General features: G+C 52.1%; 51 protein-coding genes and 3 pseudogenes (1 of these 54 running past the window's edge). 26 read left to right on the top strand and 28 right to left on the bottom strand.

Annotation, left to right across the window (positions count from 1 at the left end):
* Both BDK88_RS20235 and BDK88_RS20230 read left to right on the top strand, forming a co-directional pair.
* Positions 1–219, top strand: the final stretch of a protein-coding gene (locus BDK88_RS20235) for an ArdC-like ssDNA-binding domain-containing protein (RefSeq protein ID WP_130501936.1). The gene continues 717 nt to the left of window position 1, outside the view; 219 of the gene's 936 nt are visible here — the last part of the coding sequence; the start codon falls outside the window, past its left edge; it ends in the stop codon at positions 217–219.
* Positions 212–436, top strand: a complete 225-nt coding sequence (locus tag BDK88_RS20230) for a HalOD1 output domain-containing protein (protein WP_130501935.1) — start codon at positions 212–214, stop codon at positions 434–436. Before BDK88_RS20235 ends, BDK88_RS20230 begins: the two co-directional genes overlap by 8 nt.
* Positions 437–777: 341 nt before the next feature.
* Here the strand turns inward: BDK88_RS20230 and BDK88_RS21435 are convergent, their stop codons facing one another.
* The gene (locus BDK88_RS21435; RefSeq protein ID WP_165397020.1) at positions 778–951 is read right to left on the bottom strand and encodes a hypothetical protein; all 174 of its coding nucleotides are present in this window, start codon (positions 949–951) and stop codon (positions 778–780) included.
* A 98-nt stretch (positions 952–1,049) separates the two neighbouring features.
* Entirely contained in the window at positions 1,050–1,403 is a 354-nt protein-coding gene (locus BDK88_RS20225; protein WP_130501934.1) for a hypothetical protein, read from the bottom strand.
* A gap of 197 nt (positions 1,404–1,600) precedes the next feature.
* On the opposite strand from BDK88_RS20225, the gene BDK88_RS20220 reads away from it, so the two are divergent.
* Together BDK88_RS20220 and BDK88_RS20215 are read left to right on the top strand one after the other, a co-directional pair.
* Entirely contained in the window at positions 1,601–3,859 is a 2,259-nt protein-coding gene (locus tag BDK88_RS20220) for an AAA domain-containing protein (RefSeq protein WP_130501933.1), read from the top strand.
* 41 nt (positions 3,860–3,900) lie between these two features.
* Positions 3,901–5,592 (top strand): ATP-binding protein, encoded by a 1,692-nt coding sequence (locus tag BDK88_RS20215; protein WP_130501932.1) that lies wholly within the window; start codon positions 3,901–3,903, stop codon positions 5,590–5,592.
* Between the two features lie 14 nt (positions 5,593–5,606).
* Here the strand turns inward: BDK88_RS20215 and BDK88_RS20210 are convergent, their stop codons facing one another.
* The 6 genes from BDK88_RS20210 to BDK88_RS20190 all read right to left on the bottom strand — a co-directional run bounded on the left by BDK88_RS20210 (position 5,607) and on the right by BDK88_RS20190 (position 10,001).
* Complete coding sequence (locus BDK88_RS20210) at positions 5,607–6,431, bottom strand: IS5 family transposase (protein ID WP_130501931.1); 825 nt, start codon at positions 6,429–6,431, stop codon at positions 5,607–5,609.
* Positions 6,432–6,663: 232 nt separating this feature from the next.
* Positions 6,664–6,936, bottom strand: a complete 273-nt coding sequence (locus tag BDK88_RS20205) for a hypothetical protein (protein WP_130501930.1) — start codon at positions 6,934–6,936, stop codon at positions 6,664–6,666.
* 451 nt (positions 6,937–7,387) lie between these two features.
* On the bottom strand, positions 7,388–7,564 hold the full coding sequence (locus BDK88_RS21430; protein ID WP_165397019.1) for a hypothetical protein: 177 nt from the start codon (positions 7,562–7,564) through the stop codon (positions 7,388–7,390).
* A gap of 462 nt (positions 7,565–8,026) precedes the next feature.
* Entirely contained in the window at positions 8,027–8,893 is an 867-nt protein-coding gene (locus tag BDK88_RS20200) for a hypothetical protein (protein ID WP_130501929.1), read from the bottom strand.
* Between the two features lie 173 nt (positions 8,894–9,066).
* Positions 9,067–9,699, bottom strand: coding sequence for a hypothetical protein (locus BDK88_RS20195; protein ID WP_130501928.1), 633 nt, complete (start codon positions 9,697–9,699; stop codon positions 9,067–9,069).
* The gene (locus BDK88_RS20190; protein WP_130501927.1) at positions 9,696–10,001 is read right to left on the bottom strand and encodes a hypothetical protein; all 306 of its coding nucleotides are present in this window, start codon (positions 9,999–10,001) and stop codon (positions 9,696–9,698) included. Before BDK88_RS20190 ends, BDK88_RS20195 begins: the two co-directional genes overlap by 4 nt.
* Before the next feature lie 217 nt (positions 10,002–10,218).
* Here BDK88_RS20190 and BDK88_RS20185 point away from each other — a divergent pair, with 217 nt between their 5' ends.
* On the top strand, positions 10,219–10,431 hold the full coding sequence (locus BDK88_RS20185) for a hypothetical protein (RefSeq protein ID WP_130501926.1): 213 nt from the start codon (positions 10,219–10,221) through the stop codon (positions 10,429–10,431).
* 374 nt (positions 10,432–10,805) lie between these two features.
* Here the strand turns inward: BDK88_RS20185 and BDK88_RS20180 are convergent, their stop codons facing one another.
* Genes BDK88_RS20180 through BDK88_RS20170 form a run of 3 tightly spaced genes read right to left on the bottom strand, consistent with a single transcriptional unit; the run spans position 10,806 to position 13,156 of the window.
* Positions 10,806–11,438: a hypothetical protein gene (locus BDK88_RS20180; protein WP_130501925.1), complete on the bottom strand. Its 633-nt coding sequence runs from the start codon at positions 11,436–11,438 to the stop codon at positions 10,806–10,808.
* Between the two features lie 2 nt (positions 11,439–11,440).
* Positions 11,441–12,079, bottom strand: a complete 639-nt coding sequence (locus tag BDK88_RS20175) for a hypothetical protein (protein WP_130501924.1) — start codon at positions 12,077–12,079, stop codon at positions 11,441–11,443.
* A gap of 54 nt (positions 12,080–12,133) precedes the next feature.
* Positions 12,134–13,156: a hypothetical protein gene (locus BDK88_RS20170; protein WP_130501923.1), complete on the bottom strand. Its 1,023-nt coding sequence runs from the start codon at positions 13,154–13,156 to the stop codon at positions 12,134–12,136.
* Positions 13,157–13,611: 455 nt separating this feature from the next.
* Here BDK88_RS20170 and BDK88_RS20165 point away from each other — a divergent pair, with 455 nt between their 5' ends.
* Positions 13,612–13,968, top strand: a complete 357-nt coding sequence (locus tag BDK88_RS20165; protein ID WP_130501922.1) for a hypothetical protein — start codon at positions 13,612–13,614, stop codon at positions 13,966–13,968.
* Here BDK88_RS20165 and BDK88_RS20160 read toward each other — a convergent pair whose 3' ends face one another.
* The 4 genes from BDK88_RS20160 to BDK88_RS20145 all read right to left on the bottom strand — a co-directional run bounded on the left by BDK88_RS20160 (position 13,969) and on the right by BDK88_RS20145 (position 20,756).
* Positions 13,969–14,514, bottom strand: coding sequence for a TATA-box-binding protein (locus BDK88_RS20160; RefSeq protein WP_130501921.1), 546 nt, complete (start codon positions 14,512–14,514; stop codon positions 13,969–13,971).
* A 30-nt stretch (positions 14,515–14,544) separates the two neighbouring features.
* Positions 14,545–18,684: an Eco57I restriction-modification methylase domain-containing protein gene (locus tag BDK88_RS20155; RefSeq protein WP_130501920.1), complete on the bottom strand. Its 4,140-nt coding sequence runs from the start codon at positions 18,682–18,684 to the stop codon at positions 14,545–14,547.
* A gap of 382 nt (positions 18,685–19,066) precedes the next feature.
* Positions 19,067–19,531, bottom strand: coding sequence for a hypothetical protein (locus tag BDK88_RS20150; protein ID WP_130501919.1), 465 nt, complete (start codon positions 19,529–19,531; stop codon positions 19,067–19,069).
* An 85-nt stretch (positions 19,532–19,616) separates the two neighbouring features.
* Entirely contained in the window at positions 19,617–20,756 is a 1,140-nt protein-coding gene (locus tag BDK88_RS20145) for a DUF4238 domain-containing protein (RefSeq protein ID WP_130501918.1), read from the bottom strand.
* A gap of 196 nt (positions 20,757–20,952) precedes the next feature.
* Here BDK88_RS20145 and BDK88_RS20140 point away from each other — a divergent pair, with 196 nt between their 5' ends.
* On the top strand, positions 20,953–22,215 hold the full coding sequence (locus tag BDK88_RS20140; RefSeq protein ID WP_130501917.1) for a hypothetical protein: 1,263 nt from the start codon (positions 20,953–20,955) through the stop codon (positions 22,213–22,215).
* Between the two features lie 334 nt (positions 22,216–22,549).
* On the opposite strand, the gene BDK88_RS20135 is transcribed toward BDK88_RS20140, so the two are convergent.
* The gene (locus tag BDK88_RS20135; protein ID WP_130501916.1) at positions 22,550–24,709 is read right to left on the bottom strand and encodes a KAP family P-loop NTPase fold protein; all 2,160 of its coding nucleotides are present in this window, start codon (positions 24,707–24,709) and stop codon (positions 22,550–22,552) included.
* 342 nt (positions 24,710–25,051) lie between these two features.
* On the opposite strand from BDK88_RS20135, the gene BDK88_RS20130 reads away from it, so the two are divergent.
* The 4 genes and pseudogenes from BDK88_RS20130 (at position 25,052) to BDK88_RS20120 (ending at position 26,702) form a co-directional block, all read left to right on the top strand.
* Positions 25,052–25,486 (top strand): TRAM domain-containing protein, encoded by a 435-nt coding sequence (locus tag BDK88_RS20130; protein WP_130501915.1) that lies wholly within the window; start codon positions 25,052–25,054, stop codon positions 25,484–25,486.
* Between the two features lie 110 nt (positions 25,487–25,596).
* Positions 25,597–26,178 (top strand): annotated as a pseudogene (locus BDK88_RS20125) (hypothetical protein).
* 147 nt (positions 26,179–26,325) lie between these two features.
* Positions 26,326–26,490: a hypothetical protein gene (locus BDK88_RS21425; RefSeq protein WP_165397018.1), complete on the top strand. Its 165-nt coding sequence runs from the start codon at positions 26,326–26,328 to the stop codon at positions 26,488–26,490.
* Complete coding sequence (locus BDK88_RS20120; RefSeq protein ID WP_130501914.1) at positions 26,490–26,702, top strand: hypothetical protein; 213 nt, start codon at positions 26,490–26,492, stop codon at positions 26,700–26,702. Before BDK88_RS21425 ends, BDK88_RS20120 begins: the two co-directional genes overlap by 1 nt.
* Positions 26,703–27,048: 346 nt before the next feature.
* Here BDK88_RS20120 and BDK88_RS22240 read toward each other — a convergent pair.
* The 3 genes and pseudogenes from BDK88_RS22240 to BDK88_RS20105 all read right to left on the bottom strand — a co-directional run bounded on the left by BDK88_RS22240 (position 27,049) and on the right by BDK88_RS20105 (position 31,314).
* A pseudogene (locus BDK88_RS22240) lies at positions 27,049–28,381 on the bottom strand (DUF790 family protein).
* Positions 28,368–29,786, bottom strand: a complete 1,419-nt coding sequence (locus BDK88_RS20110; RefSeq protein ID WP_130501913.1) for a DEAD/DEAH box helicase family protein — start codon at positions 29,784–29,786, stop codon at positions 28,368–28,370. Before BDK88_RS20110 ends, BDK88_RS22240 begins: the two are co-directional and overlap by 14 nt.
* 325 nt (positions 29,787–30,111) lie before the next feature.
* Complete coding sequence (locus tag BDK88_RS20105) at positions 30,112–31,314, bottom strand: Cdc6/Cdc18 family protein (RefSeq protein ID WP_130501912.1); 1,203 nt, start codon at positions 31,312–31,314, stop codon at positions 30,112–30,114.
* A 782-nt stretch (positions 31,315–32,096) separates the two neighbouring features.
* Here BDK88_RS20105 and BDK88_RS20100 point away from each other — a divergent pair.
* The 4 genes from BDK88_RS20100 (at position 32,097) to BDK88_RS21995 (ending at position 34,416) form a co-directional block, all read left to right on the top strand.
* Positions 32,097–32,975, top strand: a complete 879-nt coding sequence (locus BDK88_RS20100) for a ParA family protein (protein WP_130501911.1) — start codon at positions 32,097–32,099, stop codon at positions 32,973–32,975.
* Positions 32,975–33,418: a hypothetical protein gene (locus tag BDK88_RS20095; RefSeq protein WP_130501910.1), complete on the top strand. Its 444-nt coding sequence runs from the start codon at positions 32,975–32,977 to the stop codon at positions 33,416–33,418. Before BDK88_RS20100 ends, BDK88_RS20095 begins: the two co-directional genes overlap by 1 nt.
* A 397-nt stretch (positions 33,419–33,815) precedes the next feature.
* A complete protein-coding gene (locus BDK88_RS20090) occupies positions 33,816–34,070 on the top strand; it encodes a hypothetical protein (protein ID WP_242611750.1) in 255 nt (84 codons plus the stop codon).
* Positions 34,036–34,416 (top strand): hypothetical protein, encoded by a 381-nt coding sequence (locus tag BDK88_RS21995; protein ID WP_242611749.1) that lies wholly within the window; start codon positions 34,036–34,038, stop codon positions 34,414–34,416. The genes BDK88_RS20090 and BDK88_RS21995 overlap by 35 nt, the downstream gene beginning before the upstream one ends.
* Positions 34,417–34,871: 455 nt before the next feature.
* On the opposite strand, the gene BDK88_RS20080 is transcribed toward BDK88_RS21995, so the two are convergent.
* Complete coding sequence (locus BDK88_RS20080) at positions 34,872–35,471, bottom strand: hypothetical protein (RefSeq protein WP_130501909.1); 600 nt, start codon at positions 35,469–35,471, stop codon at positions 34,872–34,874.
* Positions 35,472–35,692: 221 nt separating this feature from the next.
* Entirely contained in the window at positions 35,693–36,103 is a 411-nt protein-coding gene (locus BDK88_RS20075; RefSeq protein ID WP_130501908.1) for a hypothetical protein, read from the bottom strand.
* Positions 36,104–37,305: 1,202 nt separating this feature from the next.
* Between BDK88_RS20075 and BDK88_RS20070 the strand changes: the two genes are divergently transcribed.
* The 3 genes from BDK88_RS20070 to BDK88_RS20060 all read left to right on the top strand — a co-directional run bounded on the left by BDK88_RS20070 (position 37,306) and on the right by BDK88_RS20060 (position 41,501).
* Positions 37,306–38,496 (top strand): PQQ-binding-like beta-propeller repeat protein, encoded by a 1,191-nt coding sequence (locus BDK88_RS20070; RefSeq protein WP_130501907.1) that lies wholly within the window; start codon positions 37,306–37,308, stop codon positions 38,494–38,496.
* A 907-nt stretch (positions 38,497–39,403) separates the two neighbouring features.
* Complete coding sequence (locus tag BDK88_RS20065) at positions 39,404–40,408, top strand: Cdc6/Cdc18 family protein (RefSeq protein ID WP_130501906.1); 1,005 nt, start codon at positions 39,404–39,406, stop codon at positions 40,406–40,408.
* Positions 40,409–40,679: 271 nt separating this feature from the next.
* Entirely contained in the window at positions 40,680–41,501 is an 822-nt protein-coding gene (locus BDK88_RS20060; RefSeq protein WP_130501905.1) for an IS5 family transposase, read from the top strand.
* 92 nt (positions 41,502–41,593) lie between these two features.
* On the opposite strand, the gene BDK88_RS20055 is transcribed toward BDK88_RS20060, so the two are convergent.
* Positions 41,594–42,115, bottom strand: coding sequence for a helix-turn-helix domain-containing protein (locus BDK88_RS20055; RefSeq protein WP_130501904.1), 522 nt, complete (start codon positions 42,113–42,115; stop codon positions 41,594–41,596).
* Between the two features lie 349 nt (positions 42,116–42,464).
* Here BDK88_RS20055 and BDK88_RS20050 point away from each other — a divergent pair, with 349 nt between their 5' ends.
* Positions 42,465–44,246: a transposase gene (locus tag BDK88_RS20050; RefSeq protein ID WP_130501903.1), complete on the top strand. Its 1,782-nt coding sequence runs from the start codon at positions 42,465–42,467 to the stop codon at positions 44,244–44,246.
* Positions 44,247–44,637: 391 nt separating this feature from the next.
* Here the strand turns inward: BDK88_RS20050 and BDK88_RS20045 are convergent, their stop codons facing one another.
* On the bottom strand, positions 44,638–46,392 hold the full coding sequence (locus tag BDK88_RS20045; protein ID WP_130501217.1) for a transposase: 1,755 nt from the start codon (positions 46,390–46,392) through the stop codon (positions 44,638–44,640).
* A gap of 105 nt (positions 46,393–46,497) precedes the next feature.
* Here BDK88_RS20045 and BDK88_RS20040 point away from each other — a divergent pair, with 105 nt between their 5' ends.
* Complete coding sequence (locus tag BDK88_RS20040; RefSeq protein WP_015298774.1) at positions 46,498–46,845, top strand: hypothetical protein; 348 nt, start codon at positions 46,498–46,500, stop codon at positions 46,843–46,845.
* A gap of 261 nt (positions 46,846–47,106) precedes the next feature.
* On the top strand, positions 47,107–48,249 hold the full coding sequence (locus tag BDK88_RS20035) for a tyrosine-type recombinase/integrase (protein WP_130501902.1): 1,143 nt from the start codon (positions 47,107–47,109) through the stop codon (positions 48,247–48,249).
* 176 nt (positions 48,250–48,425) lie between these two features.
* On the opposite strand, the gene BDK88_RS20030 is transcribed toward BDK88_RS20035, so the two are convergent.
* Positions 48,426–48,839 (bottom strand): DUF7344 domain-containing protein, encoded by a 414-nt coding sequence (locus BDK88_RS20030; protein WP_130501901.1) that lies wholly within the window; start codon positions 48,837–48,839, stop codon positions 48,426–48,428.
* 152 nt (positions 48,840–48,991) lie between these two features.
* Here BDK88_RS20030 and BDK88_RS20025 point away from each other — a divergent pair, with 152 nt between their 5' ends.
* Positions 48,992–49,207: a hypothetical protein gene (locus BDK88_RS20025; protein ID WP_092935420.1), complete on the top strand. Its 216-nt coding sequence runs from the start codon at positions 48,992–48,994 to the stop codon at positions 49,205–49,207.
* A gap of 29 nt (positions 49,208–49,236) precedes the next feature.
* On the opposite strand, the gene BDK88_RS20020 is transcribed toward BDK88_RS20025, so the two are convergent.
* A complete protein-coding gene (locus BDK88_RS20020; RefSeq protein WP_130501900.1) occupies positions 49,237–49,632 on the bottom strand; it encodes a hypothetical protein in 396 nt (131 codons plus the stop codon).
* 168 nt (positions 49,633–49,800) lie between these two features.
* On the opposite strand from BDK88_RS20020, the gene BDK88_RS20015 reads away from it, so the two are divergent.
* Together BDK88_RS20015 and BDK88_RS20010 are read left to right on the top strand one after the other, a co-directional pair.
* On the top strand, positions 49,801–51,084 hold the full coding sequence (locus BDK88_RS20015; RefSeq protein WP_092935424.1) for a S8 family peptidase: 1,284 nt from the start codon (positions 49,801–49,803) through the stop codon (positions 51,082–51,084).
* Between the two features lie 64 nt (positions 51,085–51,148).
* Entirely contained in the window at positions 51,149–52,546 is a 1,398-nt protein-coding gene (locus BDK88_RS20010; RefSeq protein WP_223174814.1) for a hypothetical protein, read from the top strand.
* A gap of 5 nt (positions 52,547–52,551) precedes the next feature.
* On the opposite strand, the gene BDK88_RS20005 is transcribed toward BDK88_RS20010, so the two are convergent.
* Together BDK88_RS20005 and BDK88_RS20000 are read right to left on the bottom strand one after the other, a co-directional pair.
* Positions 52,552–52,995, bottom strand: a complete 444-nt coding sequence (locus BDK88_RS20005) for a hypothetical protein (protein ID WP_130501899.1) — start codon at positions 52,993–52,995, stop codon at positions 52,552–52,554.
* Between the two features lie 815 nt (positions 52,996–53,810).
* Complete coding sequence (locus BDK88_RS20000) at positions 53,811–54,983, bottom strand: ISH3 family transposase (protein ID WP_130501898.1); 1,173 nt, start codon at positions 54,981–54,983, stop codon at positions 53,811–53,813.
* Positions 54,984–55,096: 113 nt separating this feature from the next.
* On the opposite strand from BDK88_RS20000, the gene BDK88_RS19995 reads away from it, so the two are divergent.
* Entirely contained in the window at positions 55,097–56,074 is a 978-nt protein-coding gene (locus BDK88_RS19995) for a transcription initiation factor IIB (RefSeq protein ID WP_130501897.1), read from the top strand.
* A 60-nt stretch (positions 56,075–56,134) separates the two neighbouring features.
* On the opposite strand, the gene BDK88_RS19990 is transcribed toward BDK88_RS19995, so the two are convergent.
* The gene (locus BDK88_RS19990; protein ID WP_130501896.1) at positions 56,135–56,689 is read right to left on the bottom strand and encodes a hypothetical protein; all 555 of its coding nucleotides are present in this window, start codon (positions 56,687–56,689) and stop codon (positions 56,135–56,137) included.
* Between the two features lie 511 nt (positions 56,690–57,200).
* On the opposite strand from BDK88_RS19990, the pseudogene BDK88_RS19985 reads away from it, so the two are divergent.
* Positions 57,201–57,671 (top strand): annotated as a pseudogene (locus tag BDK88_RS19985) (methyl-accepting chemotaxis protein); the annotation flags it as partial.

Here is a 57,671-nt window from a genome sequence, read left to right as displayed (position 1 = left end):
GTCGACGACGAGGCTGAGCGATCGAAACGTGAACTCGAGGCCGAAGCGGTCGGCTACATTGTTGGACGCTACTTCGAGTTGGATACCAGTGGATCAGCGTTTTACCTCGCCGCGTGGCACGGTGACGAGCCGGAGACGATCTTCGACCGGCTTGAGCGGATCAGTTCGTCCGCTCAGGAGATCATCGACATCGTCAGCGAGATGATTGGCGATGAGTGATCGACCGCTTCTACTTGAGATCATCACTGCACTCGAGGAACAGGGCCTCGATCGGGACGAGTACCAACTCCAGCGGGTGATCAACATCGAAGCCCTCGAGCGGGTCGTGGATTCGGCAAGCCCGCAAGCTGATACTGATCTCGAGATTCGATTCTCGGTTGGTGAGTTCCGCGTGGTAGTGACACCATCTGATGAGGTCACGGTCAAGACTTCGTAGAACAGGACGCCAAAACAAGGCCGTCATAGATTATCTGATCTGTTGAGCTGGTAATCGCAATAAATGATAAGTACAGGAGAAGCAGGTAACGGCCACGACTACTTAGCTGCTATTGCCCTTTGTGCCGAGCGTGTCATAGAATCGGTCACAGGCCCATTCGACTCCGCAGTGTACGGTCGGTATAGGGCAAGCAAGTAACAGATAGGGATCAGCAGACTAGTTCATAGCTTCCCTCGTCGTGCGGTTTTCCCAGTAGGCTGCTTTTCTCGTGGGAACCTCCGAATATCCACCTGATCCCTAAGAGTACGATTAAATATCTTAGACACACTTTTTTATTCCATTTAGAATGGAGACGGGATACTCCCAAAAAGAAGGTCAAGAAGCATGTAAATCGCCCAGAAAACCCCCCACAGTACGACACCGATTGCTATCCACTTGGGAACGTTCCCTGAGAGACTGGGAGTTTCTGATGGGAAGTACGGCGTCAGTGGGTTGTTCGGCTTCTTATCACTCATGCTTAGATCTTGTTTCGAAAACAGTTTAAATCCTCACATTAGTTAATTGACGGTAAACTCCAATAGTGTTATCTTCGCACATCTACTTACCGGCTAATTCACTCAAAGAGAGTTGAAACAAATTGCCTGCGAGTCTTTCTATGACAGACTCTTTGTGCCTGTAATCCACGAATAATTGCTCCGATTCCAATGATGGCGGTAAGTCCTCTAATGAGAAGACTTGATTCGCCGAGGATAAGTACTGCAACAAGAGCGAGGAGCATCACTCCGAATCCAATCATCACATAGCCGTACATCAATGGACGTATCATTATGAGTGAAATCCCAAAACATACGATTAGTCCGACTACAGGGATTAGAAGACCTATATCGTAGAAGGAATACCCGACAGTAACCGCTGTCAGAAGAAAGAACATAATTCCACCATACAAATATTTCCACTTGTCTTTCATAATAGCACTGGAGTAGAAGGCTCACATATTCTTTCTGGTGTTCCGTTCGCAGAGCCATTTGTCGGCCGATTCATCGAGAAGTAGAGGTAATTAGCCTCATGAGAAGTGGTCTGTGACACACTCTGTCAAAACTACTAGCCATGTGATGACTTCACTGAACGGGAAGATTTAGGATTCAGTGATTCGTTCTGATCGACATGTCTCTCCTCTTCGAGAGTGCGATCGGCAAGTTCGACCTCTCGAGTGCTGCCCTCCATTCACCGGCAGACGAGACGTTCGAACCGGTGCGAGATGACCCCATTCCAATCGATGGGATCGTTGAATATGCGAGCTACCACGACCAACTCGCACATCCCGAGAAAGACGACTGGATTGTGGTTCCACTCCATGCGCGCAATAGCGCAGCACTCTCGGGCGAATATCTCGCCTTCACAGAACACGCACTCCATGGCGATGTTTTCATCTACGATGATGGCGGCGACTATGCTTCGGTCGATCAAGACACGTTTGCCGTCTCATCGCTAGCCAACCGGGTACGCTTCTGGCACTCCGATTACGCGCCTGACGATCCGCCGTCGTACTTCGACTCTCCCATTGCAGAGCGGGAACCACCGCGAAATCCGCTTTCTGACGACAACGACACGGACACCTTCTTTGACGAACTCGAGTCATTTGTCCAAGCGGAGATGGATGCCCAACGTGATGAAAACCGAGCGAAAGCAGCCGCGTCGACGCCCGAGGCACTCCGTGCCGAGGGGTTCGGTGCGATTCCATCGCTTGCATCCCTTGGCCACCCAGAAGATGGTGTCTACCGATTCAGAATCGATGACGGGCAAGTAGATCGGCAGCATGACACGTATCGAGTCGTCCAGAGCGAATTCCGGATCTTCGAAGGAAACGAAGTGCTCCTCCACTCACCAAGTAAAGAACACTCACCAGACGCGTTCCCGATTCCAGCGACAGTCGATGCGATCGAGGGACTAACCGTCAGTCTCGCTATCGACTGGTATACGATCGAGAACCGGTCGGCTGTCGGTGTGTTCCTCCGCCAGAAGCGACGGGATTTTGCACTCACTCAACTGTTAAATCCCGTTCCGTACGAGCGCGAACTTGCTGCGATTACGCGCGTTCGCGAGCGTGATGATCAACGCGCGCTCTTGACAGGCGACACAGCAGTCACCTTCGGGGACACGGCTGGTGTCAAGAGTAGTCAGCAAGACGTCGAACTGAATCAAGAACAGGAGCTTGCAGTGTCCTGTGCCCTCCTTGCTGATCACCTCTTCTGCATTCATGGACCACCAGGTACAGGCAAGACGCGAACGCTCGTCGAAGTCGTCAGGCGGTCAGTTGAGGCTGGGGACGACGTCCTCGTCTGTGCCGATTCAAACCAAGCAGTCGACAATCTCGTTGCTGGCTCGAGCACAACGACTGAGACTGACGACCGATCACTGCACGCCCATGCACAACACGGTGCCGGCGAATTCGTACTCCGGCGCGTGAACGCCAGTAGATCATCAAATGAAGTCGTCAGCACCCAGTATGCTACCTGCGACGGACTAGCCGATGTCGTCGCAGCGACGAACAGCAGTGCAGCGACCCTCGAGCGAGAGTTCGATGTGCTCGTCCTCGACGAGGCGACACAGGCGACATGCACCGCCTCGTGTATTCCGCTTGCACGAGCGGACAAAGTGATCCTCGCAGGCGATCACAAGCAATTGCCGCCATTCAGTGCAACCGAAGAACCGCCGGAGTCTGCAGCCGGTCTCTCCCTGTTCGAACACCTCTACGCTGACGGCGGTATTTACCAGGGAGTCGGTATCCAGCTCCGAACGCAGTACCGGATGCATCGCGATATCGCCTGGTTTCCGAACAGCCGCTTCTACGACCGGGCCCTGCGGCAAGGGCGTAACGTTACCGCACTTGAGGACCGTCCGGCGTTCGTCAGCTATGATATCGGTGGGAGCGAGGAGACGATTGATCACTCCAAGCGCAACGACGCAGAGGTGCGACTCGTTGCCCATATCGTCGGCGAACTGCTCGCCGATGCAGATCTCAGCCCATCCGAAGTCGGCGTCATTACGCCATACACGGCCCAGGCTAACGCTATTCGAAAGAAGCTAGCGAGACATCTTGATTCTGGAAGAGACATCACGGTCGACACGATCGATTCCTTCCAAGGGAGCGAAAAGGTCGCAATCGTAATTTCGTTAGTTCGAAGTAATGCAGCGGGCGAGACAGGCTTCCTCGGGCGACCCATTGACGGTCCTCGGCGGTTGAACGTCGCGATGACTCGCGCCCAGCGGTTCTGTGCGATCGTCGGCGACTGGTACACGTTACGCTCATCCGCAGACGGCACTGACGAAGACACTGGCCTGTACGACGATCTCTACTCATTCCTCGAGAGCACCGGGAGACTACGTCAAGTCGAACCAGAGTTCATTCCTGTTCCCAAGTGACCGCACGGTTCGGTTTCTGTGGTGCCACATGGGTGGACACCATGACAGATCATCCGACGCTCTCGGAGTTCGCGACGAACGAGACAACCGACTCGAGGCCGGCCAGTCAGCCATCGGCTGACGAGACCGTGACGATGACGGCTGACGAGCGGGTTGCAACGTACCTTATCGAAGATCAGATGGCGGATCTCACAGACGCAATCCGCGAAGCCGTCCAAAACGGCATCGACAGTCCTGGATCAACTCGGGTTCTGGTCAGTATCTCGCCTGAGCGGTCGCTCATCCTCGATGATGGCGCTGGTGTCAATCTCGAGTCGACCGAAGGGCGGCGCAACCTCTCAGTACTCGGCGCGGGAAGCAAGCAACGATCGGACGACGAGACAATCGGCGAGTGGGGAATCGGCAAGGGTGCGATCATCGCGAAAGGTGCCGTTCGCATCTGGAGTCACGACACCGCACTGTGTTTCGACTACCGAGATCGACGCGACTCTGGGCCGTGGGCAGACGTCAGCGGGCGCGATGGCCAGGTCGTGGACGCTGAGCATCATCTCGAGGGGATGCTTGTCGAGATCGATCACTACGAAGACGAAGTGCCCGATCCGGACAGCTACCGCTGGCGGCGCTACGTTCGTGATCTTCGCAAGCGCTTCGCGTACGTGCAATCCCGGACAGGCGTCTCGGTCGTGATCAACGGCGAGCCGGTTGACAAGGGCGATCCACTCGAGGCAGTGGCGGACTCGCCACATCCGTCACTCACACGCGAAACTGACGATGCGATTCTCGCACTCGAGTACACACCCCACGAGGGACTCGATATCTACAGTAACGGTCTGTACGTGACGACGAAACGGGAGTACGGAGTCGGCGGAGTCGTCGTCTCGAAGGGGAACTTGACGCTGAACTTTGCCCGCAACGACATCCAGTCAGGCTGTGACCGCTGGCAGCGGATCGACGACGCACTCGAGCAGGCACGTGACGATCTGTATGCAGAGGTCTCGGACGACCGGCTGACTGCCGAGAGTCGAGAGGTGATGATCGAGGCGATGGCGTCCGAGTCATCGGACGAGCAGTGGGCCGAGCGCAAGCTGTTCCAGTTGGCAACCGAGTCCCGTATCAGCCTCGAGGAGATCCAAGCGACCCGAAAGATTGGATGGGTCGATGGAGCCCAGAAAGGGGCGGACAAGCTCGTCGAGCGTGGCTACGTCGTCCTCGATACGAGCGATGCAGCAACCCAACGGCTTCGCGATCTCGCCAATGACGAAGATACATCGATAGCGGTGCCGGAGACGTTTGACGTTGGCGAGCAAGCAGAGTCGGAGGGCGTCTGGACTGGCTATCATCGCGTCGAGGATGAATCGCAGTTGAACGCTGATCAGCAGCGCTATCTCCGCTTCGCTCGAGTGCTCGCAAGCGAACTTGGGATTGACCGAGATGTGTACTACGGTGAGGCAAGTGCCGATGCCTGGACCGACGGCAGGACGTACATCGTGATCACTGACTCCGCTGTGACGAGCCGCCAGCGTGCAGTCTGGATGCACGACCTGTATCTCGTGGTGTTGCACGAAGCCGCTCACGAAACCTCAAGTCGGGATCGGCCTTCTCATGGGCATCACTTCGAGAGTGCGTTTCGGTCGCTCGTGGAGGCTCCAGGTAATCGAAGTTCGTTCGCTGAACTCGTCCAGCAGGTCGTCGACGAGGGATTCGAGTCCGTGTTTGAATGCTCTGTTGAATAGATGCTGGATCACGGTTACAGCGGCTCACACAGCGATTCTATATTGATGAGGGCGAACATCAAGACAATTTCACGGAACTGGCGATACCAGCCCAGCGCTCGCACGGCGTCGCCGAGCGAGCGCTTCGTTGTTGAGTACGAGGTTTCGGCCATCCAGCGCTGAGAGTATCCTTTTGCCCGGATGAGCGCGTTGTTCATGACTGCATTCGGTGATGAGCCGCGGTAGTGAACAAGGTACTCAACGTCAAGTGCGGAGATTTCGTACTCAGTGTGCCAGTCTTGGAACGCGTTGTCGGCAACCACGGACTGCAGGTCGTCCGCGTTTCGGCGGACGACCTGCGGTCCGGTCTTCGTATCGTGCTTCCACCGTGCTGTGATATGGACATCGAGAACAGCGAGCGACTCTATATCAGTTAATGTCGTCACTTTCAGCGTCTGCACGGTATTTCCTGACCGCTGGCGGAAGTACGACGAAGAACGGCGGCGGTCAAAGAACGTGCTGTCGAGAGCAGCGTGGCCAGACTGCGGGTGTTGCTGCGCTGAAACGCGCAGCAACGCCCGCCACACCCACATTTTCAGCCGATCGAACGACTTGTAGATCGTGCTGTAGTCGGGGAGGTTCTCTCGATCGAGACCGAGTACGTCACAAATCTCAGTCATGTACTTCAACCGATTCGGCGTTTCACGGTAGCTGTGACCTTCTTCGAGCCGAAAACAGTGTAGGACGACATGGACCCAGCGGGCGAACCCGCCGCTGGCGGGCTCGCCCGCGTGCTTCCCCAACGCTTGTTTGGCTAGGTCACGACACTGCTCAATGAAGTCGAGGAGATCGATTTCCATAGGACAGAATCGAATTCCTCGGCTTCATCCTTCTAAGCCAGTGATATCGGCTGATTAGATCGCTGTTCAACAGAGCATGTTTGAAGAGTATGAGGTGGGGCTCTAGCAGAACGCGGCCATCACTTCCGGACAATTCCGGTAATGGAGTGAATGGAGTGGTGAGATGTCGAACTGACTCGAGTTGAGTGCAGTGGCACGAGATCGATATGCAGGACAATCCTTCGAAGAGCCGTTAACAATGCTTATCTGGGGACGTCACCCGAAGTTCGTCTTCAACTTCGTAGAAGTAGCCCCGCTCGAGGAGACGCGTAAGTGCGTATTCGACGTCCCGTTGCTCGAGTGCTAACTCTGCATCGGCGGCCAGAATGGCAGTGGCATCGTCATAATTGATCAGCGGAACACTGTCTTCGCCAGCACCTGGCCGACATGCCTGCGTACACAGCCGGTCGTAGCACTCGAGAATCCACTCCGGAAGTGGTGGCCGTGGATCTGTGACGCGAGCCATTGCAGTTCTGTCTAGTGGTTTCGACAGTCATCCGCTTAACAGTACCCGTTGAATACGGGTTTTGCTCGCAATCGAGTGAGGTTTTATGGTGCGGCAGCTGCCGTGTCGCCAGCCTCTGGATCGAACGGGAGGTTGATGACGAGTTCGTCGACAGCTTCCCTCAAGTTTGACATCACGCACAAAGGTGGTCGATCACAAAGCCATACAGGACAGTTCCAAGCACCTCAACGGAACAGTGGACGATCACAGAGTCAATAGAGACGGTTCTAACAAGCTGAGAATCGAAGCGAGGTTGATAGTAACTCTCCCAAACATCTCATCTGTCGCGTTACCCCGCGCGACAGGCCAGTCAAATCATCCACGACCCTATTTGTCTCAGTCCGCCCGGCGGCCACCATTCTACGCCCATCCGGGTGACTTTTGAGGTCTGATCAAGGACGGTGAGCGGTAGCTACTCGATCTCGAGTGCGCCGATAGCTTCGCGTGGTTCGACATCGTACTCGAGGAGATGATCGGCAGCCAACTGCCACGCTCTTCGCGAGAGTTCGGGATCGGCCTGCTCGTAGTGGACTGAAAACTCGGTCAGTGCGACGGCGATCAGGATGTCTTCTTGGCGATCAGTGGGCATCGCCGGCGTTGGGTGCGGCTTCTTATATAAACGTTAGACTGAAGGATGTGAGTTTGGCAGTCGCCAGACTCAGAGTTAGCCAACCCAGTTCGTCGGCGGCCCAGCGACTGCACTCTGGGAAAGTGGTTTGTGAACCTTGAAAATACAGATCACACCTATGATTGTCGCAATCGTTGACATCCAAAATTGTTTCTGGTAACGCCAGGCCAGTTCTCCCTCCTGCACTTCTCACGGACGTAGAACGTATCTCGAGACGAGAGGATTCCGGTGACAGCTGGCGTCTTCAGACACACCCACAGGGAAGTCTTTGAAGTAAGACCGACAACGACCGATCAAATGACGTACTACAGACTAACAGTACACTGCATACAACCGCTCTTGTGCTGGATATTAGGTGGGCGGATAGAGTGAGACCCTTCTCAGGGGTTGTGGGTCGTCGGGAGACACCCTCAACCGTCGACGTCAGGTGTCTCCGGAACCGGCCATTTCACCGGGAATGTCGACATCGTCCATCAACAAGACGCGTCGTTCCGTGTACTCGAGGCCGTTCTTGCGCTGCGTCCGCTTTTTGACCGCTAGCCTGCTCTTCGAGAGATCGAGTAACGCATCGATCGTTCGGGAGACCAGCTTCTTTGCATAGTCGTCACTGATGCCCTTCTCCTGCCGTCGGATCCAGTGTTTCATATCGCCGGCGGTGACGTACTCTCGAACGCTTGTACTCCCTTTCCTCCAAGGGTTGTCTCCAACTGCCGGATCGGTACGTGCCTTCCAGAGTTTTGCAGCGAGCCGTGACGGAAGCGCCGATGTCGTCGCCCGAAGCATATCTTCATCCATCTTCGCGAGCTGCTGGAGTGGAAGCAGATCCCCATACGAGAGGGAGACATCACCACCACGCTCGAGTGGGTCGTCACTCTCGGGTAGTCGGAAGTAGCTCTCACCGTCGTCTTTGCGGATGCGCTCGAGGCGGCCATCCACAACGTCGATCTCGCCTTCGTCGACGTGATCCTCCAAGAGGTGTGCGCCCTTCTCGAGTTCTCGTGCCTGGAGTTCACCGACGCGGTCTTTGTTGGCGTTGAGTTTCTTCTCGTGGGCGTCCAGTCGTGCCTCGATGGGTGTCTGTGATTCTTCCAGATCCTCGAGCCGTTCTTCGAGATCCTTGGTTTCGCTGTGGGCCGCCTCGAGTTCGGCCTCGAGGCGACCTATGCGGTCGTCCTTTTGAGAGAGTTCATCCTCAAGAGTTGTGACGCGTTCGTGAAGGCGCTCGAGTTCGTCGACGAGTGTTTGGAGTGGCTGTGCATCAGGGTCGGGACAGTCTGTGTTCGCGCTCATTTGGTTCTGGATTCGGTGTCATTGTCGGGCGATTCGACTCGCGCTGCTGGTCGATATCGGGAACGCTGGTAGAGCAGTAGACGACCGACTCGAGAGGCGTCTCGAGTAGCGGGGTGCGGCGGTCTACTGCGCTGGATAAATCAACGCAATCCCGAGGTGGTGTACTGGATCAGCTAGCCACCCTCGGGTTGGAGTCCGCAGTCATGGCTTGCCAGCTCGGCAAGCGAGTCGAATGGACACTCGCAGATATCGCAGTAATGTCTCTGGTCCGTGAGGAACGTCTCACGGTTCATGTGGCCGCCATCGGGCACGGCAGACTGTCTCTGGTGCTCGAGTTCACTGGAATCGCGCTCGCTGGGACGTCCCTGTACGTGAAGGTCAACCTCGGTAATCGGTTCGCGACCCGTTTCTCTCCACGTACTATTGCGGCGTTCGTGTTCGATCCGCCAGGCTTCGCCACCGGTATCGGGGACAACCATCACCCGGCGGCGGCGGCCGTTGATCGTCGTATACTCGAACACGAATTCGACGGTCGGTTCGGTGGACTGGTCACAGCCGCCATCGGTTGCAAGACGTGGGTCGTCATCGGCATCGACGAGTAGAATTCCGTCCTCGGTCTCGAGAGTCTGGGCTCGGCTATCGTCGTCGCCGATAATGATCTCCGAGCCGTCAGTCGCTTCGATGTCGCCCGGTTCGTAGCCGGCGACGGCGCGGGCCTCTGCTCGCAGGCGCATCTCGCGAGCGCCTTCGCGCTCAAGTTGCTCGGCACGCTTTGCGACAGCTTCGTGATCGTTGACGATCGTCATCGGTCGCTCACCTCGACAGCGCCGACGATCGCGTCAGCCATCGTCTTAAACAGGTACTGCACTTCGAAGCCGCCGCGACGGTCGGCAATGTAGTCGATCCAGTCGTCGATCGTCTTCTCGACATCCTCGAGGTCGTAGCGGACGGTGCGCTCGCCGTTCTCGATAACGTGAACGGACTCGTCGGTCGTCCGGTAGACGTGGTGTGCGCCCTCGTTGTCGATGCCAACAGAGATGTAGTTGGCGCGTGGGTCGGTGGTCTGTGCTTCCGAAACCGTTTCGTGGGTTCGCGGTTGAACACTCATTGCTTCTCTCCAGAAGCACAGGTCCGGTGCTCCAACACCGGGCCGAGAGTTTCTCCCGGCCACCCTGTGCTTCACAGTAGTTAGTACATTTGCTAATCAAATAAAGGTTAGCATTTGCACTAACATTAGAGCATCCGATAACTATTAGGATATAAGCTAAGTATTGTATGGGCAGAGGTGAGCAAATATTACAACCAGTACAGCCGAACGGGGACGTATGTCGAAGACTCGGGCGCTCCTCACGGAGACTGAGCGAGAGCAGATCGCCGGCGAGCACGGAGACCAGCGACGCTACCAGGCGACATCTCGTGTCCGCCGGCGCATCGATGAGGAATTATCGAAGGATATCGAAGTCCTCGAGGAACACCACCCGGAGCTGCTTGAGGAGCTTCGCGATGTCACCTGCGAGGAGCGAGATCACGATGAGTAATCAGCAGCCATTGTCGGATCTCAAGGTTCGCGAACAGTCGCTTGCCCAGGCCCGCGACACACTCGCCGCACTCCCTTAGTCGCCGATCGGACATTCATATATTCAGTACCAAGATTGGTCACCTTCAGCAGCAGCTCTGAGACGATTCGTACACACGAACCCAGCTTTTCCAAGTGAGATCAACATCGATACGTAGGCAGATCGCCTAAAGAGGCACAGACAGGTCGTTTACTTCGGAATCCCTAAAATTGACGACGTGCACACGACGAGTCACGGCTCGTGTGCATATTCGGGAATCGGATTCTGACGACGTGCAACTCTAGGGGGGAGTTGGGAGTGCATATCAGGGCAACTTTTTGATGACTCTCTCACAATTAATGCCCTACGTTCAAAATGTCAAAGCCGACAAGCGATCGACCACTATTCTGATCGACTATTTTTAATTTATGATAACGACCCCCCTCTGCAACCCCTCTTTTTGGGAACACTTCGATTATTAATGGGAAGTCAAATTCATTGACTTCTTCGCACCAAAGTACATTCTCTTCTGGATCATACTTGTGTTCACTTTTTGGTATTGTGCGAAGTTCAGCTTCAATCTCTGCTGAAGTTTCTAAATATAGTTCAAATTCGTTGGTGAAGCGTGAAAGCTGAACGGTACTGTGAAGCACTAACTCACCGTCTTGGATCATCGCAATCCCCCTCTGTTCAGACATTGTATCCGGCTGACGCTCGCCATCTACAATATGTGTTGGCGTACACGTTATATCAATTCCAAACGGTCGCCCGATCTTGTAGTTGTAGGCCAAAGACAGAGAGATACACGTGATAGCCCCTCCTCCAAGAACCAGCCTGTGTCTAGAAAACGAAACGAACCCGTTTATACCAAATAAAACAGAGGCAACAGAAAGAGCGACAAAACCGAGATTGGTTTCACGATATTGGGAGACAAACTTATTGAAAGTTCGTTTGAGCGATTGCCAGCGCGAGGGTTCGCCCATTCCCATGATCAACTATTGTCCGAAAAAGCTTCTCGCTCAAATAACTGTAAAATATATTCTCGTCCATTTGGCCAGTCCGTCTCAATTTGTATACTCCCTTGATAATAACGGACTACAATCTGGTGTCCGTCGACAACGAATCCGACCTCTGCTTTCTCAATAGCATATTCGCCAACTACATCTTCACGGGATACACCCTCTACTTCGTCATAAGGTACCTCATGTCCCTGATCAAGTACATGGATATCAATAACACTGTCTGCTTGTTCTAGAAAAGACCAAAGTCCATCTTCAGGAACATGGAGATTCCTATATACCGTGAAACCCTCCGGAATAGCATCTGCAACGTTCTGAGCGAGGCGATCTACGGAACTAACGTCTGTCTCTAAATCTAGGATGAATAGCTGTGATCCGTCTCGATATTCAAAATCAATTTCAATTTCCCTTCCAGGTGTGTACTGCGATGGCTCATTGTATATGATTGTACCCTGGTATACCCGTTGCGAGAAAGGATAATCATCACAAAGGGGTTCAATCTCTTCTGAAGCAACTGACTTTAACGAAAGGCGTGCCGTTGACAACCCCGTGAGATATCTCTCAAGGGAGTTATCACCCGTGTTTGCTCGACGGAGGTTGGACACGGCCATCGTTTTTACAGTACTATCTGGAGGACCATATGTAATAGGTATCTAGGTTACAGTTTAAAAGTCTCCAAGACCAGATTGGTATTCATCGTACTCCTCTGAGCTACCTTTGTTCCGATATTCATTGACAACATCATCAATGGAGAAAGTAACTTCTACACCCTGACGTTGGCATTCTTCGTATATATCTGTGAAAAATTCGAGCGGGGGATATCGAAATTCAGAATCCAAGCTTTTCCAATGTTGGTATAGTTCAATAAATTGGTTGAGGAAGGCTAGTGATATAGCCATGCGTTCAACATCTGAGGACCCACTTATCGCATGATCTGCTTTGATATGAACTCGGCCATCGGTATCGATTCTTGCTCTTACAAACCTATCTGCTAATCCAAACACGCCCTCGATTGCTACAAGTCCTTTTTGACTAAGGACACCGATTAGTACGGGAGCAGATTTTGTAATGTCGATTGAGTCATCAACTTTACTGTGTTGACCAAATAGATCTGGTTTGTTTCCTCTAATTTCAGCATCAGTTAACATATTGACCGAGATCTCTCCAGGAATACTTTCGTTGTTTTTCTCATGTGAAAAGAGCCATAAGAGAAAATCGGGGCTGAATTCAACTTCTTGAAGTGAAATATAGTCTCCGAGAGTTTGCTTAACCAAGTTTCTAGCCTTCTCGGCTTTAGACTTGTCTGCCTTTATGAAGAGGTGGTCTGGAAATGCCCAGTATCCATCGAACGTTGAATAGTCTTGAATCGTTGGACGACTACCTGTTTGCCCGTCAATTTCTGTTTCCCGGTATTCCCACTTTTCCTCGAGATATCTGAACGCATTTATCTCTCCAAGCAACCTATTGATGTGCCGGCCAATATTGGGTTCCTCTGAAGCATACTTGGCAAATGGAATTGTATGATAACCACGTCCTGGCCGCTCAATTGAGCCTTGAGTGTAGTTAGCCAACTCGTTCTCGATAACATGATTAAAGTCAAAATCGGCATCTAAAACATTAGTTAGATGGATGCCATTGAAGACTAATTGCCCTTCATAGGAGAATTGGTCCCCATCATCACTGCTCATGTGTTTTGGAGAGTAGACTGCTATCAAATAAATACTAGGTAAAGTGTGTGCTGCTCGTAGAGCGCTTCTTTTGCTCAAATGGATTTAGGAAACCTGCATTTCGTATGGATCAACTGGAGATTTTCGCGCGAAGGTGGGGGAGGGCGCTGTAATTTTTTGGCGCTGTCGCCTTGGCGACACTCCCAGGCTGGACGCTAGTCTATCTCATCGAAGGGATTACTGAAGTTCTCGCACATGGCGTCACGGCGGCGGTCTTCGCTGGGTAGTTTTTCTCGACGGCAGCCGCGCTCGCGCTTCCCTGATCCCCGATCGCTTCGCCGATTCGTTCTGTAAGCTGTTTAGTCGCCCTCAGATACGCATTGTACCAGAACCGTCGTCTCGCTAGATTCTCGAGCGCGACGACCTCAACGGTCGAGCAGTGTCGGGAGATCGCCGAGACGCTATCGACGCGAGTAATGGACGACGTCCTAGACGATCTCGAGAAGAATCATCGGAGGCAGGTCCAGCGTTTGAAAGAGCAACTGTCGAAAAAAGAGTCACAGAAACAGCGGCTGGAAAACCGACGCAAGGAAGCACTCAGCCAGTTCGACGACGCGATCGACGAGTATGAGGAACAGCTCCAGCAATCGTTCAGTTTTGCCGGCGGTGACTCAGGGAAGATCCGTGAGAAAATCGCGGACCTGGAAGATCAGCGGCAGCGCAGGAAGACCCGTTTCATGGAGCGAATCCAAGAAGTCGAAGACGAGATAATCGATCTGGAGGACGAAATCAGCCAGTTAGAAAATATAGGGTCATTCGATGGCGTACTTTAGTTAGTTCAGCCCGTATTCGTTGAGGGTGTCTTCCAAGTCGGCGAATACGTCCCTGGCTTCTTCCTTGTCTGTTACGCCAGCTATGACTGCTTTACCGGAGGCGAATATCAGTAGTACACAGGAGTGACCAGCAGGTCGATAAACCAGTCCGGGGAACTGCTCGGGTTCATACTCTGTTTGCTCGAGGCCCAGTCCGATCGCGAGTGATTCCAGGTTCTGTTCGTTTCCAAGGTCAGCTACAACGACGTAGTTCTGTATCTTGAACTGGAGGTCATCCGAATCTGGTATCACACCCATCTCAGACAAGAGATCAAGGAAACGATCTCGGTATCTGTATGCCTCTTCATCAGATTCCGCACCTGTGACGATGTACTTCCCAGTCCGATAGATCGTGATGAGTGGTGCATCGTCATCGAATCGAAGATAAACACCAGGGTAGTGGTCAGGGTCGAAGTCCGCGATCGAGGAGTCCAGGTCTTCAGCGAGTTGAGATAGATCTAATTCGACGTCAAGAGAACCGGATCCTACGACATTGACTACATCCATTTATTCTCAATCCCGATGCCGGAAAGGATATTACTGATTGATAGCCTCTTCCACGATCTTAATCTCTTCCTCAGTCAGTCCGTACAGTTCATATACGGTCTCGTCGATCAGTCGATCCGTTTCTTCGATTTTGTCCTCCAGTTCTTCGGCCTGCTCCTTGGTATCCAGGTAGCCTTCGAATCGCTGGTCGATTTCACTCAGTTCTGGGAGTGTGAGTTTCCGTAGGCGGTCAACAAGCGAATTCGTTTTTGTAGCGGTTTCACGGAAGTTAGCGAACCCGCCTGCTTCGTCGACGGCAACAGGTACGAACTCTTCGATCAACGCTACCTCTGTTTTAGAGAGGTCGCTGATTTGCAGTGCAGGGATGAGTTCTGTCTCGGTGTATCCCCATTGATCGGTTTCGTATTCTTCATCTTCTTCTGGCTTGTATCGTGCGGTAAGTTGGATTTCTACGGATGATGAGGAGGTTCGATCGACGTTGACCTTGCCAACCCTTAGGTTGTCAAGGTCGTCACTGGTCTTCTGAAGAGGCGAGTCTGAGGAACCTGACGGGGGCTGGATAAGACCGATATCGGTAATCGTCTGTCCGTCGGAATAGGTGCCAAGATGATCTAAGAGATTAGTGTTCACCTGATTTCTTTCTTTGATCAAGCGCGTTAGCTCAGTAGCAAGATCTTCCAGCAGGTCCTGTTTCTCTGAACTGACTTCAGGGATAGGGAAGCTTTTCAGGTGGACAGAGCGGAACTCATAGTACCCACCACGTAATGTAGACAGCTCGTTATCGAACCAGAAGTGTGCTGCCTTAGAGTTTAGAAGCGCAACAAGGAACCAGTCTGATTCCGAGATAATGAAGCACTTGTCATTTAGATAGTAACCTTCAGTGTCAAGGACGAATCGAGGATTGTTGGCGATAACAGGGTAACAGATTTTCTCGTTATTGAAATCCTTCCAGTAGTCGACTGTGTCCTGGATCTCGTACCACTCGTAATCGCCGGGTTTCCGTCCATCCCAGTCCCCAGTGTGTCCAGAGGGTTTAGGTTCAAGTTCAGATCGGTAGTCCAACAAGTGGTCTTTGATTGCAGGGTATTTGTCAATGTCAGTTCCTCTTCGAGTGAAAATCAAGTATTTGTCTTCACTATCAATGTAGTATCGGCGGACATTTTTCCCAGTGGCCAATGGCTTGATCAATTCTTCACTGGAGCTATCTTTTTCTATCAGATCTTCTCTTTTCTCGCTGTCAATGAAGAAGGCATCATTTAGACCGGTTTTCACGCCGTAGTTGATCTCGGACTGTATGTAGTCTTCTATCCTGGTAGCAGAGGACTCAAGCTCACTCTGGATTTTGGCCTCATTCTTTGAGGCTAATGACCACTGCCCGTCTTTGAGTTCGTCTACAGAGATGCTGTAGGACTCCTGTTCCAGTCGCGTTCTCAGATCAGGGAAGTTCAGATCATCAATCTGTGCTACATGTACGTTCTCGTCAGACTCTGTCGAACGATTGAATACGATTATCGAAGGGTAAGCACTCGCAGATTCGAAGACAGGCAGATCTCCAAAGTCAATTATTCTCTCGAGGTTGACTTCTTCGGTTAGCTGTTTTCTGACGCCGCTGCCGTAGTTTGCCCGCATGAATTTGTTTGAGATGATCTGACCGAAGTATCCGTCACTGTAGAGTAGGTTGGTCCCCTTCTCTATGAAGTAAACGTAGAGGTCTGCAACTCCATGGTATGTATCATACTCAGTCTCGAGATAGCTCTTAATCTCTTGTAGCTGTTCCTGCCTTACGTATGGAGGATTCCCGAGAATGATATCGAACCCAGCTTCGGGTATCTTTTCGCCTTCTTCGTTAAAGAAGACCTCTGGGTACTCAAGCTCCCAGTGGAAGAAGGATTCATCATCGCTGTGGCCTTGAGCAGAGCGGAACCAGTCTTTTTCCTGGATTTCAGTCCACTCGTTTTCGTCTTCAATGGCGGAGGCCATTTGTTCGTAGGCATCCTCGGGCACGTCCAGTCCGAACTGTTCGGCGGTATGCACGTTGGTGAGTTCGAACAGTCGCTGGTAGAGAGGATCTTCGCGGATGTTGTCGTAGATCTCTTCCATCGACTTGACGTCTTCCAGGGTTTCGTTGTCGATTTCGAGCAGTTCCTGCATCCGCTCCATGACGTGTTCTAAGGTGTCTTGGCGGACGCGTGCCCATGCCTGTGTAAGCGTGATCTGTCCGTCATCGTTGCCGGCAGGCGATCCGTTTGAGAGTACCTGTGTAACGTCAGAACCAACCAGCGAATTGCCTGCCTTCAGGTGGTGGTCGAGGAAAGCCAGCGGTCGATCAGCTGCAAGGGTGTCGAGCCACATCGACAGCTTTGCGAGTTCGACAGCCATCCCGTTCAGGTCGACCCCATAGATACACTCTTTGGCAATTTCACGGCGGATGTGCTGTTCGTCGAATGCAACACCCATCTCGGTCTCGACTTCGCGGACTTCGTGCATCACCTGCTCTGTGAGGTAGCCGGTTGCCCGAGTGAGGAAGTGGCCGCTCCCCATGGCAGGATCTAGAATCTTCAACTCGGTTACTCGGCGGAGGAACGGACCCAGGTACTCCTGAGTGCCTGGTTCGAATCCCTGGTCTATCAGATCCTCTCGTATCTCTTCGATCAGGGGATCTACTGTTTCCTCTACGATGTAGGTGACAACGTAGTCGGGCGTGTAGTATGCACCAGTCGCTTTGCGTTCGCCTTCATCGTTGACGACGTACAGACTGCCTTCGGAAACTGTTTCGACTGCGTCAGCTACCGTGACTTCTGTGGCAGGTTTCCAGACCTGTCCCCCGTCCTCTTCTACGGCTGCGTAGTCTTCGGGAGCGATCCGGAACTGGTGTTCCAGCAGTCCTTCGTAGACACTCCCCAGGTGGCGGGTGTCCAGGTCGCCGTAATCCGCTAAGACGTACCGTCCTTCTTCGTTTTCAGTGGTGGACAGGCGGTAGATTACTTCGGCGAGGTGCTGGTTGCTGACCGAGTTTTCAGAGAGGAACTCGTGCTTCTCACGGTCGAACAGTCCTCCGTTGTATGGCGGGATCCCCAGGGATTCCTCACCCTTGTCGATCAGCTCGAACAGGTCCTCCAGCTGCCGCCACATTGTGGAGGAGTATTCGCTGTATTCGCTTTCGAATCCTTGATCCACTTCGCCGATCGTGTCGTGGATGCTCAGCCGGAGCTGGTCAAGGCTGAAGTTTTCCTCGTACTCTTCTATGGCTTCTTGTTCTTCAGGGTGAATCAGGTTCCGGGATTCTGCGTATAGGACGAACATCAACCGGTACAGCAGCACGAGGGACTGCTCTTTCAACTCGTTCAGGGCTTCCGTGTCGTTGGGTTCGATGTCGAGATCGTTGGATTCGATGAAGCCGTGTCCGAGGACTCGTAGTGCTGTGAAGACGTTGTCCTGGAGGTCTTCCCCTAGTTCTTGGGATGCGGTCTCGCTTTCAGACCAAACTGTTTCAAGGAAGGTGGATCCGGCTGTTTCCCGGAATGCTTCTGGCCGGAAGAACGCGTAGAAGTATTTGAACTGTTCGACGTCTCCTTGTTCAAGGAGTTCGGGAAGGTCGACTTCGTAGTAGGTCTTGGTCTCGTAGTCCTTAGTGCCGTAGAGCCTCCATTTCCGTCCGTTGGTGAGAATACCCCATTCGATGTCTTTGACGTTCTCGAGGTAGTGTTTGATCTGGTGGGAGGCGTCTCTGTAGGGTCTTTGCTCGCTGAATCGGACGTTGAAATCGGCATCCCATTGTTTGGCTTCGACGACGCCTACCCCGTTGTTGAACAGATCTTTGGTGTTATTGGTGTCCAGGTAGAGGGATGCGGCATCGCGGCGCTGTTCGTCGTTTTCGAAGAGGAGAATGTCGACGTATCCGTTGCCGTCTGGGAGCGTGGTTTCGACCTGGGTTCCGTAGCCGAGGATGTTGAGAACTTCGTCGATCCAATTATTGATGAGATCGTCTTCTTTGTAGCCTTCGAAGAGACTGCCTTCTAACTGGTAGAGTGTTTGAAGGTCTTCCATCACCTCTTCCGCTTCGGTATCGCAGTCCCACTCGGGCCGGTGTTTGATCCGTTCGTCAAGGTAGTGGGTTGAGAAGAGATTCGAGTTATGATAAGGGCGTTCAGTGAGAGTAGCCTGGCTCATCCGTATTAGCCGTAGCTACGTAACCGAAACATCATGTAATTACTGGAAACCCAGAACAAGGGCTTGTACGTCGGTCGGGTTTTGAAAGAGTGAACTAGCACCGAAGCAGCTGTTTCTTAGGTTTAAAAAGTGCAGTTATCGCCGCATCTTCCGTTAAATTCTAGTTGGTAGGTGTATAGGCCTACATAGGAGAAACGGCCTCGGCACTCATACCGCACGAAATTAACATTAGACGACATGTTCGTGGCAGATCACCACATTAGTGGTGGATCGGTACCAAGAAGTCGATTAGATATCTTATCAAGAAATTCTCTGACTTCTTTCCATTGGTCAAGTCCACAAGTTACAGCTACTATGCAGTTTCCCACTCTAAAAAAGTTGATTAGAGGTTGTTCAGGGTATTTTTGTCAAAAATCTCTTTGAACGCCTGTCGCACGGTGTCGGCATCTTTGTCTAGGTTGTGGACTGCGTGCTGTGATTTCGAGACTTGGAAAAGCTCAGGATGATCGGCGCGGTGGACCTGCTCGTATCGATCTAGCTGAAGCGTTTTGATCTGGGTACCGTCATCCGCCTCTTTCACACTAATGTTCTTCTCTTGGTTGACGTAGCCCAACAGCATGAGATCGTCGTGGTGGTACTGCCCAAGGACAATCCCGCCTTCAGTCCTCAGAGAGTCCATCGTGTTTATCGCAGCAGTGGATTCGCCTTCTTCTTTGAACGCGGTCTTGTTGTAGACCTCGCCCATGCCGTAGTCGATTCCGATTTTCCCGTTTCCGAAAAGATCCGCGATGTCGGATTCTGGGACATTCAGAATGTGATGGGCGTAGACAACCTGAGGCTGTGACATACCTCGGCTTTTCTGAACTTCAGTATAAACATCCACCGGTTTAGCTAACATATAGAAATTAATTCACTTTGTCAGCAGGACGGCTCTAACTTAGATCTAAGAGCTCTTCGAGAACTCTGATTGAGGTGATCAGCCCCAAATCGGGAGTACCGGTCTCGTTGAATGTTCTGCGTGCTAGGTTTTGTGCCTCCGTCGATCGACAATTAGGACGCTGCTTGGCATAGGGAAGATGGGCCATAGTCGTACAGCCAGGAAGGCTTGGAGAGAGCTTCGGAACCTGATAAGCAGGAACTTTATTCACTACCTCCTTCTTACCAGATTCTACTTCTAGAGGCACAGTTATCTCTTCTCTTCTCCGGACCTCGTCGATACGGACATGCAAACCACGGATGTAGTCTTCGCTACTGGAGTCGAACATTACGATGCTTTCTGCATTATGGAACTGCAGTAGGTTCAGTTCGTCAACGACATCAGGAGACTTGATCAGGACCTGCTTCCTGGAGTTAGCGTCAAACCTGTAGACTTCTGGATCGTACAGCAGGAGGATTCGGTTGCGGTCTATCGGACAGAAGATTTGGAGGCCGCGGTTTGCCAGTCCCGCCGGTACAATCCCCTGCTCACGGCTGTATTGGGGAATGTCATGGACAACAGGTACGTCAGAGACTATGAACTCGCGGTCCGTGACGTTGCGCAGCATTATCCCTTCAAGGTCGCTGATACCGATATAGCCGAAGATCCCTAGCGATATGAGATAGTGGTGGGTACCGAGCAGAGAAGCGTCAACTAATGCGTCCTCTTTTTCATCCTCGGTGAGATCGGATTTCCAGGTGATCCTATCCTCGTATCGGTCGGCCTCCAAGTCTTCCCTGACGGCATCCCGGATGAAGTCATCCCCATCTCTGATGTCTTCTTTTGTAGCCTTCGTCCTAGTACGCTGAGTGGTGACGAACGATAGAAGCAGTTGGACGTACTGATCGGAGAAATCTGGTAGGTTGTCTCCCTGTCGTAGACCGTTGAGTGGACGGGCATGATATCCTTCCAAGTTGGCGAGTTCTTCTTCGACCACTGGTGGATTGCCATAGAAGTAGTTCCGGGCGCAGACCGAGTCAGTTCCTTCCGAGAAGATACCTCCGGATTCGAGATGGAATATATTGAGCTGGCCATTAGCAGCCCAGGCACGAAGATAGTGCTGAGGGACATAATGCTGATTCTTCCGCTCTGGCATCCCTAACTCTAATATATCTTTTTAGGTCCAAAGCGGTTTCTATGTTTGCTCTATGATCAGTAAAGTTCAGTGGCTGTATGAAAACCGAGTTTCGCACCAACAAGCATCATCGCGACCAAGGAGTTAAGGAGAGCGGAGATTTCCATGAATGAGTCAGAGACTTTTTGCATTACCAGTACTCAATTAATAGACAATAATGGAGACTACGATCGTTTCTGATCGACTTACTGATGGCGTAGAGGAACACGGTGTCGAAGACCGGATCCCAGATGAAATCACAGTGAAAGACTGGAAGAAGTTTTCTCCGAATTCTATTTCAGCTGAACACCTGGTTTTGGACCTAAATTTTATCAATCTAATAGATGACGAAGAGTTTTCTGATCTTCCCCTAAACCATCTCTATAGAGGTAAGAACAAGAAAATAGCTGAGATCGATAATAACGAGGATGAACTATTGGATATATTCGAATCACTGGCTTGGACAGATGTTATACCTAATTTCCTGAGTACAGGTGGTTCATTGACGGTGTTGTACAGCGATCTTTTGAAAATTGAGACGGCTTCTGATCGCAGCCAAACCCTTTCTTGGTTATACCAACATGGTCTGCTATCACGCACCAAACCAATTCAGGAGGCCAAATTCTCAGAGTCTGGCATCAGCGATTTTGAAATTGTGAGCGATTTGTCAGCTATTGATGACTACTTCAAATTTGTTGACGGATATACGCATACGTTGGATTTTGAAGGGGGAGACGATGATGTGCAATATGAGTTTGTTGGCGGAGATCTGGATCCAATTGCTAAATCTAGAGAAGGGCAACTAATTGCTGCTCGGCTAAGCAGGTTTATGAACGCTTCCGGTGAAATACAAGAATTGGGAGGGAACTTGACTTTTCTCCCTCAGCCTACTCGGTTGAATCCCCGAATCCAAGATTTGATCACATCATTGGCGGCGATTGGGTTTGAAGGAGGCGATAATAAGGCTGCGGAGCCTCCGGCTTATGGATTGCCAAGTGGTTCCAGTGATTTGCCGGAGTTGGTTTCTGAGGATGTGAGAAAGAAGTTGCAAGGTATGAAGCATGGAGAAGAGGTGTTAAAGCAGATCGAGGATGGTGATGCCTGTGTGGAGAACGATCTCTGGCAACCTGCTTTAGGAAGTTATATTCATGCGATTGAGTGGGCGTTCATCGCTTATCTTGAGGACAGACAGGGGGTTGATGTGATTGCTAAAGAGCAGCAAGGAGGAGTATATTATAATTTGGCGGGCGGCCATCATAGTTTGCTGGATGAAGTTACTAATTACGCAAGCTTAGATCAGAAAACTGTTTCTTCGATTAGAAGTATGAATCAGGCGCAGAGGCGGTGGATGGCCCATCATAAGTCCGGTAAGACACTTGGACATGATGTGATGAGTCTGAGATCACGTCTAGGAACTATTTTAGACGAACTTTTTAGCTGAGGTGTCAGCGACTTCTTGGCACATATACGTTCGTGGCAGATAGTCACAGGTCTGGCTGATCACCACATCTGTGATGGATCACTGGTAGGATGGTCACTCGCATGACTGACACAAGGTCTAGCCGCGCTAGGTAGCGTATGATGACTGATCGACCCCAATGGGAAGAATCGATGGGACTGGCAGAGGGATCAACACAGATCACGATCACGTGCAGTAAGGACAAACGCGATATATGGAGCAGAGAGGCCGCCAAAGAAGGGTAGAAACTCCACTAGAAGGGGATCTGACATAAATGGTCCACATAAGAACAGCCACTCTTTGAAATATGATTGTTTTATCTTTCGAGACGCCAAGCAGAGAAGTCACTAGGATCTCTACCATTATCCAGCATTTCTTTCCCTCGGTTAAACAGTTCTATAGTGTGTTGTTGCCAGTCCTCCAGTTCTTCTTTCTCAAGGTCGTCCAACCGATCTTCTAATTCGGAGAGTTCGAAGAAGGAATCGAGTCTCTGAGGATCAAAAAACTGTTGTACACCGCTTTCAGCCATGGAAGCATACCTTCCTTCACTAACATACTGATTGAGAAAGTGCAGTAGATCATCTGTCTCTTGTGTATTCTGTTGAACCCATTTAACTGGTTTCTCTGAATCAGACCATTCCATCCATCTTGCGAGAACAACATCAAGATTCGGGGACTCCAGTAGGTCACCTTTCTCACCGGTTTCCTCAATCTTCTCAACTACAACCGATGTGAGTTCCTCAAGCTGATCGTAGTTCAGCAAACGCTCTTCCTCATCAGTACCCTCACCACCCATCTCACCATGCTCCTGGTACAGAACACCGGTGATAAGACTCGATACAAAAGGAGAGTCTCCTACCTGAACACTCTGTTTGAGCAGTGATAACCGTTCTTCCCGGTCTTCCATGTCTCTAAGTATACTCCAGACAATCGAGTTGATCTGATTCCGAGTACCACCATCCATAATACTCTTAGACGGATCCACAGCACACAGCTCATCTCCAACAAGGAACAACGCTTTCATTGCTCCCTTTATTTGTTCTTCTGAAAGCTCATCTGTATAGTCCGCGAACCGGTTCAGAAGTCGGTTTGCCTTAGACCGGCCATCTTTCCCTTCTTCTGTCGATAACCGTCTGAGTTCCTCAGCGAACGCCTCTGAGTCCTCGGAAACTGAAAGCACTGATTCGATTTCCGTGGTAGTAAGCTCTCCTCGAGGCACGGTCTGACGGAAGTAGAAAGGAAAGATCTCGGGATGACAGATCCGTTTCCGTTTACGGAACGTATTGGAGTCTTCACTGTACCGCGATCCCGTAAACGAGGATCCAGTATCGAAGCGGGGAAAAAGATACGTTAGAATAGCTTCCACTCTCTCGCGGTCGACCTCTCCTGAAACACTCTCTTCCAAAAACTCAGTATAGTCATCCTCGTCGCGTAATCGGCGTGTTCTCCCTTTGTTGGTGAACTCTTCTGGATGTTCACGGATATACTCGTAAGCATTGGTGTAGAAGATTCGTAATGTCTCAACTGCAACCAGATCGATAAAGTTCACTTCATTTTCGAGTTTTCTGAATGAAGATCGTACTGAATTTGATAGTCTAATAGCATCTCTTGGAGTATTCAAAGTAGGCAGGATACCATCTCTGTAGACGTTCTGCCAGTGATTCTCATTGATCTCGAGTTCTCTGTCTCCGGTTATCTGTAGAAGTCGATCTATGAAAAACTGGTCAAGTGAACCCTTTTCAGGAATAGGAAGATGCTGTGGCAACTGGATAATCTTGTCCAAATACTCTTCACCGTCTTGAACCACTTTTTCTCTCTCCAATGCATTGGTGACGACATCGTGATCGAACGCTAAGATATAGGTTACATTCGGGAAATCGGCTACGCTTTTCACAAGCCGGAACATCTGCGCCATCTCATCCTCGGTCAGTCGATCAATATCATCGAGAAAGATAACGATCCGACGGTCTGTTTCCTCAAGCGTATCTGAAATATTCTGTTTTAACTCTTCGACATTACCGGGGGTTGGATCCAGTCTCCGCGCTAAATACTGAAGAAATCTCTGGGAGGGAACCCCTGTAACCGCCGACAAAGGAACAGTCGAGAGTGCAGAAGAGAAGTTTGACAGCTGGGTTCTAACTTTGTCGAATCCGTCCTCGCTCTCCAATCCCGACTCTAACTGAGCGAAGAACCGTTCCAGCAGATCGGTTTGTCCGGAAAACCACCACGGATTGAACCGGATTACAGCAGGCGGTTCTTGACTTTGCTCAAGATAGTACTCGATAAAATTGAGTGCTGTACTCTTCCCAGATCCCCAAGGACCGTAAATCCCTATAATGAATTCTTCTCCGGGTACTTCTGAAGTGATTGAGTCTGCGATATCCTTTGCAAATTCATCGTATCCCAGTTGATCTTCTTCCGGTTTTTCTAGTGATGAATCGGAGAGAAGCTGCGGTTCATCCGAATTCGTCGTCATAGAACAATGATGGACATGACACACTCCTTAGTCTTCCGGTCGCAAATATCACCATGTTCAACACTTATACAACGATAAATCAATATTGGGTGACAGAACTGTAGTGGCTAGCCATGCGGGAGGTGGGCCACCGCACTCATGGTGGATCAACAGTGTGTCGGTCAGCCACATGGTTAATACAAGAACTGGCTATCTTCAGTACTTCACGAAGCTGATTAATTGAAAAATCTGCTTGCATGAGGTGTGTCTACTGTCGAGCAAGCAGACGATGCAATCACAAGGACCAGCTTTGTGAAGTACTGAAACTTACTTGTCCCGTGGGTACTGAACACTAGAAACTCAATGGTCGAGATTCCCGATTCCCTGTGCTCTCTGTTCAGCTCCCCAGTCGAAGAACAAAATGGAACATACGTTATAGAAGTTCCCTCGAATGAAGTTGATCATGAAGCGTTATCAGTTGACGAAACATATCGCGTAGCGATTCTTGAGTCTCCTGCCTCAACAGAGTCATCGATACAACAGGAGACACAACAACCTCCTTCTCGGGAAACCACGAACCGAACTCCATCGGGACCCCCTGTCAAGGAAGGCGAGGTACACAATGTAACAATCGAGACTGTTGGCGATCAGGGCGACGGCATTGCAAAAGTCGAGCGTGGCTATGTCGTGATCGTCTCTGGAGCCCAACCTGGTGACGAACCTACCATCGAAATTGAACAGGTTCAGAAGAACGTCGCATTTGCGAGCATCGTCGATAGCGATCCACGAGCACTGTAAAAGTCCAGCCAGATAGCCGAGGACTTGATCTGTTCACCTAATCTGCTTCCACCGGTGATTTTCCGCGCCTGAGAGGGTGAGGCGCACACTCGCATGCCTCGAGGCCACGAATGAGTACAGATCGACCACCCGAGAGCGACCTGCATCGAGATAGCCCGACAAACGAGTACACGAGCGACCGTGATCGCAGCTATCCAGGAGACGTTGCCCGACTGAACGGACATGAGCTCGTCGCGATCGACTGAAGTGGCTGCCGGGCACAGAGCCAACACCGTACGAAATCAACCTCACCGATGGCTACGAATATCGTACACGCTACTGGCGCTTGCAGGAAGTGCAGGCCAAGAAGCGCAACCATCGCGACGGAGTTCACCGTACCCCTGCGACAACCCCCAGCCGCTGACTGCCCTCGAGGCAGGTGGCTACTCGATCGACGATCCACGAACGCGCCGTGCACTGAACGAGACAGTTGGATGTCTGCTTTGCGACAGTGGGCCCGATCTACGAGGTCGAGAGTGAGAGCGGGAACACCTACAAGGTCGATATCGAGGCAACGACGTGTACCTGCCCTGATTTCGAGCAGCGCCAGCCAGACTGACGGCTGTAAGCATCTTCGGCGTGTCGACCTCGAGATCCGCACGGGACTTGTCCCTGCGCCAGATGGTACAGTTCAGCCGCTGACTGTCGAGTGATCTCGTCACTCGAGACGATTTGTACCCCCTGAAAGGGGTGCGGGGGCTCGAAGGGAGTCCACCGCAGCAACCCATGAGACAAAGAGAGACAGCAATCGCGTCGATAGCCACTGAAACAACTCAGCTCCTGAAGCGAGGGATCGCCAGATGACTGATCGCGACGAGTGCCGGATGCCGACGTGTTCGGAACCTGCTCGCGATCTTGCAGGGTATGCTGGTCGGTTCTGTTCGGACAGCTGTGAGGTCCGCTACGAGCACCTCCAAGCGGACGCTCGAGATGCTGCAGTGGACGAAGCCGAGGATCGGTACTGATGCTCGAGCAGATCGATCACCGTGGCAAGCGCTTCACGATCGGTGACGAGGACAGTGTCGACGACGTCGCTCGTGACCGGTGTCGGCGAGCAGAAATGCTCGAACAACAGGCTCAAAGAGAGATCCGTGAGCTCGAGTGTGCGAAGGCAGTTGCTGGACCTGACAGTACAGATTCTGATATTGGAGTGTTCGACCAGCGGCACGGAACGTAGGGGGACGAAGGACACACCGTATTTCCTGAGAAAACAGGGATGAAACTCCCCCCCTTCATAGATAGTTGTAGTTGATGCCCCACGTACACAGAGTTCACTCTGCACACGGTGTGTCTCGAGTCTCGAAAAGCGGTATATCCGGTGGATCGGGGACAGCGATCAACACCGGACGGGACTGAGGGTGGGCGATGATTGAATCCGGGCAGTGTCGCGCGCAGTGGATCACGCGACAGGTGATATATCCGATGTCCTCATTATCAATCTCTTCCCGATTCCCAGTTACGCGGACGCGACCGCGCATGACACGAATCATCTGCCAGTCAAGAGAACACTGAGAGTTCCGTTCTCAAATCGAATACTCTTCTGCCAGTTCAACCAGGTCGTAGACATGAATCCCAGTTTTGAACCAAAGCACCCGGTCACTCGTGTCTCCGAAGTCACTATTCGAGCAATCTAACTGTTCGGAGACTGCGACAAGGAGATTCTCAGCATCTGCCTGGCGTATTTTCTTCAGCTTCGACTCGAGATACTCGGGTGTCCAGAATCCGATGATCTCGAGAATCGCTCGCCGACCGTCCGGATGCTCGATCGCGAAATCGGGGATCATCACCTCATCACCGAGGTCAAACACATCGTTTTCGCGTAGTAACTCCCAGTCCGTGGTCGCTCGCTCCCATTTCTGGGCGAGTGTCTGCTCAAGATCGCTATCGAACCGCCTGCCAGTACTGTAGTGTGAATCGAGTCCGTCAGTGTCGTCTAATCTGAGTTGCCGTGTCTCACCTGCTGTCTCATCAATAAGCACTGTGGCAGTCATCTCCCAGCGGTCACAAAGAGGCAATGCTGGTAGAAAGTTCGCCAGCCGGATGCCGTATTTTTGCGATTGGGAGAACAACGACGCTGGCCCGTCAAGTATGGCCTCGTAGCCATCGGCACGGTCAGTTCGTTCGACATGCTTGCCATCAGAATCGATCGGATAGATCCGATGCATCAGTCCGAAGAGTTTGACGTAGCTGAATACCGTCCCGAAATGATCCCAGACACGGATTCGCATCTCGGTCGCATCGTAGAGGGCTGCCTGGGCGAGCGCGAGATTGTAGCGAGTGACCAGCCAGTCGACCGTCAGGTCAGTGTGGTCGTACTCGCCATCGCTACTGTCCAGTCAGTGTCGTGGTCGTAGTCGATTGCTCGCCAGCACCGTCATACTGGTCAGCGGTCCGTGTGCCGACCTGGACAAGTCGTTTGTTTTCCTCGAGGTCAGCATACATCCCGCGGTAGCACGCTTCGAGTGAGATACCCAACTCATCAGCAACTGCACTATATACCTCGATCTTCTGTGTGTCGTCACCGAGCGTGGGTTGGCGAACAACCGGATACCGCTCGTTGGCCTTCTCGAACAGGGTCTGGCGGATCTCACGAGGCTCGACTGGAGACATGACTTCGAACTCACACTCGTCGAGAAGCAGTTTCGCCAGCCCTTGGACGATCTTGTAGTCGGTATCCGCCACAGTGAGTTCGTCGATCGCGTCTTCGAGATCGCCTTTCGGCTCACCGAGATGGGCATCGAACAGCGCAATGAGTTCGCGTGCCGTCTCTCGATAGTTCTCATCCGTTGGATCAATAAATAGCGGCTTGATCGCATCGCCGGTGGTACGAGAACGAGCCAGATCAGCCGTCAGCATTCGTCGTCACCCCCTGTCGGCGCTGTTGGGACACGTACGTTTCCATCGTGTCTGCCGTGATGATCTCGTAGAGGCGTGCCGGCTGGCGGTCATCTGTCGGCCGGAGGATGCGCCCAAGCCGCTGGGCATACTGTCGTTTCGAAGCGCTTCCCGACAAGATAATTCCCACGTTCGCAGCGGGAACGTCAATCCCCTCGTCGAGCACCTGTGACGTTGCCAGCATCGAGTACTCGCCAGTCCGAAACCGCTCGAGAATCTCGGTGCGCTCGTCCGTCTTCGTTTGATGGGTGATGCAGGGGACGATAAATTCCTGAGAGATTTCGTAGGCGAAGTCATTGTTCGCAGTGAAGATTATCGCGCGGTCGTCGTGGTGGCGTTTGAGCAGGTTGTCGAGCGTCTCGAGTTTTTTCTCTGCCGTTCGGGCGATGCGTTCGGCGCGCTGCTTGGCGATGAGTGCCCGCCGACCCTTCGGATCGTAGGACGTCCGTTTGAGGAACTCCTGATAACCCTCCTCTTTCCAGAGATCGAACTCGTGGCTATCGACGTAGTCGCGATAGATCTGGTACTCCTCGTCGTATGTCTCCCGTTCCTCTGGCGTGAGCTCGACAGACATGTGGATGGTTTCGTACTCGCTGAGGTACTCGCCAGCAAGTTCGTCGACAGCCTCTTCATAAACAACCGGACCGATGAGATCCTCGAGGAGCTCATGCTTTCCGTCAGGCCGTTCGTAGGTAGCAGTCAGTCCCAACCGATACGGTGCAATCGTCATCTCGGGAATCTGCCGGTATGTCGGCGCTGGCAGGTGATGTTCTTCGTCGACGACGAGTAAGCCGAACTGGTCGCCGTATTCGTTGATGTAGCGGTAGGCGCTATCGTAGGTGGTGACGGTAATCGCGGTGACTTCGTGGCTGCCGCCGCCGAGAACGCCGATCGGCTCTGTGAGTTGATCGCCAAAGGCGTTGGTGAGTGTGGCGTGCCACTGATTCATCAGGTCAATCGTCGGTGTCACGACAAGCGCACTCACGCCGGCGTCAGCGATTGCCTGCAGTCCAAGAAAGGTCTTCCCGCTGCCAGTCGGGAGAACAACACTCCCTCGACGGCTGTGGTCGATCCAGGCGTCGAGGGCGGCCTGCTGGTAGTCACGCGGTTCGATGTGGAGCGCCGGTGTCAGATCGAGTTCTGGATAACTTCGGGCAGCATCGTGGAGAGACATAGAACGTGGTAACGCATCTTCGAGTGTTGTCTGTCCGTTGCTGTCGGACCAGCCACCAGCCCACTCAAGAAGTTCCCGATACCGATAGGCTTGCACGCGGTACTCATCAATGCGATCGTCCCACTCCGCAAAGGGGACCTCGGCAGGCGCATCTTGGAGCACGAGTGTCCCGTCGTCGAAATCGATCCGCATTCGGTGTGTAGTTCGAAGGGGCCAGTCAGATTGAGTCTGTGGTTTCCAACAAGCCCTTTTCAAACCCATTATACCATGACAATTGTTCTATCCCCACATTCAAGAAGGTATGAACATCCTATAGATGAGTGCATGTTATTACATCTGGGAAATGCAATACAGGATAATAGCCAGAAGTGGCGCCGAGAGCTGTACCGACATGCGAATGTTGTCGGATATTTTGGAAATGAAGAATACAGTACATCACATGAGCTCGAGAATAAGATAGGATTCTAACTAAAGAACCCATTACGTCCGGTTGACCCCTGAATGTCCAGAAAAGCTGTTATGGCTTATCTATCAAGCTAAGAACATCATTAAACCGATTTTCCTCAGTCAAGACATTGACCGTAGTATCCAAATCCGTGTTCAACTCCCAGTAGTACTTTGGACCGCCCCGCGATCCGCCACTACGTTTTGCGCCTGAGACGACACCAATCATATCTAGATCATGGAGATGACTGCGAACCCGACGCATTGCGATCGAGTTCGTGTCCACGTGAGATGTGATATCTGTGTACCTCGAGTACACCTCTGGTGTTGGCGCTGGCGTTTCATTCCCTGTTGCCAACGAAGTGAGTGCTAGCAATGCCAACTGATCCTGTATTGTCAAATCACGGATGCTCTGCGCGATGTTCATCTGCTCAACATGGTCCTCGGCCTTACGGACATGCTCCTCACTGACCTGCGGTTCGTCGTTAAGAGCGGCGAACTCACCGGCCTTGTACAGATACCGAATTGCCTGCCGTGCCGATCCTAGATCTTGGGCAGCAAGCGCCGCTGCTAGTGCGATAGCTTCCTGCGTGACAGCACTATCGACGAACGCTTTCTCTGACCGACGGTTGAGAATGCTCCGCAGTTGATCAGCATCATACGGTGGAAAGTGAATTTCGACCTCGCATAGCGAATCCTTAGCTCGAGGGTCGAGTTCCTCGTAGAACGTCATATCGTTGCTGATTCCGATCACGGAAACGTCCATATCCTCAATATGACTGTTGTCACGCGCGCGTGGCAGCTCATAGAGAATCATATCTTTGTTTCCGATGTTGTCAACTTCATCAAGGACAATAACGACAATTCCACCAATATCTTGAAGAGCATCGTACAGCCGGGCGAATACTTTCCTCTTTGGATGACCGTTCGGGTTGTCACCAGTTAATTGTTCTACAAGATCACACGCAACCTGATACGAAGAGTGATGCCCTTTACACGTTTGAAAGATAGTAGTCAAGTTGATTCCGCTCCGCTCATCGACTTCCTCTTGCAGTTTCTCAAGGAGAAAACGTGCAGCTGCTGTTTTCCCCTGCCCGGGCTTACCGTACAGAAACGCGTTGTGAGGGGGTGCATCGTTGAGAACTGGGGAAAGAACCTCCAACCCAAGTCGTTTGAGTTGCTCTTCTCGTTCTGGAAGATCATTCGGTGTGTAACTCTCTTTCAGGATACGTTCGCTTTCGAAGATCTCTGATCGGTCCTGAAAGTACTCGGTCATGATAGGAGACAACGCACTCATTATACAAATAACCGTAGTGTCCAGAACCCCCCATAATGTCCAGAAATACGGGTGGATGAGACCCACCCCCACCCGGGGGCGTCCGGAATTAGCGGGAAAAAGAGGCCCGCAATGAAACGAAGTTATCAGAGCCTGGAACCACAAGATATCACGATTACTGCCTCAATGAAAGAGATCAGGAGAAAACAGCCGAAAGCGCGGTCGGATATTCATCCTTCCTTGCTTTCCACTACCTGCTTTGCGGTTCTGTACAATAGTACACCTCTTATAGATTTCGAACTAGGATATATTTCACTAGAAAAAGATACAGTCTTACTAGAAGGATGTTTTAACAGTTTCTCTGCGATCGCGAGGTGGATCGCTTTTCCTTCCGTCTTTTCTGGACGCCCCCGGGGGTGCCCCTTCCGTCTTCTCTCAATTGGTCTTCTGAATCTCTTTGAGGTCCATCTCTCCTGACGAGATCCATTCCTAAGATGAACTACCCCGCGCTCTATTCGCTCATGGCTGATCCCGTCCGCTCCTTGAGGACGGGAGCTTAGCGCTCTCTCTTTCAGCTAATTCGCCGACCGCCTATGCTAGTCCTTCTATCTCTACATTCAAGAATGTAGCTACATGGGCCACACTTTATCTTGTAGGTCATTTCTATATTGTACAGAATTCACTCACGGGTCTGAATTTTGATAACGTGGTGAGGTACACTCATGTCTCTACATGATCTCTTTCCATCACACTTTATACTGTGGCTACGTGAACTATCCTCTATGGCTAGCGATCCCGAGCTCACGAAAAACCCTCGAGCTGTTGCAGTTAACGTCCTCAAAGGTGGTTTTGGAAAATCAACTACCGCGATCAACCTTGCACGAGAACTTGCAGAGCGAAACGGCCGTGTTCTCCTTGTTGATCTCGACGATAACGGCCACACCACATTCAATCTTGGCTACCGTGACCAGTACGAGTCCAACAACCACGTTCAAGAAGTCCTACTTGACGGCGCTGATCCGTTAGATCATGTCGTTCCAGTTACCGATGACCTTGATCTTCTGCCGTCCCATGAAGCTCTCGAGGAGGTGGAGACGAATCTGAAATCGGCAATGGCCTCGAGTCAACGACTTAACCGTAACGTCGTTGATCCTCTACTTGGGGATACATACTCCTACATCGTTGTCGATACGCCGGCCAATCGAGGAAAGCTCAACGACAATGCCTTGTTTGCAACAAAGAATCTCATTGTCCCACTCCGTCCGGAGAGTGGATGGGAATCTGGAATCACGCAGACGAACAAACGCCTGATCCAAGAAGCGCGCCAGTACTTCGACCTCCAATTGCTTGCACTTGTTCCAACTGATCTTAGCGAACGCCTCGATCAGGACACTCGAGACCGAAACCTGCTGTACGCGATTAACAGCCGTGATGAGCTTGCATCGTGCGTCCCAAACTTCGCACATCTCTCTGCGGCTGATTGGGAAGCAATCGACGCTGGCAACTACAATGGTGATCTCCCAGGTATCCGTCACCGTGCTAGTATCGATAAAGCACATCGTGCTCGCAAACCGCTACGCGATTATGATCCAGAGTGTGACCAACTCAAGTGTTATGAGGAACTTGCCCAGATCGTCGAAAACGGCGGGGTGATGCGGTAATGCCCTTCGACGACCTTGCTGACGAGTCGGAGGAATCTGATCCTGGTGACGAGGCGCTGGATGAACTTGCTGGTACCCTTGCAGATGACTCCACAGCAGGGGAAGAACCGTCAGGAAATGACACTACGTCTGAGGATCGTGATACCGTCTCAGCATATAATCCTCAGACAGAGCCAGCATTCCCAACTGCGAAGACACAGACACAGCATTCGATCTACTGCCTTCCTGAAACGTGGGACACGATTGATGGTGCATCTGGCCTTCTCTTCGAAGCCGAGATTATGCTCCGTCGCGATGGCTATGAAGCTGTGCAGAAACGTGAACTTCACAATGCACTGCTCAAATCTGCAGCACAACAGTTGACTCCCGAGGACATTGCTGAGGTCTTTGTTGCGACTCGAGAAGACCGAGAATCTGGACCACTCCTCACTGACGAATCATAAAAATCGACTTCTCAGATGAAGCTTCGTGAGTTGTGCTAATGCACGGTGATGAGATCGGATGTTGCTGCTACACCTAACCAGACCGATCAAAGAACGCGGAGCTGAAGCGAGCGGCAGGCGAATGGACAGAACCATACCATCACTAATGAGGACCACCTGATAACTGTCTCGAGGCCGCAGGTTGGCTCAGCCCATGGCCGATGCGTACGCTCTGGGTACGCCTATACAGTCTTGAACGAGAATTTCGCTATAGACGGACGGTCAAAACGACTCGAGCGTCAACACCTGCAAAGACCGCTACGGGCGACACTCGCATGGCTATTACATCATGTCTGCCGAGTACAGGTTGGTCCACAACTAGACCGAACTCGCTCACTACGACCGCACGCTCGACACTATGACCGACATCCAGGTTCGGGCGTGGGGGCGGGCGGTCGCTCGAGACCTTGCGGACGTGCTCACGGCCGGCGACTACGACGTCGTCGTGTTCATCGGCAGCGAGACCTACGTCGGGGCGCTCGAGGGACACTTCGAGACGCTCCCGGCGGCCGTGCTCACGCCGTGGCAGACGTCCGACTATGTCACTGGCGTCGGGTGTGGCATGGCGTGGTGCAAAGATGACGCCCCACGACGGCCCGTATTTCATCGATAATAGCGTGTATACGGATTCGTTCGATCCGGACGCCTACTACGAAACGCTCGACCGGGCGCTCACTGAAATGCCGACCTCACCGGATTTCTTCGTGTTGCCAGATGTCTATGGCGACGCCGAGGCTACGATCGACGCCCACCGCGAGTGGCTCACAGATCGAAAACTGCCGATCGGCAGCGGAGAAGTGATGTGCTACTGGGTGGTGCAACCCGACCTTCCCCTTGGGAGCAGTTCGATGCGATTCGGGGCTGTCAAGGTGTGTTCGTCGGCGGCCCGAAGCGATGGAAGCGCACCTACGGCGATCGAATCGTTGAGTTCGCAGCGAACCACGACGACCCAACGCTGACGAACGGCCTGCGGACCCACTCGGGAATCCCGGCGGCTCTGACGGCCTCGTGTGGGCCTACAAAACTGGGTTCGACAGTTGCGATACGACCTCGATCTTTCAGAACGGCTACTGTCACTATCTCGAGAAGCTGGAAGCTGCGACCGAAGAAACCGGCAGCCCCGATCTGAGGCCCGGTGAATCGGGGAGTCTGCAGGCAACGATCGGCTCCTACGGAGGCTCCGCATGACCACCGGCCCGATCGACGGCGAGTACGACGAGACAGACGTCCAGGCTCGCGAGGTTCCCTGCCCGACTGTGGGGCCAGCGCCGACTCGAAGTGCCAGCGGCCGTCCGGGCATCGCGTTCGGAGCTCTCACGCTGACCGAAAAGCGGCTGCCGACGGCGACGAGTCGGGTGGGTGTGAGCCAGAGCAAGCGCCGCTTGAGGCGTTTTCCGGCAGCGAGACGACATAGCTAAATCTTTTCAACTTCGCCAACTGACCACTGAGGATGACAATTATAGTAGATTATTTTTCGGAGTAGGCTCTCTTCTGTGTATGATTCTACTTCATCAATAGCATCTTGGGTCCATTCCTCGTAGTTTTTGACTATTTCCTTCAATGGGTCGGGATCTATTGGTTCACCACCATCAGGGATTGTTTCTTTTGTTATAGATACCGTCTCCAGCATCGTTTTCCAAAAGCCAATTTTCTCATATTCCTCAAACTGAGCGTGTGCTGCATATGGCTTATACAAGTTGTCTGAGTACGCATCGATCGATGCATAGAGTGATGGGTCATTCGTCTGTAAGCTCTCAATGGCTGAACTTCGAACTTGGAGATTAGTAAATGCACCAAAGAGATCGCCATCTCGAGCCTCAAGCTCGGAATTTGTAGCCATAGCCTCTGTATAATTGTCGACCAATTCCGCGTGTAACGCACTTATGAGTGCTCTTTTCTGCCGAATGGACCGGCCAAGTAAGATGAAGAGCGATCCAAAGAACGAAGATGCCAGGATAATCAGTAGATTCCCTGCAATCACCGGGATCAGTTCTTGAATCTGACTTAACACCATGTGATCCTTTCAGTTGGTTGGAGCGTCATAACGATACCGGGAAATTCCCCACTGAGAACACTGTAACCCGGACCGTCCGTGGCGGTCGCTGCCGAACGCGAGTACGGATCGGATGTCGATGTCCTGGCGATCGACGTGGAAGCCGACGCGAAGGCCGCATACGAGCTGACGAACTCGAGTATCAGACCGGACTCGGGGCGTTCGGCGAGACGGCGTAGGCCCTACACAACGCGCTGGTATTCCTCGCAGAGATCGTAGAATCGTTCTGCTTCGCCGGCTGGTTCTGTCCCGAGGTCCAATTCAGGCGACCGTTCCCATTCAGCACACGCATCCGCAAATTCCTCGTACAGGCTCGTGATCGATTCGTCGAGGTCGCGGTTCTCGCCGATGATCGCCAACTCCCGAAAGACAAGTCCGCCCTGTTGGAGTTGTTGCTGGACCCGTTCGCCTGTCGGGCGATTCCCAGCTTGGTGTTGCTCATACGCTGCCTGAATCTGTCGCACAACCGGTTGGCCTGCCTGTTTCCAATCAGATTCCGAGAGATCGGGGCCGCGATCTTTGATCCATTGGGCGAACTCTTTTGAGGCAACATTCACAGCCGCGGTAGCGAGTGCCATTTCAATTCCTGACATTACACCGTTCCTGAAGGACGGGGCGTGAATAAATGGTCATGCACCGGGCGAAACCGACACTACTCGCGCGTACATTGTCCCGTTCGTTCTCGAGACGGCTGTTTTCGACGGATTCGTGACTCAAGCCGAACATTCAGATTTCGCTCGGTCGAGTTGCGAATGACACGAAACGTTCACGGCCTCTCTCCAAGTGAGGCAGGTGTGGAATAAGATCCGCAAGAACTGTCTGATGTTAGAGAACAGGAATCCAACTATTCATACTCGTCTTTTCTCAACACTCGCCCATGAGTCCGACAGAATACATCCCCTCTCGACGAGCTACTGATGTAGATCGAATCAACTCAGTCCTTTCAGCAGTGGGTGCGTATTGGAAATCCCGGTCAGAGCTGGCGTTCATAGAAATGGCCTGTGCACTTCGAAATTCTGTCTGCTGTTTCAGCAAGCCGATCACGATCGACGTCAGCGAATTCACTGATAACGACCTGTTGAGTGTCCTCTCTACCAAAGCTAGAACTAACTGTGACCTCACCTTGCTCAACGATCCACCGCACAAACAACGCACTTCCACCCATGTCGATCAGCCCATCTCCAGTGTAGGAACGTACTGGAGGAACCATCCACAACTACCTTCGGAGACGTTGTTTGCCGCCTGTACAATGCCCATTGTCCCTCAGACTTCCTTGAAACTCTCAATTTAGACCGTATGGCGTTTGATGATGAGGCCCTCCTTCAGGCGATTCACATCGAAGGGGTCGATGTATTGGGGTTATCTCCAAACGCATGATTTCCTGTGATTGATTCCAGTAGAGTTGACCCGAACTTCTGATCTTGAACGATCGGTGTAACTGCATTCGGAAACCTGTAACACCACTTGATTTCCAAAACTTCGTTTCCTGTGGTATTGGTAGACCGCGTTCTGAACCGGCTCCCCACCTGACGCGGATATGGTTTATCAGAAACTGAAGGGAACTCCAGATTAGAACTGTATGTCACCAGAAGTCAATCGTGAAATATAAAAGAGGATTCCGACAGGAATGGCGGTCTACGACTGAGATACAAACTCGGCCACCCAAATGATTGTAGTTAAGTATACTGGAAAGCCAAATAGTAAATTCTTTAATTTTCTGTATAAAGTAATATGAAATGGGATAAAATGTGGTCGCATCCAAAATATTTTTAGGTGCTTCAGATAATATAATCCTATGGTCCTCCGACGACGTGAAATGCTCTCTTCTGGGATTGTAACGCTCTGTGGCTGTACTACACTCCGCCAAACGGGAAGAAATAGGCCTATTCAGGGGCCGACCAGCTGGGTGATGTACGGGCGCGGACCGACACACCAAGCGAGCTACGAAGACGGCACCATCCCATTTGAGGCACCTTCCACTGACCAATCATTCAGTCTATCCGGCTCAGTGGCAACTTCCCCCGTAGCCTCAGAAAATTATCTCGCCGTCGGCGATGAACAAGATATCCTCGTTGTTCCGTTTGATAGCCGAGAACTGCCTAGGAGGATTGAACCACCGGGGACCGTTGCCGGAACGCCGTGTCTAGATGGACAAACTGTCATTGTAACTAGTGATGGTAGACGTGGGAAGGTAGATACCGCCCGCGTGTCTGCGATAACAATAGACAAAGAGGTCACATGGCAAACAAATCTCTCGGCCAACATTGTGACATCGCCGACTGTCCAAGACGGGGCAGTCTTCGTGAGATCGAGTGATAAATATATTGCACTTGATATAGATTCAGGGAAGACGCGTTGGCAGAATTCGAATGCAAGGCAACTATCAGGGGTTTCTTCCCTGGAGTTCGAGAACTTTGGACCGGCAGTCGGGGATGACGTGGTTATCTTCCCAGACAAAGACGGAATTACTGCAATGGACCCTACGAACGGGACCATTCGTTGGCAACACCAACTCCAAAAGGTACGAGCGTGTCCGGTGATTGCTGGCAAAACCGTTTATGTGGCTGATGTCAAATCGGGTATCTACGCATTCGACATCGAAACTGGCGACCGAAAATGGAAGTGGGCAGGAACAGGATGTTGGTCGCCGCCGATAGTATCGAACGGTAATGTATTCACGACAGAAGTGAATGACATCGTTGCTCTCGACCAAGCGACTGGTGAGCTTGGATGGCGGACGCAAAAAAGCGGTTTACACGGTAGCGTGCAATCGGGACTAAGTGTCGTTGGTGACACAATCCTTGCTAGCTCGTCGTCGCTCGGATTGGTAAGCGTCAACGCGAACTCGGATGGTGCAAGCGGCAGCCCCGGAACCAAGCGCTGGACACTCGGAAGTAGAGGATACAATACCCCCATTGTCGTCGATGACTTTATCGCATACGTCAACTACGGTGTAGACAACCCGACGGTTCGTATTGTGAAATAAAACGAGACCATGACGGTGGTGCAGAAGTCTTCCAAGGAAGTGGCAGGACGAATTTGATGTGTCCAGCAGCAAAGCCGTCCTACCGGATATGATACGGTCGCACAGGTTTTCAAAGCTCTAGAGACTGAGACAACAAGACAACAGCACTTTTCGATCAGCTTGAATCTTCGTTTCTGATGGACTATCCCGTGTTTGACCTCGATTCGAGGGGTCGAACACGGGTTCATGAGCTACCTGAACTTCTGAAAGGGGTCCTTCACTGTTTCTACCACGAGATTTACGGACTTCGTCCCATGGCACGAGAGCTTCGTAACGAAGATGTCTGGCGACAGTGTGGCTTCGAGCGCCCGCCGTCTCGACGGACGCTCTCGCGTTCATCGATGACTTTGAACACGACACAATAGTTCTTTAAATTCCGGTTCATCTCGTTAATTTGGCGACTTGGATCTTGACCCTTGGAATGCTTTGTCTCAGCGAATCCAACAATCTCTCCGTGAGAATACTTCTATGACACCCTCACCTTATAGCAGTTATCGTGCTGGCACTTATCGGAACCTTTGGATTATCTCTCTTCGGACTACCAGTTTCATGGCTTGGAGCCGCATTTCTCATCTTGCTTATCGGGTTGTCGGTAGTTGCGTGACCTCTATTTAGGAAGGCTCAACCACGACACGACCAGAATCAGAAATGATAATTGACGGAGGTATAAATTGTTGTTACATTGATTGCTTCACCTTTACTTACCGCGAGTTCCACGACCTTCTCTGGATAAAGAAATCGTATTGCCAACTACAAACTGGCCTGGTTTCAGCATCTATGTCGTAGCCCCCCTGACCCTAGTTCCTATTTCGGAAGATTCGGAAACCACCCACTTCGATTTATTACCATAGACCTGTGTCGACGCGGTATGATTACAGACGCTCGGGTGCTTCAACCGGAGTTCATCCCGCAAGAGGTGAAACACCGGGACGCAGAGGTCAACCACCTCTCAAGCGTCCTGCGACCGATCCTAGACGGGCAATCAGCTGATCCAGTCTTCCTCCATGGTCCTTCCGGAGTCGGGAAAACCTGCATTGCGCAATTCACAGTTGAACGACTCCGAGAGAACGTCGTCGATATCAACCACCAGTACGTGAACTGCTGGGAGAATCACAACCGATTCAAAACGCTGTACAGCCTTCTCGACGGCATCAACCAAACCATCGACATCCATCGTCAATCTACCCCGAAAGATCTACTACTCGACCGTCTCCGCGACTACGACGGCCCACCATACGTTGTCATCCTTGATGAGGTGGACCAGTTAGAGGACAAGAGCCTCCTGTACGAATTATACCGCATCCCTCGCATCACGATGATCCTCATTGCTAACAACGAAAAAGGGTTCTTTGCCGACGTGGACGACCGCTTGAACAGTCGTCTTACTGCCTGTACCCGCATCCACTTCCGACCGTACACTCACGACGAGTTGGTCGCAATCCTGCACGATCGCGTCCAATGGGGACTCGAAGGTGAGATGATCGACCAGCAGGAACTTAACGTGATTGCGAACAACGCAGCTGGCGATGCTCGTGTTGCAATCGGCATTCTCCGAATGGCGGCTCGCGCCGCTCAAGAAAAACAATTGGACAGTATCCCCGACCGCGTGATTCGGAAGGTCACTCCGGAAGCGAAATCGGAAATCAAGCAGAAAACAGTCGATCGCCTCACAACCCACCAGCAAATTCTCTATGAGATCATTGCTGAGTACGGAGAGATCGCGCCAAGTGATCTCTACGAGGAGTATTGTGATCAAGTGAGTGAGCCAAAGACACGTCGAATGACGCGGAACTACTTAGCGAAGTTAGAACACTACAACCTCGTCGAGGGGAAAGGTAACACAAAGGCTCGAATCTACCGTTCGGTCGATTGACCCTCTACAATGCCTATTGATGACCAGTACGAACTATCCGGTTTCGGAAGCTACACGCGGCTCTCTATTTAGCGTGGGGCTGATGATTTGTACGTGACTGAAGACAACTCAAGCCAGAGGGAGGACACCGTCACATCAGCCAGTGAGACAACAGATACTGCCGAGGCCGATAGTGTCCGGACGCTAGTTGACCAGATTTTGCTCTGTAGGATCGCTAGACGGCACAGCTACAATCTCGTTATCTCCGTAGAAAGCGAAGAGACGGAGTGTTGTGATATCGGAATTCCGCCTCTTCGCTCGTAATTCGGTCGCCAAAGCTAAACAAGTTGTCGAGAACCCGGACGAACCCGCCGACCCCGAAGGGGGTGGCGGGTTCGCCGAATGGGCAATGCTTGCTCTCCAAGCAATCCGTATCGAGCTCGGGAAGTCCTACCGCCAGACGATTGATCTCTTGAGCGAAATGCCCGGTATCCGTGAGGAAATCGGCCTTACGCGGCTTCCTCACTACACCGTGCTTCGTGACTGGTTCGAGGCGATCCCGATGGAGACCTATCGTGCGTTTCTCGGCGAATCAGCCGAGAAACGCACTGGCCACGCTGCGATCGATTCCACTGGCTTTGACCGTGACCAGCCCTCGCGGTACTACGCGAATCGTGCACACTACCGTGTTCGCTCGCTCAAGGTCACTGCTCTCGTGGACGTGAAAACGCTGTACGTCTTCGACGTCCACTGTACGACCACGAAGAAACACGATGCGAAGATCGGCCCGCAGGTCGCTCGGCGCAACGCCGAGGACCTGCGGTCACTGGCTGCTGACCGCGCATATGACGGGAAACCGTTCCGTGATCAACTCCACGAAGACGGTGTGCGTCCACTGATCAAACACCGGATCTACTCATCTCTCGACCTCGCTCACAACGCTCGGATGAGCAGACTCTGGTACAATCGCCGATGGATGGTAGAAACCGTCTTCTCGTCGATCAAGCGCACGCTCGGCTCCGCCGTGCGTGCGCGAAGTTGGCACCTTGAGTTCCGAGAGATGGTACTCAAGTGCGCCGTCTACAATCTTCGTCGAACAGTTAGATATCTGTAGGATCAACCGCAGTGTGTCGGTTTTCGACCGGCGGTGGAGTTAGTGAAAACGCCGAAATTGAGCCCCGTCTAGCGATCCTACGGAGCAGAATACTACTTTTTCTCCTCGGTATCCACACCCCATGTCTCGGTCTTTCCATAATCACCTTCATCCTCTACAGTGTCGCTTGTTTCACCATCAGTACTAGAAGGTGGGTCATCACGCCACTCGATTTTTGACGGGTGCGGTCGTTCGACTGAATCTGGTCCCCGGAATTCAACTATTGGTTGATTAGCCCAGTCAATCACCTTTGATCGACGGTCATTGTATGTCCGCCGTGCTTCTTTGAATTCTTCGTATGCATCAAAGATGCCGAGATCTTTACATTTCACGTAGATCCGTAACCCACGAGCGCTGAGGACGTATCGGTTTGCATTCCCGTGATCTGCTGGGTGAAAGTCCTCTTCGATGATTTCTAGGGACCGAGCGTCTTCGATTCGATCGGAAAGCGTTTGCCCCGAGATGTCGAGTTCCTCGTTGATTTCGTTAACGATTCGCCCGTCTTCACGTGCCAGTGCCCACAGCAACGGGATCGCTCCCTTTTTGGAAAGAAATTTGGCAACGTCATCACTCATGCAACAAGTCATTCAATGGAAACAGAGTCCGTATACTCTGGGTTTAAATCTACACTGGATTGAGTCTACTTTAGATCTAAATCAAGAGTTCCAGGTTGTCCCTCGCGTAAACCCGTAGCTCAGAGGCTGTATTTCAATCTACTCTGGAAGTAAATCTACAGTAGACTCATTCTTGCTTAGGATTAGTAGACATGTCACCTCACGAATTACAGTTACCCCCATTCGGCCATAATCGCCTCTCAGCGGTTTCGGAAATCACACGCTCAAAAGTTAGTCTACTCTGAACTAACCTTGTTGATATGACGGAACTCTCGACGAACTCCCTCGCTTTCCCGCACCTGAACTAGGCATGAGCCCCTCTGAACCCTCAACCCATCTCGGCAAGCAAGCCTCCGAGATCCTCAATGAGGGCACTGACTGGGTCACACTCGGAAATCAACTCGATGTCACGCGGCTCAAACACCTTGATGGATATCCAGAGTGGCACCCTTCCTCTCCCTTCCGCCCGATGTTTCTCGCCTACCTGTGGGCGAAAGTCGAGGATGAATCCCTATCAGGCATCCCAGAACGACTTGAGGAGCAGCCGGAGCTGGCCGAGGCGTTTGGATTCGATCCTGACAATCTCCCCTCAGAAAGTACCTGTAAGCCGTGCCGGTTAGACGATCGGTTTGACGATTTACAGAGGACGGTCAAGAACACGGAGAAACACATCCGAAAAGTCGCTGCTAAGCGCGGCTCCCCGATCGGTCATCGCATCAGAGGAGCAGTTTCACACACTGAGCAGAATCCAAGCCCGTCGAAACGAACGACAGACAGGTTGCTCCGGAAGACAGGGCGTAAAGTCCTGAAGGAAATCGATTCAGTTGTTATTCCCTCTATTCAACTTCCTCGCCCTGAGAACACCATTTATGATGATGATGAGTTGTTGGTCCAAGAAGCGATTGGTGCGATTAACCACGAAGCAGCGAACCAGGCCGGAGAATCGTTAGGCGACAAAAAGAACCCCGACCCAGATATCAAGGAGCCGTTCTCCCACGAAGGCCCTGAAGATGGAGATCCGTTCTACGCGGATGGACCGACCGGTGAAACGCTTTTGGAATCGGTGAAGGAGATGTCCGTGGAGGAGATTGCGACCCAACTGAACTTCGCATTGCGAAAGACGTACACCCGTGCGAAGCCCCGTCTCAGAGACCTGGAGAACGACAATGGGTCTCGGTTCGGGACGCGAGCGAAGATCGCGTTGGACATTACGTACGTCGCTTACTACGGTGAGCGTGAGGAGATGGTGTGGTTGCAGGGCGCACCAGATGACAAAGAGTACAGGTGGTGTCATAAGTTCGCCACGGCTGTGATCGTAGGGCAGAATACCCACTACGTGGTCGGTGTCTGCCCGCTTGGTAGTACTGAATACGCCAACACCGATGCGTACCCTGGCGAAGAGCAGTCCTATTACGTGGGTGATGTTGCCCGGCGGCTTCTCTCAATTGCTGATGAGTACGTGAACGTTCGGATGGTGTACGCTGACCGTGAGTTCCACAGTACAGACGTCATCCATACGCTCGAAGAGAGGGGTCTGAACTACGTTATACCGGCAGTGAAAAACGACCGCATCAGGCGGATTTGTGACCGTTTCGACCAACTCAAACGAGGATACAACGAGCCCCATGATACGCCGCTGTACGTAGATTGCGGACTCTCAATGTATGGCCCGGTGAAACACGATGTGTCGAACACGGCGGTTGAGTACAACTTGGTGGTGTTGCCCCCAGATGAAGACGATGAGGTGCATGAGGAGGGCAGTCCGCAACCGTTCCTGACGAATCTCGATGTGAGCGATGAAATCGCGTTGGACCGTCGGTGGGCGACTGAACAGATGGAGAAGTATCAGGATCGTGCAGCAATTGAAAACTCGTACTCGTCGATCAAGGAGGCAGCTTCGTGGACGACATCGAAAGAGTTCGAGGTGCGATGGTTCCACTTCGCGTTCGGCTGTGTCGTCTACAACATGTGGCTGCTCGTCGATTTCCTGACGCAGGAGCGAATCAAGGTGATTGAGACACGGGAGAAGCCGCGGATTAAGCTCTCCCGGTTTACCAACTGGGTAGAGAAGGAGTTGGGCGAACTCCTGTGAAATCCGTTCCGGGTTCGCATCTCTTGAGTCCTAACAGTAGGTAGCGACCGTTGTTTCGCGGAGTTTCTCCAGTCGCCCGACAGTGTTTCCGTTTTCTGAGAGGATCCTTAGAGTAGAACCTGCGGTGAACCGTTTGTAAAGTGGTCAGAACTGGCGTTCCTGTGAACGCTTTCACCGGCATTCGCAACTCACCACGTTTCTGGGATGTAGAGCGTCTACAAACGAGCTTCGGAGGAACCAAATAAAATCCGAGTAGATATCTCTCGAATCCTATGTCGCAATCCTTGGTTCGCTAAGCAAGATGTGCTGAGCAGCGTTCAACACACGATTTAGGAGATAGAACGCGAGTCCTGCGGCTTGCCGCAGGCGAGCGACACCGAGTGCTTTCCGCTTAGCCACCTTGTCGGAGAGATTGACTGACCGCCCGGACGAATGTCCTGGCGGTCACGACCGGCGGCGACCTGATCTCGCGGTCTGTTCCGAGCTTCACCAAGTAATCGGTAAGCCTCCAGAGATTGTACAACAATGCTGCGAACGTGAAGCTGAACAACCGAACACGGTAGTCCTTCGAGGACGTCCTGGGAAGAAACGCTTTCACCGACTTGTACTGATTTTCGATATCCCAGCGTCGGCTGTAGCTGTTGGTGACGTGCATGATCTCCTTGGGAGCAACGTGATCACGGTTGGTCACGAACACGGCATAGCTTCCGTCAGCTTCCTCATCAGTCGCTGGTACGTACAGGAACTCTGCGGTGTGGTGGAGTTCGCCATTAATGGCGAACGGAACATCGTTCTTGACAGCGGCGTCAACTCCTTCTTTGCTCTTGATTTTCCCGATTGCCTCATAATCGTCTTCATACTTCGGCACTGGCGTCAGGTACACAAGCCCGCGGTCGTGAATCGTTGCGTACACCTCGTTACTGTAGAATCCCCGGTCTAGGAGCACTTCGTCGAGATCGACGTACTGCTGGGCTGTGTCCAGCAGTACGTCAACCACATCCGCCTTCGAATCGGCTGGCGCATCTTCTGGTTCCCACGCAGAGCGTTCCTTGACTGGCTCGATACCCAGGATGATTGGGACATCGTTCCCGACGATCGTGATCGTCGCGAACGTATACCCGTGCTTGATTTCACCGTCTTCTTTGTACCCGCTGACCATCGGCGGATACTCTGCTTTCGGGATTTTCTCGTCCTTGTCGATCCACGGCCAGACGTGGTAGGGAACGTGTGTGAAGTCGACGGCCGCCACGACGTGGCGGTCGTCGAAGGGATCCTCGTGACGAATCGTCTTGAGGATATTTTCGGTCGCCGCGTTGAACGAGGCCATCACAGCCTCTCGATACAGCTCAGTGAACGCGACGATATCCTCAATCTGCAACTCCTGAACGGAGCGCGTTACTTCCTCGTCGGATGGCGTCGCAAACTGCTTGATTACTCGGAGAAACGTCGAGTCGTCACAGATCTCGTTCTCTTCAAGGAACCACCCAGCTTCTCCCTCTGAATGAGCGCTCCCCTGCGTGAGGCACGCGTTGGAGAACAGATCAAGGATCTGTTCGTCCTCATAGACCCTGTTGTCGGCTCTATCGGAGTCGAACTCGGCGAAGCCGTGTCGGCGAGCGAGTTCGACGACCTTACTCCCGTGCTCGCGCACGTGTGCGCGAGACACTGTCGAATCGGATTTATCGTCGTTCGCTTCCTTTTCATCCAGGTTAATTGGAATGAGTGCCTCCGAAATAACGTCGTGATCACGGGCTTCACGAGCTATTCCCTTCGCAGCGGCCTCAAGCGTGGTCTTTGTCTGCTCGCTGAATTGGTTCCAAGCGTATGAGAGATTCTGCTGAGTCGGCACCCTGTTCAAACCTAGCTGTTTCAGCAGTGCTGGACGGTTCTCAAGCCGATCTGCGACCTCGCTTTGGGCGAGGTCGTAGATCGTCTGGTAGATGTAGACTCGTGCCATTGACTCGGTTCCGAACGAGACTTTGTGCTGTTGTCGAGTGTCTGTTAGTCCATCCACGGGAATCGAGACGTCTCCAAGTACACGCCAAAGATGATCAGCTGTTTCACAGACTTTCTTGGCGTGGATGACGATCGCCCCCGCCAAAGCGGGGGCATCGTCATCAACTGCAGGAGTGATGTTAGATGCCATTAACAGTCAGTCCAGATACTGAAACCGAAGGAGAGACTCCCCATTAGGGCACCTCATTTGGACCTACGCCGAACGGTTATTTACGCGCCAAGAGCTACTTGGAGTATGGCTCAAGATGGATCCCTTGTTGAATCGCTTCCAGACCGCCCACTCAAGGATACTGAGCGTGACTCACTCGAACGACACGAGAGCATCCAGTCAATAATGCCTCAGACGACGAAATTTGATCCGGAACACGGGATGGTTATGGACACCGCGATGTTCATTGGCTACGACTGGGTGACAGCCGTGACCTACGAAGCAGGTCACGGCTGGAGGATTATCTACGAGAGCGGTATGGAAGATAACATCCTCTCAGATGGGTTTCTGCGAAGCGAAGAACTCTACGAAGAGCATCCGATTCAGCAAGGAATGGACGCTATGAGCGCTGTTGCCTCGGAAGACGAAGAATAGTTTCTTTTTCAAACAGCTTCTCTGAGGACGATCGTAACGGGTGTCAGCTGTATGGTGGTTTGTAGAATTTGAGATCCCGAAGTTGTGACTCACATCGCTCGAAGAAGCTATAGCGCTATGTGATTTATAGAAGTGGGTTTGACCATCTCGAGTACCTGAGAGTCCCGCGAACGCCAGTATCAGGGCGTATCTAATTTACTTGGTTAAATCCCAGTTTAACCAAGGGACTTTACGAGGGTCGACACTGTACCACACATACGAATGTCTGGATCAATGGACAGACGGGGTTCCTCCGGGGACACGACCGTCCACGACGCGATCGACGACTACCTGCGCTACAAGATCAACGCTGACGGCTCGGTCACGACTATGCGCTCGCCACTCGAGTCGTTCGCCGACCACTGTAAGGACGACCGCGGCGTCGAGTGCGTCGGTGAGTTGACCGACCAGGATATCCGCGCCTACAGCGAACACCTCTACGACCGCGTCAAGATCGACGAGGACCTCGCGGCGTCGACGGCGGGCAGCTACTTCGCCTACGTGCGCGCGTTTCTCTCGTGGTGCGTTCGTGAACAACACCTCGAGCAGAACCCGGCGAATACGAACACGGCGATGGACCCACTCCCCGAAGACGACGGCAAACGGAAAACACAGTACTGGTCCGACGAGGACCGAACGCAGCTCGTCAACTACGCCACCAAGCGCGCCGACATGGCCCTCGAGGGAACGATCCGCACCGATCCGAAGGCGGCGCTGCGCGACCGGGCGATCGTGGTCATGCTCGACGGCACCGGCGCTCGTGGGGCCGAACTGTTCGCTGATCCGAAAGACGAGAAACGTAACGGCCTCCGCTGGTCGGACATCGATTTCGAGGAGCGGATGATCGAAGTGTACGGCAAGTCCCGCGAGTACGAGGAAGCGCCGTTCCCCGCGAGTGTCCACAGCGTTCTCGAGCGGTGGTACGACTATCTCGAGCCACCGACCGACGAGTGGCCTGTCTTCCCGACTGGCCACTACGGGTCGAAAGAAGACGTGTTGACCGATGCACTCGGCGCAAAACGAGTGAACGCAGCACTCGAGAGCAGGGGTGATGCGGGAAAGACCGCGGTTCTCGACCGGCTACACCGTGAGCATGAGGTCCCGCCGCCGTCGATCTCGAAAGAGGGCGTCCGCCGCCTGTTGAAACGGCTCACAGACGAGGCGAATATCGACCCCGACGGCGACTATGACTATCTCACACTCCACGGCGCACGACGGGCGTTAGGCCGCGACCTGTACGCCGAAGGACTCTCCGAAAAGGCCCAAGAGGCGTTACGTCACAATTCGATCGAAACCACGCACGAAGCGTACAGCGATATCAGTATGAAAGACGTGTCCGATACGATCGACGACGTGCGTGGCTAGCGCCGAAAGGATTCACCAATCAGGAGAACACGATCTCGAGTATGAGTCGCGTTCCGATCGATGATACACTCTCGTCAGAACTGATTGCTGAAATCGAAGCCTCGCTTGACGACGACAAGACGATCAATGAGTGGGTCGAAGACGCTGTTGCATCCTGACTCGAGGAAACCGAGTAGCTATTCTCGCAGGATTTGAACCACTCGCTTGAGACGGGTCAGAAGTGACTCTTTCCCATCGTTCTGACGCACTTTCAACGCCGTCTGGTAGTGTCGGTAGGCTCTCTCGAAGCGCTCGCCTTTCATGATCGTGTTGCCCTCACGTCGAATCACGTTGGTGTCCTCGAGCACGTCGAGGTGGGTCTGCTGGAGCGCGACATAGACATTGTGCCGGTCCGTCGAGCGGTCTAAGCCGTCGATCAGTGCCCCGTGTTCTAATTCCGTTACTCGAGTCACCAACTCGCCTTTGTCAATCTGACCGTGATCGGCGAGCACATCGAGGACGTACCGGCGGCGGGCGTTTTTCAGCGCCGTGAAAATCTCGCCGTCTGTCTCGTCGAACGCTTGCGCGGGGCTCGGAGTGGTTGTCAACATAACATGATCATGCATGGGATATTCAAAAAGGCTAGCGGATCAGTGGGTGTCCCTTCACATATCAGTAGTCCACACTGGCGGTCTACTCCCGATCCTACTCAAAACCGCCTGTCCGCGATAGATTAAACACCCACGTAACGGAATACTACTACGTGGCTGACCTCCAACTCGATTTCGACGACGATCTAATCGCTGTCGACGACCACGACCGTCAACAGCGGCTCATGGCTGCCCGCGACGGCGACGGGTGGACTATCTTCGAAGGGTCGATCAACGGCTCGCAGTCACTCTCGAAACGGGGCAGCGTCGAGACAGCGAATCAGGTTCTCGTTGCTGCATTACAGTGGGTCGCTGAGAACGACGAGTAGCTATTTCTCTTGCACGCGCTTGAGCATGGTCACTCCGCAGTCCGATACCGATCGATTCGGGCTTTGCTCTCCGCATAGGACCGACTCAAGTCGTAGATTGGATCATCGGGCAGCGGGGCTTCACTGTCGGGCACCGTTGCGACCGGCAGGTCAGTCGCCGTGAGCACGTCGCTGAACCAGCGATTTCCACTCGCCGAGTCGTCACCCATTATCTCGCGCAGGCGCGTGAACGCGTCGCCGACCTCCGCATACGCCTCGTTGAACTCGGTTAGCCACGCTTCCAGGTCCCCAAGATCGTCGTCGACACCGGCCTCTCGCAGCGCCCCGGCAACGCGGTCGGCCACATCGTCCTCCCACGCGTTGCCCTGTCGGTCGTTCTTTCGCGACAGTTCGAGGTCAGTGTATCGCTCGAGGGCCTCACGCACGATAGGGGAGAACTCAGCCTAATACACCGTTGGCTGTCTGCCCGACTTTTTCGAGTATCTTATAGAGATGTCTTCCAATTACCCATATAGTATTTATTTACTATAATATGAGAAGATTTTTAACCAGTGTATTGAATAGATTCTATTAGATTCATACGGCTATTACCAATGGTTCGAACTACTCGCCGCAATGTGTTGAAGTATAGTGGTAGTGGACTATTCGCTAGTCTTGTAGGAGCGACAACCGTCTCTGGAGCAGCTAAGCAACCTGTTTTCATACACGGAGCTAATAATTCCCAGTCTCATGCAGCAGCCGCTGCACACGATCACGGTGGAGCGGTCGTTTACAACTACGAGAACTTTGACTTCGTAGCTGCGCGAGTTCCAAATAAAGCCATTGAAGATGTCCGTGTTGATGAACGTGTTAGCCATATTCAACAGGATTCAGTCGTGTCTCTCGCAACACCCACTGAAATTGAGCAGGTGAAGAAGAACAATGGAAGAGGAAATAGCGGAAATGGTGGTGGAAGTGGAGGATGTTCGTCTCAGCCTGATCAGCGTATGCCGTGGGGATACGACCGCATTGATGCCGACCTCGTCACGGAAGCAACGGGTACGGGTGTTAATGTTGGTATCCTCGACACGGGCATCCAGTCGGATCACTGTGACCTGACCGTTACTGGCGGGACAAATTTCATGAAAGGTAGTCCAAACGATTACTCTGATGATAACGGGCACGGGACTCACGTTGCTGGAATCATTGCTGCCACAAACAACACGCTTGGAACGGTTGGCATTGCACCAGACTCGACACTGTGGTCTGTCCGCGTTCTTGACCAGACAGGTAGCGGTCGCTGGAGTGACATCGCCGCTGGTCTTGACTGGTGTATGTCCAACGGGATTGAAATCATCTCGATGAGTATTGGTGGGTCATACAACGATTCAGTGGCCACTGCTATCTCTGAAGCAGACGATGCTGGGCATCTCATTATTTGTTCGGCGGGGAACGGAGGTAACAACGAAGATGGGAGTTGCGAAGAAGAAAATATGACATTCCCTGCGACGCACTCGAGTACGATTGCCGTTGCGGGAATGGACGAAGACAATCAGTCCGATACGTTCCTTGGGGAATATAGCAGTCTTGGCACTGCAGTTGATCTTCTAGCCCCAGGAACGAACGTTCTCTCAACCTACCTTGGAAACGACTATCGACAGATGACAGGAACATCGATGGCTGCACCACATGTGACCGGTGTTGCTAGCCTCGTTTGGGAGACGATGGGTGCGTCGCTAACTAATGAAGACGGTGATTCGACCACTGCAGAGCCAAACGATGAAATTCAAGATATCCTCCTCACTAGTGCAGAGACTGTCCTCGGTACTTGTGAAGAAGGTGCTGGTCTTGTCAATGCTGCAGCGGCTATTGACGAAGCCGTGACACGCTCGAATTAAAAGTAGAATTGGTTGAATTTCTTTAAGGAAAGCCTTTATTATACACTGTGATGAATGTGTATGTATGGCTGGAAATGATGGCCAGAAAAGGAGAAGAGTGTTACAGAATATCGGGATTGGATCAGCGGCCACCCTGTCTTCTATCCCAGTGACGGGGGCTGCCAGAAATGATAAAAAACAAGATCTTGTAGGGCTGTCTTATGATACCCTAACTCATGGGACTGGTGCAGAAGCAACCGGACAGATTCCTTCTCAAGATTACTCTAATGGAGTGATTGAGGTTGCTGGGTTCAGTATCCCATTTGGGAAATTAAACAAGCACTCCGTAAAATCAGATAGAATAGCATCTCGTTATGTCGGTGTTCTAGATGATGAAGAATTTGTTTCTAAGGATAACCGTTTAGATCAAAACATCCCATTAAAAGTTCATATAGACCAAAATGAGGATTGCATCTCTGGTATGCTAAGCCGTCCGTCGGGAGGATTTGGGAGGCTAGGCTTCTATCTCATATCTCCCGACAAATTAAATGATAAAAAGGGTTTATTCAGACCAAATACTGCCCCTGAATGGGAAGACCATCCCCTAAACTTTGAAGTGCCAAGTGAGGGTCTTCCAACGGACTCTTCCCCAGGTCGTCTATTAAAATACAAAAAAGGTCAGCGTAAATCTGAGGCAAGAAAGAATGAGATGGAGGGTAATGTTAGTACTACATCTACTTCTGCTGATAGTGGTGTCCTTACCGAATTTTCACATCAGAGTACACTTGACGGAGACTGTGTAGATACAGATTATCAGGTGAATTTTGGTGTTCAGTCCGATATTAAAAAATATCATGAATACGATGAGATTGAAGAAGGCGACTCTAATACATGGAGATTTTACGTATACTTTGGTAATAGACCTAATGACATATTTGAATGTGACTCTATAAATTACATTCGGCCAAGCAACTACTCCTTACATGTTGAACCGTTCTATGACGATCAAAAAGATTATATTCATTTCTCTCATCCTCAACCAGATGACGAGGATGGACAAACCGAGAACGAGGAACTTGGACTAGCCTTAGATCTTATTGGTAGTGGGAATCTTGCTGGAGTTGGAGCATCTATTGCTAAATATATTATGAGTGGATCTGGAAGTTCAACCACAGTGAATTATTACGATTCAGGAACGATATATGACTTTGATGTTGATCTCGATGGGTCATATGATGACTTACCAAGAGAATTATCCGACGAATGTCAAACCACTCAATTTTCATTGAGAGTTAATAATGAATGGCCTGCCGATGATATGCTGTGTTCAATTGAATTCCAACCAGAATACACTTTCTACTATGCAGATAGTACTTCCTGTACTAGTTGCTATTCTGCCACTCCTGTTGGTATGTACAAGACCGTTACACCAGACTGGAGCAAAGCACCAGAAGCCTGGTATGATTCAGTAGACAAGGTATAGAATCGTCATTCAATATTTGTAATATTTCTGTTAGCAGCACAACCACCTCTAGGATCAATATACTCGTCATACACTCTAAAACCAATATTATCACCTACCGCGCCGTCCCCACAATTTATTGATGTTTCCATTGTTTCTTTACGATTGTCATCAACAATTATTGTAGCTTTTAATTCTGAACCTTCGGATAAATTGTCCATTTTCACCCGATATCTTGAGGAAGGACCAGATGATACCTGGCTTTGTGAAGGTAGTCCAAAGTCTTGCTCAATAATTTTCTTATCATTATGAATAACCAACAACTGTATTTCAATAGGTTCATCAGTGTGGTTTATAACCATTGTTTGTAAAATTCGAGATTCATTCCGAAACGAGGAACATCCAGCTATGGCGCTTAAAAAAGCCGGTGTGGAAATGAGTACCTCTCTTCGGCTCAAATTGTGAGTCATACTTAGTAAAATCATTTCCTTATCTAAATAACTTATTCTTTGGGACTGTCAAATCGATACTAAAAAGGTCACCGCGGGCTTTGCCCACTCCAGTTGAGAATTCCGTTATACAGATTCGACGTCTGCGTTGAATCACTAGACGACATCGGTGTAGGTCAGTAAATCGAGGGAGTCGAAGCTGGCGAATGTGGTTGTTCATGAGACAGATTTTGGTCCCGTCCCAAACTCATCTAGAGTAGTAACCGACTTCTGGGGAAACAGGGTCACCTCTGGTACCTACCACCAAATGACCCCATGCACGCCACAATTGACGCGTAGCTCACAGTTAGTCTTGACCAAGACAAAACGCTACCGCTTGCCACTCTTGCTGAATCTCTCACTGAGATTTAGCAGTCTACGCCTCTCCTCTCCTATCAACAGACAGGTCCTGATACTAATGAAGAGTCCTTCATTCGAAGACAGGAGTGCGTCGCTTCAGAGTCGCCTACCGAAATCTCACGGGTTCTCATTTGGATTCACTTCTTGACCTCGGGCGAGTTGATTGATGGCTACAGAGACGATTTCCAGATGACGTTGAGACGGATGGTTAGTTGAATGAGTCTGAGCATGGGACAAAACCATTATCGGTACTTCCCGAACGTCGCTTCGTGAACTGTGCTGAGTCATGGACGAACAGAGCGAATGCCGGTGTGGTAACTGAGTGAACAGGAAATAGAATCCACGGATGAGGAGAAGTGAAGTAAGAAGGCAGAGATACGCTGTTCTAGGCGAATGCTGTTGCTCACCAGGAGCTTGCCCAAGGCCGCGGGCTGGCGTCAGCCCGCGGCCGGCGCGTATGCTTCTGGCACACCTGTTCCGTTCATCTCGATCTCCCAACTCCGCTCTAGCTCTTCCTCTAATGCATGTCTGATCCAGTCAGAGAAGGTCTTGAACGTGAATTCCTCGGGCAGGTCGCGCCCGCCCCGCTGGGGGCGGGCGACGACCGCCCATCGAAGCACAAGCCAGAGGTTCTCCAACAGGAATCCAACCAGGACGAACGCGAAGCGGATGATTGGGTCTTGTGTCGTCGTTACCACTCGTGCTTGGCGAAATACACGGTAGCTCGTTTCGATCGCTGACCGTTTCCGATAGAGGCGTTCGACTTGTTTCGGCGTGCGATCGGCCAGATCGCACGCCACATAGCCTCGAACGACTTCGCCGCTTTTCCCGCGATCTCCGGCGTGATATGATACAGCGACCGCGAGCGGGAATTCCAGTTCCCGCTCGCGGCCTTTGTACATCCGATAGGTTGTCATGTACGAGCAGTGCGTATCCAGCTTCTTCCTCATGCGCTTGCCCTTCTTTTGGACGGGAACGACAGTCGCAGCAATCTCCCGTGAGCGGCGCAGAATACGTTCGTTGTAGAAGCCACGATCAGCCAACAGAAGCTCTATCTCGAAGGGATAGTCTTCGACGCGGTCGAGGACGCGCTCGACCGCGTCGGCCTCTTTCTCATCACTACGGACGTACGTCATCGCCAGCGTCACTGGCTTTCCGTTCGAGACGAGATACGCCGTGCAGTACCGGTGGCACGTCGTTGTTCCGTCTTTCGCGTGCATGCGGCAGAGTTCACCTTCTTCATCGGCGTACGTTCCGTGGTAGGGGTTATCGACGAAGTCAATGGAGACGATCCTCGACCGATCAGGGTCGAGGATCGTCATCGCTAACTCCCTGAGAAGGCGGTTAGCAACCCGCTCAAGCCACTCTCGGTTGAGCGTATGGAGCCAGTCCATGACAGTATCATCACAGGCAGCGTTGTCGTTGTCCTTGCACATCTCCCAGATGGACGTCTGATTGACTGCTGCAAGAATGACAACAGCCCAGGTATCGCCGGGATCGAGGGGCGAGCCCTCGATCCCTGGCAAGGGGAGCTGGCAGATGACGTCTTCCGCTAAATCTTTCACGTCCGAATCCGAAAGAACACCGTCTGGCTGAGGAATACTGAACACATTCACTCAACCAGACATCTTCCTCATGAGACCAACGCTTTAGCTCCAGCTCTCACACCAGTCGGGAAGTACCGATTATTGGTGTTCCATACGGGTAGTCAGAATGTTCATTCATGGTGCGGCCAACGCAGCAGCGCGAACGTGACCAGATGTCGGTAACGGAAGCCGACGAACATGAAAATGAAAATCAGAGTGAAGAGCAGACGTGTCCTGAATGCGATTCAGGCGCTCTCGTTGCTAGCAACGATAGTAACGAAATCATTTGTGAGGATTGCGGCCTCGTTATCGAAGAGCAAAATATCGACCACGGTCCAGAATGGCGCGCGTTCAATCATGCCGAACGGCAGAACAAAAGCCGGGTTGGTGCACCCACAACCCAGACGATGCACGACAAAGGGTTGACCACCCAGATCGACTGGAAAAACAAGGACGCACACGGAAGATCGATCTCTTCAAAGAAGCGTAATCAGTTGAATCGACTGCGCAAGTGGCAAGAACGGATTCGAACCAAGGATGCAGGTGAACGAAACCTCCAGTTTGCGCTTTCGGAAATCGATCGCATGGCGTCGGCACTCGGTGTCCCCCGTTCTGTCCGGGAGGTCGCCTCCGTGATCTATCGACAAGCGCTCAGCAATGACTTGATTCGTGGACGGTCTATCGAGGGCGTCGCCACGAGCTGTCTCTACGCTGGCTGTCGCCAAGAGGGGATTCCGCGGAGTCTTGAAGAGGTGACTGAAGTCTCTCGCGTTGGGAAGAAAGAAATCGGGCGCACATATCGCTATATCGCCAAGGAACTCTCCCTCGAGATGAAACCAGCCGACCCCAAAGAGTACGTCCCACGGTTTTGTTCTGACCTCGAGGTGAGTGAAGAAGTGAAGATGAAGGCGATCGAAATTATCGATGAGTCTGCTGAACAGGGCTTGCTTTCAGGGAAGTCGCCAACGGGATTTGCGGCAGCAGCCATTTATGCGGCATCACTCCTCTGTAACGAGAAAAAGACCCAAAAGGAAGTTGCTGAGGTTGCGCAGGTGACTGAGGTTACCATTCGGAATCGGTATCAAGAACAGATCGAAGCGATGGGTCTCAACTGACACTGAGGCTAAGGAAGAAATACACCACTGCTACGAAACGACTGACTCCTGCCAGACCGGCTACTCGTTGGCCGCGAGCTCGCCGAGAACACGGTCACCGAACGCAAGCACGAGTAATGCGCCGACCAGATCGAAGACAATGTCCAAGAACGTGTCTTTCCGGCCGTACGTGACGAGTATCGGCTCGAGATCCAGGCGTTTCGCCGTTGCGTGAATAGCATACTCGATGGCTTCCCAGACAAGCCCGAAACTAATGACGGCGGCAACGACTCGTGGGCCAGGATCGCGCCCCTTCCTGCGACTGACCACATAGACGATTCCGGCCAGAATCGACGAGGAATGTGCGTGTGTAAGGTGATCCCACCACCAGACGTCGTCATAGGGACCGAGCATGCCGACAGCATGAGTAACCATCGCGGTGTTCACGTAGGCTCGCTGCCACGGCTGGAGTTTAACACCATACGCACGCGTGACGACCGTGGGAAGGTATGTGCCGAGCGCTGCGACGACGGCATTGACAACCGCGCCTGGATCCCGACGACGGAGTCCGACGAGGAACACCGTGAGTAACGTATATCTTGTCTCACGGCCCACTCCCTGTTCAGCTGTCGACATTTTCTGTATATAATAGACTGACTACGCGGACCACATAGCAATATCGTCCTGAATACGGACCCAGACATCTCGGACAGTCCCAGCTGGTACTCGTCCATCGTTCTCAGTGACAGTCATAGACTCTCGATGCATGCTGACGACGCTCTAGAACTGATTTCATCACGGTTGATACGTGGGCCTGCTTGCGATTACTGCAGTCCGATACTGAGGAAAAGCCGCCAGTGAGGACTCCTAGTTTTAAGTGACATCCATGACTATCAGTGAGGCAAGAAGATAGGAGAATATACCCACCGCTCATCGATGTGGGTCGCAGGAGAAGGGGGCGTCAATTCGCCCCCAGAGTTGGCTACTCAATCCTGCGACCCGGATCGACATAAAAGTTTGCCTCTCGAGGAGCCATGGCTCTGTCCAGCACGGTGTCTCGTCTCCTTTGAGAGTCGTCTCTCTCCCCAGTAGCATCGCGACTCGACCAACAACCAGCAGCACACGACCACGACCACAACGACCCTCCATGACAATTGGAAAAGATCCGGACGCAGTTGACGCAGAAACGCCCACTAATCACGACGTTGCCGCCGCTCTTGGCTTCGACAGCGTCGATACGCACACCAGCACTGATCCAACGGCCGACGACGGTGATGATGAACTCCCGAGTCGCGTAGAGATGTGGGCCATCATCCAAGAACTGGTGCAGACGATCGACTGCCTCGAGGAGCGTGTCGACGAACTCCAGCAAGAACAGAATCGCGCTGATCGCAACCGAAAGGAGATCGCCAGTCAACTCCACGAGATCACCGAGTCGGTTGCCGAAACCGACGAGACGGCTGACCAAGCAAAGGAAATCGCGAAGACTGCAAACGCGAACGCTGAGCAGGCCAAATCAATCGCCGAGACCGGTGAGACTGCGTTCGACCGCGAGGATCCAGAGGAACTGCCCGGCGGCATCGAACCCTCGAGCAGTCCATTGGATTTCCTTGCGAAC

This window comes from Natrinema hispanicum (genome assembly GCF_004217335.1).
Classification (GTDB): Archaea; Halobacteriota; Halobacteria; order Halobacteriales; family Natrialbaceae; genus Natrinema; species Natrinema hispanicum.
Note: the sequence above shows the minus strand (reverse complement) of the source record. Positions and strands in the feature narration are given on the sequence as shown.

Coding starts and splice junctions, on each gene's coding strand:
- BDK88_RS20230 (WP_130501935.1), top strand. CDS start 212: ATGAGTGATCGACCGCTTCTACTTGAGATCATCACTGCACTCGAGGAA.
- BDK88_RS21435 (WP_165397020.1), bottom strand. CDS start 951: ATGAGTGATAAGAAGCCGAACAACCCACTGACGCCGTACTTCCCATCA.
- BDK88_RS20225 (WP_130501934.1), bottom strand. CDS start 1,403: ATGAAAGACAAGTGGAAATATTTGTATGGTGGAATTATGTTCTTTCTT.
- BDK88_RS20220 (WP_130501933.1), top strand. CDS start 1,601: ATGTCTCTCCTCTTCGAGAGTGCGATCGGCAAGTTCGACCTCTCGAGT.
- BDK88_RS20215 (WP_130501932.1), top strand. CDS start 3,901: ATGACAGATCATCCGACGCTCTCGGAGTTCGCGACGAACGAGACAACC.
- BDK88_RS20210 (WP_130501931.1), bottom strand. CDS start 6,431: ATGGAAATCGATCTCCTCGACTTCATTGAGCAGTGTCGTGACCTAGCC.
- BDK88_RS20205 (WP_130501930.1), bottom strand. CDS start 6,936: ATGGCTCGCGTCACAGATCCACGGCCACCACTTCCGGAGTGGATTCTC.
- BDK88_RS21430 (WP_165397019.1), bottom strand. CDS start 7,564: ATGCCCACTGATCGCCAAGAAGACATCCTGATCGCCGTCGCACTGACC.
- BDK88_RS20200 (WP_130501929.1), bottom strand. CDS start 8,893: ATGAGCGCGAACACAGACTGTCCCGACCCTGATGCACAGCCACTCCAA.
- BDK88_RS20195 (WP_130501928.1), bottom strand. CDS start 9,699: ATGACGATCGTCAACGATCACGAAGCTGTCGCAAAGCGTGCCGAGCAA.
- BDK88_RS20190 (WP_130501927.1), bottom strand. CDS start 10,001: ATGAGTGTTCAACCGCGAACCCACGAAACGGTTTCGGAAGCACAGACC.
- BDK88_RS20185 (WP_130501926.1), top strand. CDS start 10,219: ATGTCGAAGACTCGGGCGCTCCTCACGGAGACTGAGCGAGAGCAGATC.
- BDK88_RS20180 (WP_130501925.1), bottom strand. CDS start 11,438: ATGGGAATGGGCGAACCCTCGCGCTGGCAATCGCTCAAACGAACTTTC.
- BDK88_RS20175 (WP_130501924.1), bottom strand. CDS start 12,079: ATGGCCGTGTCCAACCTCCGTCGAGCAAACACGGGTGATAACTCCCTT.
- BDK88_RS20170 (WP_130501923.1), bottom strand. CDS start 13,156: ATGAGCAGTGATGATGGGGACCAATTCTCCTATGAAGGGCAATTAGTC.
- BDK88_RS20165 (WP_130501922.1), top strand. CDS start 13,612: ATGGACGACGTCCTAGACGATCTCGAGAAGAATCATCGGAGGCAGGTC.
- BDK88_RS20160 (WP_130501921.1), bottom strand. CDS start 14,514: ATGGATGTAGTCAATGTCGTAGGATCCGGTTCTCTTGACGTCGAATTA.
- BDK88_RS20155 (WP_130501920.1), bottom strand. CDS start 18,684: ATGAGCCAGGCTACTCTCACTGAACGCCCTTATCATAACTCGAATCTC.
- BDK88_RS20150 (WP_130501919.1), bottom strand. CDS start 19,531: ATGTCACAGCCTCAGGTTGTCTACGCCCATCACATTCTGAATGTCCCA.
- BDK88_RS20145 (WP_130501918.1), bottom strand. CDS start 20,756: ATGCCAGAGCGGAAGAATCAGCATTATGTCCCTCAGCACTATCTTCGT.
- BDK88_RS20140 (WP_130501917.1), top strand. CDS start 20,953: ATGGAGACTACGATCGTTTCTGATCGACTTACTGATGGCGTAGAGGAA.
- BDK88_RS20135 (WP_130501916.1), bottom strand. CDS start 24,709: ATGACGACGAATTCGGATGAACCGCAGCTTCTCTCCGATTCATCACTA.
- BDK88_RS20130 (WP_130501915.1), top strand. CDS start 25,052: ATGGTCGAGATTCCCGATTCCCTGTGCTCTCTGTTCAGCTCCCCAGTC.
- BDK88_RS21425 (WP_165397018.1), top strand. CDS start 26,326: ATGACTGATCGCGACGAGTGCCGGATGCCGACGTGTTCGGAACCTGCT.
- BDK88_RS20120 (WP_130501914.1), top strand. CDS start 26,490: ATGCTCGAGCAGATCGATCACCGTGGCAAGCGCTTCACGATCGGTGAC.
- BDK88_RS20110 (WP_130501913.1), bottom strand. CDS start 29,786: ATGCGGATCGATTTCGACGACGGGACACTCGTGCTCCAAGATGCGCCT.
- BDK88_RS20105 (WP_130501912.1), bottom strand. CDS start 31,314: ATGACCGAGTACTTTCAGGACCGATCAGAGATCTTCGAAAGCGAACGT.
- BDK88_RS20100 (WP_130501911.1), top strand. CDS start 32,097: ATGGCTAGCGATCCCGAGCTCACGAAAAACCCTCGAGCTGTTGCAGTT.
- BDK88_RS20095 (WP_130501910.1), top strand. CDS start 32,975: ATGCCCTTCGACGACCTTGCTGACGAGTCGGAGGAATCTGATCCTGGT.
- BDK88_RS20090 (WP_242611750.1), top strand. CDS start 33,816: ATGACCGACATCCAGGTTCGGGCGTGGGGGCGGGCGGTCGCTCGAGAC.
- BDK88_RS21995 (WP_242611749.1), top strand. CDS start 34,036: ATGACGCCCCACGACGGCCCGTATTTCATCGATAATAGCGTGTATACG.
- BDK88_RS20080 (WP_130501909.1), bottom strand. CDS start 35,471: ATGGTGTTAAGTCAGATTCAAGAACTGATCCCGGTGATTGCAGGGAAT.
- BDK88_RS20075 (WP_130501908.1), bottom strand. CDS start 36,103: ATGTCAGGAATTGAAATGGCACTCGCTACCGCGGCTGTGAATGTTGCC.
- BDK88_RS20070 (WP_130501907.1), top strand. CDS start 37,306: ATGGTCCTCCGACGACGTGAAATGCTCTCTTCTGGGATTGTAACGCTC.
- BDK88_RS20065 (WP_130501906.1), top strand. CDS start 39,404: ATGATTACAGACGCTCGGGTGCTTCAACCGGAGTTCATCCCGCAAGAG.
- BDK88_RS20055 (WP_130501904.1), bottom strand. CDS start 42,115: ATGAGTGATGACGTTGCCAAATTTCTTTCCAAAAAGGGAGCGATCCCG.
- BDK88_RS20050 (WP_130501903.1), top strand. CDS start 42,465: ATGAGCCCCTCTGAACCCTCAACCCATCTCGGCAAGCAAGCCTCCGAG.
- BDK88_RS20045 (WP_130501217.1), bottom strand. CDS start 46,392: ATGGCATCTAACATCACTCCTGCAGTTGATGACGATGCCCCCGCTTTG.
- BDK88_RS20040 (WP_015298774.1), top strand. CDS start 46,498: ATGGCTCAAGATGGATCCCTTGTTGAATCGCTTCCAGACCGCCCACTC.
- BDK88_RS20035 (WP_130501902.1), top strand. CDS start 47,107: ATGTCTGGATCAATGGACAGACGGGGTTCCTCCGGGGACACGACCGTC.
- BDK88_RS20030 (WP_130501901.1), bottom strand. CDS start 48,839: ATGTTGACAACCACTCCGAGCCCCGCGCAAGCGTTCGACGAGACAGAC.
- BDK88_RS20015 (WP_092935424.1), top strand. CDS start 49,801: ATGGTTCGAACTACTCGCCGCAATGTGTTGAAGTATAGTGGTAGTGGA.
- BDK88_RS20010 (WP_223174814.1), top strand. CDS start 51,149: ATGGCTGGAAATGATGGCCAGAAAAGGAGAAGAGTGTTACAGAATATC.
- BDK88_RS20005 (WP_130501899.1), bottom strand. CDS start 52,995: ATGACTCACAATTTGAGCCGAAGAGAGGTACTCATTTCCACACCGGCT.
- BDK88_RS19995 (WP_130501897.1), top strand. CDS start 55,097: ATGGTGCGGCCAACGCAGCAGCGCGAACGTGACCAGATGTCGGTAACG.
- BDK88_RS19990 (WP_130501896.1), bottom strand. CDS start 56,689: ATGTCGACAGCTGAACAGGGAGTGGGCCGTGAGACAAGATATACGTTA.